The sequence below is a fragment of the Bacteroidota bacterium genome, from assembly GCA_016706865.1.
In the GTDB taxonomy this organism is placed as follows: Bacteria; Bacteroidota; Bacteroidia; order Chitinophagales; family BACL12; genus UBA7236.
Genome location: JADJIS010000003.1, coordinates 1 through 57,671 on the forward strand (window position 1 = coordinate 1; position 57,671 = coordinate 57,671).

The 57,671-nt window shown below is 35.6% G+C and carries 60 protein-coding genes and 3 pseudogenes (1 of these 63 running past the window's edge); 31 read left to right on the plus strand and 32 right to left on the minus strand.

Annotated elements, in window-relative coordinates; translation table 11 throughout:
* The first annotated feature begins 404 nt into the window (after positions 1–404).
* From IPI31_09590 to IPI31_09615, 6 genes are all read left to right on the plus strand, one after another.
* Positions 405–584 carry a 3,4-dihydroxy-2-butanone-4-phosphate synthase gene (locus IPI31_09590; GenBank protein ID MBK7568062.1) on the plus strand — a complete coding sequence of 60 codons (180 nt, stop codon included), beginning with the start codon at positions 405–407 and terminating at the stop codon, positions 582–584.
* Complete coding sequence (locus IPI31_09595) at positions 581–829, plus strand: hypothetical protein (protein ID MBK7568063.1); 249 nt, start codon at positions 581–583, stop codon at positions 827–829. The genes IPI31_09590 and IPI31_09595 overlap by 4 nt, the downstream gene beginning before the upstream one ends.
* A 279-nt stretch (positions 830–1,108) precedes the next feature.
* On the plus strand, positions 1,109–1,246 hold the full coding sequence (locus IPI31_09600) for a hypothetical protein (GenBank protein ID MBK7568064.1): 138 nt from the start codon (positions 1,109–1,111) through the stop codon (positions 1,244–1,246).
* Positions 1,247–1,251: 5 nt separating this feature from the next.
* A complete protein-coding gene (locus tag IPI31_09605; protein MBK7568065.1) occupies positions 1,252–1,359 on the plus strand; it encodes a hypothetical protein in 108 nt (35 codons plus the stop codon).
* The gene (locus tag IPI31_09610) at positions 1,352–1,486 is read left to right on the plus strand and encodes a hypothetical protein (GenBank protein ID MBK7568066.1); all 135 of its coding nucleotides are present in this window, start codon (positions 1,352–1,354) and stop codon (positions 1,484–1,486) included. Before IPI31_09605 ends, IPI31_09610 begins: the two co-directional genes overlap by 8 nt.
* Before the next feature lie 1,284 nt (positions 1,487–2,770).
* Positions 2,771–3,871 carry a hypothetical protein gene (locus IPI31_09615; GenBank protein ID MBK7568067.1) on the plus strand — a complete coding sequence of 367 codons (1,101 nt, stop codon included), beginning with the start codon at positions 2,771–2,773 and terminating at the stop codon, positions 3,869–3,871.
* 207 nt (positions 3,872–4,078) lie between these two features.
* Here IPI31_09615 and IPI31_09620 read toward each other — a convergent pair.
* The 3 genes and pseudogenes from IPI31_09620 to IPI31_09630 form a co-directional block, all read right to left on the minus strand.
* Positions 4,079–4,535 (minus strand): annotated as a pseudogene (locus tag IPI31_09620) (hemerythrin domain-containing protein).
* Between the two features lie 47 nt (positions 4,536–4,582).
* Positions 4,583–5,080, minus strand: coding sequence for a HAMP domain-containing histidine kinase (locus IPI31_09625; GenBank protein ID MBK7568068.1), 498 nt, complete (start codon positions 5,078–5,080; stop codon positions 4,583–4,585).
* A gap of 89 nt (positions 5,081–5,169) precedes the next feature.
* The gene (locus IPI31_09630; GenBank protein ID MBK7568069.1) at positions 5,170–5,646 is read right to left on the minus strand and encodes a PAS domain-containing protein; all 477 of its coding nucleotides are present in this window, start codon (positions 5,644–5,646) and stop codon (positions 5,170–5,172) included.
* A 677-nt stretch (positions 5,647–6,323) separates the two neighbouring features.
* Here IPI31_09630 and IPI31_09635 point away from each other — a divergent pair.
* The 10 genes from IPI31_09635 (at position 6,324) to IPI31_09680 (ending at position 12,428) form a co-directional block, all read left to right on the plus strand.
* Positions 6,324–6,647, plus strand: a complete 324-nt coding sequence (locus tag IPI31_09635) for a hypothetical protein (GenBank protein ID MBK7568070.1) — start codon at positions 6,324–6,326, stop codon at positions 6,645–6,647.
* Positions 6,623–7,087 carry a hypothetical protein gene (locus tag IPI31_09640; GenBank protein MBK7568071.1) on the plus strand — a complete coding sequence of 155 codons (465 nt, stop codon included), beginning with the start codon at positions 6,623–6,625 and terminating at the stop codon, positions 7,085–7,087. The genes IPI31_09635 and IPI31_09640 overlap by 25 nt, the downstream gene beginning before the upstream one ends.
* Positions 7,088–7,669: 582 nt before the next feature.
* Positions 7,670–8,158: a transposase gene (locus IPI31_09645; GenBank protein MBK7568072.1), complete on the plus strand. Its 489-nt coding sequence runs from the start codon at positions 7,670–7,672 to the stop codon at positions 8,156–8,158.
* Between the two features lie 8 nt (positions 8,159–8,166).
* Positions 8,167–8,358 (plus strand): hypothetical protein, encoded by a 192-nt coding sequence (locus IPI31_09650; GenBank protein MBK7568073.1) that lies wholly within the window; start codon positions 8,167–8,169, stop codon positions 8,356–8,358.
* Positions 8,359–8,360: 2 nt separating this feature from the next.
* Positions 8,361–8,810 (plus strand): hypothetical protein, encoded by a 450-nt coding sequence (locus tag IPI31_09655; protein ID MBK7568074.1) that lies wholly within the window; start codon positions 8,361–8,363, stop codon positions 8,808–8,810.
* Between the two features lie 60 nt (positions 8,811–8,870).
* Positions 8,871–9,611: an ATP-binding protein gene (locus IPI31_09660; protein ID MBK7568075.1), complete on the plus strand. Its 741-nt coding sequence runs from the start codon at positions 8,871–8,873 to the stop codon at positions 9,609–9,611.
* Positions 9,612–9,717: 106 nt separating this feature from the next.
* Entirely contained in the window at positions 9,718–10,203 is a 486-nt protein-coding gene (locus tag IPI31_09665; GenBank protein ID MBK7568076.1) for a hypothetical protein, read from the plus strand.
* Entirely contained in the window at positions 10,175–11,134 is a 960-nt protein-coding gene (locus tag IPI31_09670; GenBank protein ID MBK7568077.1) for a hypothetical protein, read from the plus strand. Before IPI31_09665 ends, IPI31_09670 begins: the two co-directional genes overlap by 29 nt.
* 31 nt (positions 11,135–11,165) lie before the next feature.
* Entirely contained in the window at positions 11,166–11,537 is a 372-nt protein-coding gene (locus IPI31_09675) for a T9SS type A sorting domain-containing protein (GenBank protein ID MBK7568078.1), read from the plus strand.
* Entirely contained in the window at positions 11,538–12,428 is an 891-nt protein-coding gene (locus tag IPI31_09680) for a T9SS type A sorting domain-containing protein (protein ID MBK7568079.1), read from the plus strand. It begins immediately after the preceding gene.
* Here IPI31_09680 and IPI31_09685 read toward each other — a convergent pair.
* Positions 12,425–12,661, minus strand: a complete 237-nt coding sequence (locus IPI31_09685) for a hypothetical protein (protein ID MBK7568080.1) — start codon at positions 12,659–12,661, stop codon at positions 12,425–12,427. The two genes, IPI31_09680 and IPI31_09685, sit on opposite strands and share 4 nt — an antisense overlap.
* Positions 12,662–12,908: 247 nt before the next feature.
* Between IPI31_09685 and IPI31_09690 the strand changes: the two genes are divergently transcribed.
* Positions 12,909–13,838 (plus strand): T9SS type A sorting domain-containing protein, encoded by a 930-nt coding sequence (locus IPI31_09690; GenBank protein ID MBK7568081.1) that lies wholly within the window; start codon positions 12,909–12,911, stop codon positions 13,836–13,838.
* A 377-nt stretch (positions 13,839–14,215) separates the two neighbouring features.
* On the opposite strand, the gene IPI31_09695 is transcribed toward IPI31_09690, so the two are convergent.
* The 15 genes from IPI31_09695 to IPI31_09765 all read right to left on the minus strand — a co-directional run bounded on the left by IPI31_09695 (position 14,216) and on the right by IPI31_09765 (position 24,498).
* Entirely contained in the window at positions 14,216–14,704 is a 489-nt protein-coding gene (locus tag IPI31_09695) for a hypothetical protein (protein MBK7568082.1), read from the minus strand.
* Positions 14,705–14,826: 122 nt separating this feature from the next.
* Positions 14,827–15,213, minus strand: coding sequence for a hypothetical protein (locus IPI31_09700; protein MBK7568083.1), 387 nt, complete (start codon positions 15,211–15,213; stop codon positions 14,827–14,829).
* A 52-nt stretch (positions 15,214–15,265) separates the two neighbouring features.
* The gene (locus IPI31_09705) at positions 15,266–15,550 is read right to left on the minus strand and encodes a hypothetical protein (GenBank protein ID MBK7568084.1); all 285 of its coding nucleotides are present in this window, start codon (positions 15,548–15,550) and stop codon (positions 15,266–15,268) included.
* A 279-nt stretch (positions 15,551–15,829) separates the two neighbouring features.
* Positions 15,830–16,192: a DUF2200 domain-containing protein gene (locus IPI31_09710; protein ID MBK7568085.1), complete on the minus strand. Its 363-nt coding sequence runs from the start codon at positions 16,190–16,192 to the stop codon at positions 15,830–15,832.
* Positions 16,193–16,217: 25 nt separating this feature from the next.
* The gene (locus tag IPI31_09715) at positions 16,218–16,610 is read right to left on the minus strand and encodes a DUF1801 domain-containing protein (protein MBK7568086.1); all 393 of its coding nucleotides are present in this window, start codon (positions 16,608–16,610) and stop codon (positions 16,218–16,220) included.
* Between the two features lie 98 nt (positions 16,611–16,708).
* On the minus strand, positions 16,709–17,881 hold the full coding sequence (locus tag IPI31_09720; GenBank protein ID MBK7568087.1) for a hypothetical protein: 1,173 nt from the start codon (positions 17,879–17,881) through the stop codon (positions 16,709–16,711).
* Positions 17,882–17,996: 115 nt separating this feature from the next.
* Entirely contained in the window at positions 17,997–18,530 is a 534-nt protein-coding gene (locus tag IPI31_09725) for an SRPBCC family protein (protein ID MBK7568088.1), read from the minus strand.
* 26 nt (positions 18,531–18,556) lie between these two features.
* The gene (locus IPI31_09730) at positions 18,557–18,937 is read right to left on the minus strand and encodes a hypothetical protein (GenBank protein ID MBK7568089.1); all 381 of its coding nucleotides are present in this window, start codon (positions 18,935–18,937) and stop codon (positions 18,557–18,559) included.
* Between the two features lie 192 nt (positions 18,938–19,129).
* On the minus strand, positions 19,130–19,516 hold the full coding sequence (locus IPI31_09735) for a hypothetical protein (protein MBK7568090.1): 387 nt from the start codon (positions 19,514–19,516) through the stop codon (positions 19,130–19,132).
* 94 nt (positions 19,517–19,610) lie between these two features.
* Positions 19,611–20,852: a cation:proton antiporter gene (locus IPI31_09740; GenBank protein ID MBK7568091.1), complete on the minus strand. Its 1,242-nt coding sequence runs from the start codon at positions 20,850–20,852 to the stop codon at positions 19,611–19,613.
* A gap of 367 nt (positions 20,853–21,219) precedes the next feature.
* Positions 21,220–21,396 (minus strand): hypothetical protein, encoded by a 177-nt coding sequence (locus IPI31_09745; protein MBK7568092.1) that lies wholly within the window; start codon positions 21,394–21,396, stop codon positions 21,220–21,222.
* A gap of 39 nt (positions 21,397–21,435) precedes the next feature.
* Positions 21,436–22,080 carry a hypothetical protein gene (locus tag IPI31_09750; protein ID MBK7568093.1) on the minus strand — a complete coding sequence of 215 codons (645 nt, stop codon included), beginning with the start codon at positions 22,078–22,080 and terminating at the stop codon, positions 21,436–21,438.
* Between the two features lie 89 nt (positions 22,081–22,169).
* Positions 22,170–22,913, minus strand: coding sequence for a TPM domain-containing protein (locus tag IPI31_09755; protein ID MBK7568094.1), 744 nt, complete (start codon positions 22,911–22,913; stop codon positions 22,170–22,172).
* A gap of 87 nt (positions 22,914–23,000) precedes the next feature.
* A complete protein-coding gene (locus IPI31_09760) occupies positions 23,001–23,390 on the minus strand; it encodes a hypothetical protein (protein MBK7568095.1) in 390 nt (129 codons plus the stop codon).
* 208 nt (positions 23,391–23,598) lie between these two features.
* On the minus strand, positions 23,599–24,498 hold the full coding sequence (locus IPI31_09765; GenBank protein MBK7568096.1) for a T9SS type A sorting domain-containing protein: 900 nt from the start codon (positions 24,496–24,498) through the stop codon (positions 23,599–23,601).
* 963 nt (positions 24,499–25,461) lie between these two features.
* Between IPI31_09765 and IPI31_09770 the strand changes: the two genes are divergently transcribed.
* Positions 25,462–26,730, plus strand: a complete 1,269-nt coding sequence (locus IPI31_09770; GenBank protein ID MBK7568097.1) for an adenylosuccinate synthase — start codon at positions 25,462–25,464, stop codon at positions 26,728–26,730.
* Between the two features lie 604 nt (positions 26,731–27,334).
* The gene (locus IPI31_09775) at positions 27,335–28,639 is read left to right on the plus strand and encodes an anthranilate synthase component I family protein (GenBank protein ID MBK7568098.1); all 1,305 of its coding nucleotides are present in this window, start codon (positions 27,335–27,337) and stop codon (positions 28,637–28,639) included.
* Between the two features lie 284 nt (positions 28,640–28,923).
* Here IPI31_09775 and IPI31_09780 read toward each other — a convergent pair whose 3' ends face one another.
* From IPI31_09780 to IPI31_09810, 7 genes and pseudogenes are all read right to left on the minus strand, one after another.
* Entirely contained in the window at positions 28,924–29,550 is a 627-nt protein-coding gene (locus IPI31_09780; protein MBK7568099.1) for a CHAP domain-containing protein, read from the minus strand.
* 112 nt (positions 29,551–29,662) lie between these two features.
* Positions 29,663–30,454, minus strand: coding sequence for an outer membrane beta-barrel protein (locus IPI31_09785; GenBank protein ID MBK7568100.1), 792 nt, complete (start codon positions 30,452–30,454; stop codon positions 29,663–29,665).
* Between the two features lie 30 nt (positions 30,455–30,484).
* Positions 30,485–31,579: a magnesium/cobalt transporter CorA gene (gene corA / locus IPI31_09790; GenBank protein ID MBK7568101.1), complete on the minus strand. Its 1,095-nt coding sequence runs from the start codon at positions 31,577–31,579 to the stop codon at positions 30,485–30,487.
* Positions 31,572–32,315 carry a polyprenol monophosphomannose synthase gene (locus IPI31_09795; protein ID MBK7568102.1) on the minus strand — a complete coding sequence of 248 codons (744 nt, stop codon included), beginning with the start codon at positions 32,313–32,315 and terminating at the stop codon, positions 31,572–31,574. Before IPI31_09795 ends, corA begins: the two co-directional genes overlap by 8 nt.
* A 2-nt stretch (positions 32,316–32,317) precedes the next feature.
* On the minus strand, positions 32,318–33,088 hold the full coding sequence (locus tag IPI31_09800) for a ribonuclease H-like domain-containing protein (protein ID MBK7568103.1): 771 nt from the start codon (positions 33,086–33,088) through the stop codon (positions 32,318–32,320).
* 14 nt (positions 33,089–33,102) lie between these two features.
* Entirely contained in the window at positions 33,103–34,443 is a 1,341-nt protein-coding gene (locus IPI31_09805) for a peptidoglycan synthetase (protein MBK7568104.1), read from the minus strand.
* Positions 34,444–34,808: 365 nt separating this feature from the next.
* A pseudogene (locus IPI31_09810) lies at positions 34,809–35,214 on the minus strand (OsmC family protein).
* Positions 35,215–35,271: 57 nt separating this feature from the next.
* Between IPI31_09810 and IPI31_09815 the strand changes: the two are divergent.
* The 3 genes from IPI31_09815 (at position 35,272) to IPI31_09825 (ending at position 40,073) form a co-directional block, all read left to right on the plus strand.
* On the plus strand, positions 35,272–36,087 hold the full coding sequence (locus tag IPI31_09815) for a hypothetical protein (protein MBK7568105.1): 816 nt from the start codon (positions 35,272–35,274) through the stop codon (positions 36,085–36,087).
* A gap of 15 nt (positions 36,088–36,102) precedes the next feature.
* On the plus strand, positions 36,103–36,975 hold the full coding sequence (lipA, locus tag IPI31_09820) for a lipoyl synthase (protein ID MBK7568106.1): 873 nt from the start codon (positions 36,103–36,105) through the stop codon (positions 36,973–36,975).
* Between the two features lie 107 nt (positions 36,976–37,082).
* Entirely contained in the window at positions 37,083–40,073 is a 2,991-nt protein-coding gene (locus IPI31_09825; protein MBK7568107.1) for a T9SS type A sorting domain-containing protein, read from the plus strand.
* A gap of 805 nt (positions 40,074–40,878) precedes the next feature.
* Here the strand turns inward: IPI31_09825 and IPI31_09830 are convergent.
* Positions 40,879–42,471: a T9SS type A sorting domain-containing protein gene (locus IPI31_09830; protein ID MBK7568108.1), complete on the minus strand. Its 1,593-nt coding sequence runs from the start codon at positions 42,469–42,471 to the stop codon at positions 40,879–40,881.
* A 96-nt stretch (positions 42,472–42,567) separates the two neighbouring features.
* Positions 42,568–43,137, minus strand: a complete 570-nt coding sequence (locus tag IPI31_09835; GenBank protein ID MBK7568109.1) for a thymidine kinase — start codon at positions 43,135–43,137, stop codon at positions 42,568–42,570.
* Between the two features lie 67 nt (positions 43,138–43,204).
* Between IPI31_09835 and IPI31_09840 the strand changes: the two genes are divergently transcribed.
* Entirely contained in the window at positions 43,205–43,960 is a 756-nt protein-coding gene (locus IPI31_09840; GenBank protein MBK7568110.1) for a hypothetical protein, read from the plus strand.
* Between the two features lie 232 nt (positions 43,961–44,192).
* Here IPI31_09840 and IPI31_09845 read toward each other — a convergent pair whose 3' ends face one another.
* Both IPI31_09845 and IPI31_09850 read right to left on the minus strand, forming a co-directional pair.
* Complete coding sequence (locus IPI31_09845; GenBank protein MBK7568111.1) at positions 44,193–45,521, minus strand: 3-deoxy-D-manno-octulosonic acid transferase; 1,329 nt, start codon at positions 45,519–45,521, stop codon at positions 44,193–44,195.
* 1 nt (position 45,522) lies between these two features.
* A complete protein-coding gene (locus IPI31_09850) occupies positions 45,523–46,275 on the minus strand; it encodes a hypothetical protein (GenBank protein ID MBK7568112.1) in 753 nt (250 codons plus the stop codon).
* A gap of 91 nt (positions 46,276–46,366) precedes the next feature.
* Between IPI31_09850 and IPI31_09855 the strand changes: the two genes are divergently transcribed.
* The 8 genes and pseudogenes from IPI31_09855 to IPI31_09890 all read left to right on the plus strand — a co-directional run bounded on the left by IPI31_09855 (position 46,367) and on the right by IPI31_09890 (position 56,089).
* Positions 46,367–47,512 carry a DegT/DnrJ/EryC1/StrS family aminotransferase gene (locus IPI31_09855; GenBank protein ID MBK7568113.1) on the plus strand — a complete coding sequence of 382 codons (1,146 nt, stop codon included), beginning with the start codon at positions 46,367–46,369 and terminating at the stop codon, positions 47,510–47,512.
* 43 nt (positions 47,513–47,555) lie between these two features.
* Positions 47,556–48,845 carry a nucleotide sugar dehydrogenase gene (locus tag IPI31_09860; GenBank protein MBK7568114.1) on the plus strand — a complete coding sequence of 430 codons (1,290 nt, stop codon included), beginning with the start codon at positions 47,556–47,558 and terminating at the stop codon, positions 48,843–48,845.
* A gap of 7 nt (positions 48,846–48,852) precedes the next feature.
* Positions 48,853–49,908, plus strand: a complete 1,056-nt coding sequence (gene rfbB / locus IPI31_09865; protein ID MBK7568115.1) for a dTDP-glucose 4,6-dehydratase — start codon at positions 48,853–48,855, stop codon at positions 49,906–49,908.
* 5 nt (positions 49,909–49,913) lie between these two features.
* Positions 49,914–50,657, plus strand: a complete 744-nt coding sequence (locus tag IPI31_09870; protein ID MBK7568116.1) for a capsular biosynthesis protein — start codon at positions 49,914–49,916, stop codon at positions 50,655–50,657.
* 37 nt (positions 50,658–50,694) lie between these two features.
* On the plus strand, positions 50,695–51,246 hold the full coding sequence (rfbC, locus tag IPI31_09875) for a dTDP-4-dehydrorhamnose 3,5-epimerase (protein MBK7568117.1): 552 nt from the start codon (positions 50,695–50,697) through the stop codon (positions 51,244–51,246).
* Positions 51,247–51,300: 54 nt separating this feature from the next.
* A pseudogene (rfbD, locus tag IPI31_09880) lies at positions 51,301–52,155 on the plus strand (dTDP-4-dehydrorhamnose reductase).
* Positions 52,156–52,164: 9 nt separating this feature from the next.
* A complete protein-coding gene (cysQ, locus tag IPI31_09885) occupies positions 52,165–52,947 on the plus strand; it encodes a 3'(2'),5'-bisphosphate nucleotidase CysQ (protein ID MBK7568118.1) in 783 nt (260 codons plus the stop codon).
* A 148-nt stretch (positions 52,948–53,095) separates the two neighbouring features.
* Positions 53,096–56,089 (plus strand): glycosyl hydrolase, encoded by a 2,994-nt coding sequence (locus IPI31_09890; GenBank protein ID MBK7568119.1) that lies wholly within the window; start codon positions 53,096–53,098, stop codon positions 56,087–56,089.
* A 37-nt stretch (positions 56,090–56,126) separates the two neighbouring features.
* On the opposite strand, the gene IPI31_09895 is transcribed toward IPI31_09890, so the two are convergent.
* On the minus strand, positions 56,127–56,516 hold the full coding sequence (locus IPI31_09895) for a response regulator (GenBank protein MBK7568120.1): 390 nt from the start codon (positions 56,514–56,516) through the stop codon (positions 56,127–56,129).
* A gap of 9 nt (positions 56,517–56,525) precedes the next feature.
* Positions 56,526–57,671: the end of a PAS domain S-box protein gene (locus IPI31_09900; protein MBK7568121.1), read on the minus strand. It continues 1,968 nt past the right edge of the window; 1,146 of the gene's 3,114 nt are visible here — the last part of the coding sequence; its start codon lies beyond the right edge, outside the window — the gene reads right to left on this strand; its stop codon occupies positions 56,526–56,528.

Below are 57,671 nucleotides of genomic sequence, written 5' to 3' on the forward strand. Positions count from 1 at the left end.
TTAAAGAAAAATCCGCATTTCTGCCGGAAATTTTCAGAATCTCGGTGTTTGTGCGGGCTGCCAAAAATCCTTTCGGCGGAGCCGGATTCAGTTTTTATCCCTACAAGGTTTTGCGGTGGAAAGGCCCGTTCTTTCTGATAGTTGCCCTCATTTCCACTGCCTTTTTTAATGGGCAAACATATTTTATAAAATTCTGTTCTTTTTGCAATTGCTGGGATTTATTTCCCCTTATCGACAGGCTGTTCCAGCAGCTTAAATATCCATAACTTTGCACTCAGCCCGGTAGCCTATTTTTATATGATGAACCTGGCATTGTTGTTAGGATTTTGTCAAATGGGTTAGAAGATAAAGACCTTACCCGGAATCCCACACAGCGAAACGTAGAATAAATACTAAAAAACGACATGGACGAAATAAAATTAAACACTATCCGGGAAGCGATAGAAGATATAAAAAATGGCAAATTGATTATTGTTGTAGATGATGAAAACCGCGAAAATGAAGGCGATTTCATCACTGCAGCACACAATACCACACACAGAGATCATCAATTTTATGGCGAACTTGCCGCTCCAGAGGATTGATCTTGCCACCTATTGAAGATCGTTATGAGAGTGGGATTGAGTTTAATAATTTGGATGATAATGCTGCATTGCATTCCGCACCATTCTCTGTTTCGGTGGATCTTATCGGACATGGCGGCACAATAGGTATCAGTTCCATCGATCGGTCACTTATTGTTAAAGCATTAATTAACCCTGAAATAACAGCTAAAGATCAGCTCGCCCGGACATATATTTCCATTAGGTGCAAAAAGGTGGTGTATTAAGAAGGACAGGTCACACAGAAGCGGCTAGATCTCGCCCGTTATGCAGGTTTGAACCAGCGGGAGTTTTAGTGGAGATCGAATGAGGATGGAACCATGGCGCGGCTGCCCGACCTTATCCGAGGTTGCAGAAAACATAAGCTGAAAATTATTCTCTAAAAAGACCCAGTTGAATATCGTCTTCAAAAGAAACGCTCATCACAAAAGAAGTTGCAGTTACCTTGCCCTCAGACTAGGAAATGTTGAATTACTGCCTACACCCAAGCAACAGTAACCGGTGAAGTGCACCTTGGCACAGTAAAAGATAGTCTGGAGATAAGGGATGATGCAGTGATGGTTCGTGTGCACTCTTCCTGTGCAACAGGCGATATCTGGTTCTTGCACGTTTGCGATTGTGGCGATCAGTACATGCCGCAATGAAAATGATGGAAAAGCGGAACCAAAGTGTATTATTATATATGCAGCAGGAGGGAAGGGGAATTGGATTATTAAATAAACTCAAAGCCTATAAATTGCAAGAAAGGAATGGATAATGTGGAAGCAAATTTAGAACTCGGTTTCACCATGGACCAGCGCGATTATGGTGTAGGTGCTCAAATTCCACGCGACCTTGGAATTCGAAAACTGAAACTAATAACGAATAACCCAAAAAGCGGGTAGCTTTAAGGGTTACGGGTTAGAAATTATGGACAATATCAAGATAGAGATTGCCCTAACTCTCACAATGAGTCTTACCTCCTAACCAAGAGGGATAAAATGGGCCACGAAATCCTTTAAGGGTTAAATCAAGCAACAAGCTTTGGTTCCGTGGCCGTAACTTACATTCAGCAATTCGTTCACTGAGATCAGCTCATCCGCGGGTGCGGCTTCAAATGCTACGGGATTGTCGAATACTAAAATCTTTAACGGGTGACTTGCCGCCGTGGTGCCTTAAGCGTTTCGACAGTTTTGCAAATTGTTAATGGTGTCGTGTTACCTGGTTATCTAAGTTTACACTTACAACCCGCTCTACTCCGGTTTGGTCCTTCTGCAGAAGAAAATCAAAACACTTGTTCGTCCAGTTGTATTTGTTGTACAATTTCCAACCGTCGTGGTGACAATACATGTGTTCAAGCGACGATTTGATCGGGACCAACATTTCGCTTTTTAAAGGCTCGTTTTTTAAAAGTGTGTGAAGCATATACCCGTAAATTTTTTGGTTTCTGATTACAGGGTGCAAGGTCACTCGAAAAAAATACAGGCAAGAAAAAATCAGGTCAATTCAACAGAGGGTTTACATAGCAATATCATATCATTTTGATAATCAAGCAATTATCGAAATAATACGTGAGTAAAATTAACATAGAGGATTATTGCCCTCCTTTAAAAATTGGAAGGTAAGCTAAGCCTAGTTAGACTAATGAAATCCGGCTAATTATCCACCTATTTCAGTGTCCCAAACGTTGCCTCTTGCATTTACATTTGAATTATGATGCTGTGCATCGTTCATTTGGATGTTACCATTGTTGTTTGAAGGGTTAGAAAGATACCCAAAGACATAAGAATAGAAAAAAGGATTGCCATAATGTTAAATTTAGAAGGTTAAGTTAATTTAGCTGTTATTTGTATTATTAAAACTGAATAAAAAGTCTGTTACATGCAAATACATGGTGTTAAGGGCTAACAAGTATGCTGACAGATACGATAAGGGTAGTAAACAAAACTGCTGTGTGTATGCTAACAGGTAGTAATTAGTGACAAAAAGTAAAGTCTGTTTATTCTGCCATAAGTAACAAAATTATGAAAAAAATAACTCAACTTATACAAACATTTTCACCTACTGAGATCAGCAGTTTGCGTAAATACTATGCGATAAATAGCAGACAGGACACCATATTAAGAAATAAACTATTTGAAATAACTCTCAAAAAATAGCCCTAAAAGTGACAAGGAAGCCGCCAATTTATGGATACAAAACCTGGTGCGGCCTTTTCTATGTTAAAGAAAAGACTTTATAACGATGCATTAAAAATATTGTTCTGGGGTGAAGGCTCAAAACGATTTAAATCTAAATTTTACGAAAGTAGATATCAAGTTAGGATGATGATTATGGAAGCGGACATTTTACTTGATAGGCAATTAATTACAAGTGCACGAGATGTTTTAGTTAAAGCCGAAAAAATTGCCAATAAATATGAATTAGATGAAGAATTGTTATTGTTAAAGGATTTAAAACAAACAAGAAGAGGACTATCTCGAACTCTTCCAAAATACCTTCAACTTTCCAAGGACAAAGTGCTTCATATAGATGATATAAAAGACAAATTAATGGCAGCAGATTATCAGCGTCAAATAATTATGCCGAATTTGTATGCTGCGAATAAGGATTTAAGCTATATAGAAAAATCAAGAGAGGCAAATAAACTTTTAAAAGAATTAGTAGATAGAAATCCCAATGCAAATATTTTAGCATATTACTACCGAAGTCAAATAGTTTTTTATCACTTAACTAGTGATTATGTTGAAGGTTTAAAGGTTGCACTAAAATATGCAGATCTAATAAAAAATAGCCCTGCGGTTCATTCAAAAGATGCTATGGGTTCTGCGGGATTATATTTATCAAACATAAGTCTGCAATTATATAAATTTGATGACTCAATAAGATATGCAGTAGATCATATGGACTATTTCTATCATGGTAGTCCAAATCAAGTTGGATTATATGAAAATTTATTTGTAGCATATTTGACTACGAAGGAATTTATTAAAGCAGAAGCTCAAATTAAGATCGTAACCTCATTTAAAATCGTTAAAACTGGTAATGTATTTCACTCTAGGTGGATGTTTTTTCGTGCAAATTATGAATTTGCTTTAAACAATTTTAGTGAATCATTAGCCATTTTACAGAAACAGACCACCTTAACTAAAGATAAAGCAGGGTGGTGGTTAGGATATAAAATTCTAGAAATGCTTTGCATAATTGAATTGAAGAATTATGACTGGTTAGAATATAGAACTGAAACATTTAGAAAATTGTTGAGCTGTTCGAACAAAAAACATAGCTAGGCCTAAAATAATTTTAAAATTACTCAAGGCCTTAATAAAAGAGAATTACGATTTCAAGGCAGTTACTAATTTGCAAAAGGAAAATCTCAACTTACTAAAAAAAGGTGAAAGCGATTACCGTTGGGATCCTGATGGCTACGAAATCATCCGTTTCGACACATGGTGGATGGAAAAATTAAAAAACCTGTCAGGAAAAATTAAGTTATTTCATTTCCAAAATACATCCAACTCATTTTCACAAAAGCTTCTTCCTTGTGAATGGTCTGAATGTTTTCCAGTTGCTGGGGAGTTGCAATATCCTGAACTTCATTAAAAGTATTCTCTCCTCAAAACGTATATGTTTTTCCAATTCGATCTGAATTTTTGAAGGGATAAAACATTTGGTGTATCGTTAAATAATTCTTTAAGTTGGCGGTGTTGATCTAGTGCATCTAGAACATGCTGATGCTGATTCCCTAAAATTGGAAAAACTAATTTTCTTCCAATTCGAAATGTTGAATCAAATGTGTTTGGTAAAACCAATCGCAATAATTTTTATTCTTTGCACATCAATACCTTTTGAAAATCCTGTTTTAATTTTCCAGCAGAGCAGGAGAGCCTGATGATGCTCGCGGCTAAGCGGTGCAAGAAATTCATTTCTTTTTATTGGTTTTATGTTCTGCATAAAAAGTGATAATTAAAAAAATATTTATTTATTCTAATGATCTATCTTTAAAAACACCTAAATTCCGTCCCTTCATTTGGAGTGCTTTGCACCAGAATTTTGCCTCCGGTGCTGTTAACAATTTCTTTAACGAGATACAATCCTATGCCCGAACCCTCTATTTCATTTTCGAGGCGATAGTATTTGGAGAAAATGGCTTCCTGTTTGGTGGGGTCTATTCCTATTCCGTTGTCTTTTACAGAAATAACAATAAAGTTATCGTTGCGTGTGGTGGTGATCAAAATCTCGGGTCTTCGGTCGGGAGCTCTGAATTTGATGGCGTTATTCACCAGATTATACACTACAGATCGCAGTTTCCGGCGTGAGTAGGTGATCTCTGATACCTGTATATCGCTTTTTATTTTCACACCAATTGCACTGATATTGTCGTTGAGCGTGAGGCGCACATCTTCTAAGATATGTTCAAAATTGAGCAGTTCTATTTCGGCTTTGTATTTATGTTCGGTTTTGCGGGTTTCGGTGAGCTCACTTATCAGGAGATGCATTTTTTGTGAGAGAGCTGTCTACAATTTTTAGAAGCGATTTGAACTCCTGTTCATCCTCCGGAGTTATATTTTAAACAGCTCAATTGCTATTACAAGGTTGGATAGAGGATTTTGATATCGTGCGAAATGGTATCCAACAGAATTTCGTGGTCAGCTATCAGTTTTTCCTGTTCCTTCAGGTTTTTTATGCGCATGGTGATCTCCACAAAAGTGATAATTACCCCATCGGTCTTGTTGTCGCGCATTTTCACATAAGGAATAATATTCATCTGATACCAACGCAGATCTGTGGTTTGGATCTCCTTCTCCAGAATTTCGTTGCTATCAATTACTTGCTGAATATTTTCGATGATAGAAGGAAAACGGAAGTTGTCTTTTATGTCGTCAATTGGCCTGCCAATATCAGTTTTGGCAAGGTTGAACTGTTTCATTGCCGGCGGTGTAAATTTCTGTAATTTGAGGTTGCCGTCAATAAACAATTGAGGTATAATGGTATTGCGGAAATAATTTTCGAGTTCGTCGTTGTGCTCTATCAGTGATTTTATCTGTTGATTCTTGTCGGTCATTCTTGGTGGTTAAGTGTTCGTGTCTATAGCTCGAACAAATGTAGCAGGCTGGGTGTAAGGAGGCACTTCAGGTCAAAACATACATGTCACTAAGGGTAAAAGAGCTAAGTTTTCATAAATATAGGCAAAAACGGGGATTAAAACATAATTTGGGCCAAAAAAGGGTCTCAAATGCAGCGCAACCACTACCACCACAGCCCTAACATCCACGTCCGCAACCGCTATTACAAGAAAGTAACTTGAAATCCGATGATATAAAGTAAAAAACCAGCGCCGCATTGGAATCAAACATTGACCTTAATAGCAGATTGTGCCTTATTACGATAAAAGGTTTAAATTCGTATCAGATATAAAAAGAAATGACTATTAAAAATTAGTGTTTGGTTGCTCTACATAAGAAAACTGGTAATTTTTATTAGGATGTAGGAACACTAATTGCTAAAGTCAAGGCGTGAGATTTAGCATTCATACATCCGGATATATCAGTGCCTCTATTTTGGAATAATTTAATGCCTAACATCCATTTCTTTTTATACATATTTGAAACAAATTTTGAAATCAATAATTTTTATAACTTAAAATGTAACAATATGAATTCTAAACCCAACGAATCACGCCATCTCCACAAACTTACCTATTTAGTGGTATGTATGTTTACAGTAAGTTATTTACTTAGTATGAATAATGTAACCACGTTTATTTTTTCTGATGGTTTTAAAGGTATGTTTATTTACGATGATACAATTCCGCCTGTTGAGGAAGGAATGCCAGACACAAATGGACTTGTTCAGGAAACGGTAGTAGATGGAATAGATACGGTCTGGTATTTAGGATATGACACTATAACAACGGAATTTGAAGAATTTAAACTTGGAATCCTAGATTCTATAATAACGATAAATTTGGGTTCAACTAAAAAACAGTCACTAAAAGTTTATTCGGATTTGCAACTGCAGGTATTTTTCAAAGGTTGCAAATGCCTAACGACTCTTCTAGTTTAGATCAGTGGCAGTGGATTAGCGATATTCAACCTCAAGTGCTTCGCTTTCCCGGAGGAGCTGATAGTAAGTTTATGGATGTACTAAGTGGACCAGGTTACGGATATGACCTACAAACAATTGTACGCTATTTTGATATGACCGATAGCATTTTGGATTATCCGACTTTAGCTGATGTTTTAGATGATGCTTCAATCGAAGATTCTATTGATAATTGGGTAACTCCTGCAGGAAATTACGTGGACGATTATAAAAAATTCAAGGAATCTTGGAATGAGCAGCAAAATCTTGATTCGACACACAAGTTTATTGATGATTTCATAGAAATGGTCAAAAAAATTGAAGTTGAAAACGGTATAACTGTTAAGGTAGTTTACTGCCTAAATATATTTAGTAATTCAGCTACTCAATGTGGAAATTCCAGTCAAACTGACCCCACCTGAGCAATTTAAACTGACCCCACTTCTGCGGAGCAAACTGACCCCATCTCTGCAATCCAAACTGGCCCCACCTGTTTCATGTTGGACAGGCCCTGCATTTTTGATTTGATTATACTGTTTTAGCACGGTGATTTTTTACTGTTTGCATTATCGTATTATGACGATTCTGTAAACTTAATAAATCATGGCGAATAAAACAATTAGTATGAACACAATCAGACAAATAATGAAGCTTTATTCGCAACGAATGGGCAAAAAGAAGATCGGAGGCCGATTATCTATTTCCAAGAACACAGTAAAGCTGTATATCGATGCCTATCATCGATTACAAAGGCCCTGGGAGGAGCTTTCTCTTTTGACGGACTACGAGTTAAATAAAATATTCAATCCCGTACAAGAGGTTATTGCAAGTAATAAATTACAGCAGGTGTACGATTTTTTTCCAATTATGGAAAAGCAGTTACGCAAGCGGGGTATGACCATTGCTATCCATGCACGTCGATTTTTGGAGGAACATCCCGATACCTATAAAGAGTCACGATTTTACTTCTATTACAGGCAATATCAAAAAAAAGCAAATCCAGTATGCATATTGAACACAAGCCCGGAGATAAGGCTTATGTTGATTTTGCAGGAGTTAAATTACCTTATGTTGATACAGAAACCGGAGAGATAAAACAAGCTGAAATATTCGTTGCTATTTTAGGTTGGAGCCAGTTTGTATATGTGGAAGCAATGCAGGATCAAACAAGTGAGGAATTTATTTTGGCTTGCGAAAATGCATTGATTTATTTTAATGGAGTTCCTTCTGCACTGGTGCCAGATAATCTGAAAGCAGCAGTAATTAAAACAGATAAATACGAACCGGAATTAAATGCAAATTTTAAATCCTTTGCAAATCATTATGGATTTACGGGTACTTGCCTGCACGCTCCCGAAAGCCACAGGACAAAGCACATGTGGAGAATATGGTTAAAATTGTATATAAAGATATTTATACCCGTATTTATGAAACCGGTATTTTGCCTTTGCCCCTGCTCAATGAACAGATCCGGATCTATCTCACTGATTTAAATAATGGATTGCTTACCGGAAAAAATTATTCAAGAACAGAACAATGGACTTTTGAAAAAACAACACTGGATCCGCTGAACACTTCCAGATACGAAATGCGAAAAATGATCCAGGTTACTGTGGCAAAGAATGGTCATGTAAGGCTTGCTGAAGACCAGCATTACTATAGTGCACCGTTTGAATTGATCGGGAAAAATTAAGGTTGCAATACTCCCGTTCATTAGTGGAAATCTTTCAACAATACGAACTTATTGCAACACACAAAAGAGTGCTGAACCCACATCGATACACAACTGATCCAAAACACCTCTCACCCGAACACAGATATCTGACAGAATGGAATCCAACTTTTTTTTTAGATCAAGCACGAGCAATAGATCCAATTGTGGAAAAATATATTGAGCAAGTACTTGCCAAAAGACAACACCCTGAACAATCCTATAAGTCATGTTCGGGTATCTTATCATTTGCAAAACGAGTAGGACCTGCAAGATTAATAAATGCATGCAGACGTGCAATAGAGGTGGGTTATTACAACTATGGGATCATTGATGATATATTGAAAAATAATATGGATGACTATACAGATGAACCCGGCCCCGATAATATGCCACAGCATGAAAACATACGCGGTGGCGATTATTATCAATAAAAATAATGCAAATAAAAAATCAAAATTATTTATTTAATCAAATCAAAAAACAAAAAAACAATGCAGGAAATGTTAACCAAAATGAAGTCCATGCGCCTTCTGGGAATGGCACAAGCCTTCCAATTATCAATGGAATCAGGTAAGAACGAAAAGTTTACCTCGGATGAAATGGTCACTCATCTGATTGAATCGGAATGGGACGATAGACATAACAGAAAAATGAATCGGACAGTGAAAGATGCCCGGTTCCGTTATAAAGCAAGCATCGAACAAATTACTTTTGATGATAATCGGGTAGATAAAAACCAAATACACCGATTGGCTGATTGTAATTTTATTAAACGCCATGAAAATATTATTATTACCGCATCAGGTATCGGAAAAAGTTATTTAGCATCAGCAATTGGTCATCAGGCATGTTCAATGGGTTATCGGGTTCTGTATCAACACAGTGCGAAACTCTTTGCACGAATGAAAATAGCAAAAGCAGACGGGTCTTATTTAAAAGAGCTGTCTAAAATGGAAAAACAACAATTATTATTGATAGATGATTTTGGAATACAACCACTTGATGCGCAAAGCAGGTCAGCATTAATGGAAATCATTGAGGATAGGCACGGAAAATCATCAGTAATCATAACATCACAAGTGCCGGTAAGTGGCTGGCATGATATCATCGGCGAACAAACCATTGCAGATGCAATTTTAGATCGGATCGTGCACGATGCACATCGGGTTGAAATGAAAGGTGAATCATTAAGAAAAAAAGACACCTGGAAGCGGAAGAAAAATTTGATTTAAAAAATTAAAACTAACTTAGCCAAACATTGCAAAAAACAATTATTAATAAATCAAAAATGAGAGGCAACTTTGAGGGGTCAGTTTAGATTGCAGAAGTGGGGTCTGTTTGGTTGGAATATCCACTCAATGTGCGGATATTGTAAAATATTTACGAGATTCGTCTATCAATCATATTTATCCTGTTAATGTGATCGGCGTAGAAATGGGTAACGAACCATATTTTGACTATGCTCAATTAATGATGGGGTGGGAATCCTTTGAAGATTACTGGGATTATCTCAATGGAATTAATAGTGTTGACACAATTTTTGAATATGTATTAGGAGATTCAGTATGGAATAATCATGATTTTATAGGTGCATTTAAAAATAATCAATTTTTTCATTGCCCCATTGGAATACCTGCCGAAAATTTGAAAGATTCAGAATACGCTCTCTTTTCTCCAAATGGAATAGACGATGGAACCAGAAGCATAGATGAAGATTGGAATTCAAAGCTGAGAGAAAAGTATAGTGCAAAAGAGAATATTACTGGTGTGCCATTTGCTAAACGGTATGCATTTGATGCGGTTATTCTGCATCCGCATTTATGACGGACATAATTGGGAACATATCCCTCTGAATAATCTGGATTCCACCTACGAATGCAATTTAGATGACACGATTTCAACGAATGATGAGAGGCTTTTTGATACTTATGATGAACGGTTAGAAGTAACATTTGATACTATTGGAATCAATTTTAGAAAATTTCTACAAACCCGATATAAAGAATCGTATGACGTCCATCGAGACACTTTATTATTTTACCCTGGAGTGCCACACCAAAAAGATTTATGGGTAACAGAATGGAATTTTAAAGATCAAGGTAATTACAGAGATGGTCAATTAAATAGAATTGGTGTTGTTTCTCATGGATTTATGCATGGGTATATTGTTTTTGAATGGTTTTTGAAAGACATTAAACTTAATTATGATTCTGATTACCAAACTGGATTTCACACTCTTTCGACTTTCCATAATTTTGGAGGCGGGGCAACAAATGCAATGATTCATCCTGCATCCAATGAAGAACTTGATACATTAGGTAAGAACTATCCACCTTATGACATCACTCCAAAAGCTACAGATCCAGAAGCTAGAAATTATTTAATGAAACGAACAACATTTCATTCATTTGATTTGTTAAGTGAAATAACAAAAAATGGTTTAAAATATTTGCAAACAAATTACACTATGGCAACTAGAAGTGTTAATGTGCAACCTTCAGTATTTATAAATCCCGAGCAGAATTTCCTTTATATATACTACAGTAACATCCGTGATACTATCCAGGAATATTTAATTAATACCGCAGGGACATTCGGCGTATATGTTGATGGTGGAAAAATTCGAGTGTCTGATACTGCAGAACTCTTCTGTATAGATGCATTGAAACCATATTCTACTTCGGGAAAAGGTAACGGCACTTTATACCGATTAAATGAGACATATGCTTTAGCCAGAAGATACAACTTGCAATGAACTATATCCGATTGAAATTAAAAATATTATTATGTATATAAACGTACCTTGGGGTGATTCACTATTAACGTTGACCGCTCCTGCATATTCATATGGATATTTTAAAGTTCCTATCCGGGCTTATTACCCTCTCAGGGTTGATGAAGTTAAAAGTCAATATGATATGAAGCTCTATCCAAACCCCGCAAACAATACGGTTTCAGTCATCGGGCTACAAGACAATTTTGCCATTCAAGGAAAATTAGAAGTCAAAATGATTAACGTTACTGGTAGCACTTGTATGGAAACTGACATTATAAGTGGACAACAACTTGACATATCAAGTTTGAGTTATGGAGTTTACCAAATAATCATTAAATTTGAGGATGGCAATATAGCCGTTGGAAAGTTAATTAAACAATAATTGAAGAGAACAAAATTTCATATAGAGGAATATTCAGCTTTTGCTGTATGTTTTTTGTTATTACAAACAGAATCATCAGCTGAAGCTGTTTACTCCGACATTATTCCTGATACCTTAATAGATTTCGATTGGGAAACATTTGGTATTGATATGAATAATGATGGGGTTGTTGATTTTGCGCTTTTAAAGAGATCCTTTTCATTTCTTGAAACTACTTATTGGTCAAGTTATATCACTTCTCACTTATGTATATTTTATGCAGGCCCCCAAGTCTTTGGAAACATGATCGCAGGTAAGAGAGTTATATTAAGCCCTTCTTACGGTGGCTTTACGGTATATCATCCATATGCACTTGCAGAGGATGTACTAATAAATGAGGATTTAGATTTCCAATTTGCTGGGTATCAAGAATTGGCCTATGTTTATAGAGGTGAATACAGTTCCTATGCAGATAATGGAGGGAATTGGTTTCCTGAGGTGCTAGACCACTATTTAGGAATATATTTTAAAGATACCATGAATTGTTATCATTATGGTTGGATTCGATTGGACGTAAAAGATTCTGGTCGTGAATTGGTCATAAAAGATTTTGCATACGAAACGGAGTGCGATCATCCGATAGTAGCCTATGATACAATCAGTTATGTTGATGTCGAAGATGAAAATAAATTGGATGCTGTAGTTTATAGTTTCGAGAATACCATCTATATAAATGTAAGTGAATTACAAAAACTCGAAATTGATATTTATGACCTTACAGGCAGATTGATCTATTCCAAAATAATGACGGATAGAATTTTTTCTATTAAATTAAATCAACCAACTGGATATTACATTATCAATTTATCTTCAGACAGTAAAAAGTATTCAAAGAAAATATTTATAGATTAATGGTTTACACCATGTTGTTTACAAACCTGTGCAACATTGGATAAACCTAGATTTTCAAATCCAAATTCATTTTTATTTACGTATGATACCATCTGATATCTCAAATTGATGCCTCTGAGATTTAAAATAAGTTTCAATTTCAGTGATAAATTTTGTATACTCTGCATCATCAAAAAGAATGCCCAATCGGGAGCAGGAATTGTGGTTTTTTTCGAATTAAAGAATGAAAACATAGGGTTTAGGCTTTGATCTTATTCAGTTCAAAGTTACAAAAAGTCATAAAGTAATGTAATCCTGTTTACCTACAATTAAACTAAAAAACATCCCTCCATGTTCAGTAAACAGGGAGGGACGAAGCCTAAATTTCGAATTTATTTATTTCCTGATACAATTGTTTATTGTCTCATTCCAAGTGCTGCTCAATTCCAGATTTGAGTGTTGGGGTTTATCAAATAATGGTTAAATTTGATGATCAGACACTTGTTGTCAAAAAACTCGTTAAGCAGTGAAAAAACGGAATTTAGCATCCAAAATTATTCGGCTTTTGCTGTCTGCTTTTTGCTTGTGCATGAGGAAGCGGCAGCAGAAGCTGTTTATACTGACATTCCTGATACGCTGATAAATTACAATAATGAAACATTTGATATTGATATGAATGGCGATGAGATTATTGATTTTGCTGTTATAAGAAGATCATTTTCATTTTTGGAAACCACCTATTATTCAGGATATATAACGTCTCACTTGAGTGCACTTTCTGCTGGTCCTCAGGCGGTAGGAAATAAAATAGCAGGATTCACTGAAGTTTGGGGCGGCTCTTCTGCGGCAGGTTCTTTTCTTGTTTATTTTCCTTATGCTCTGGATGCCGGAGAAATGATTGATGATATTTTGAGTTTTCAGGACGATGGCTTTCAAATTTTAGCGTTTCGATATCGCGGACAATATAGTTCTTACGTTAAACATGGCGGAGATTGGTACCCCGAAAGCAATGATCACCATTTAGGAGTATATTTTAAAGATAGCGAAGATTGTTACCATTATGGATGGATACGTTGTGATGTAAAGAACGAAGGCAAAGAGCTTGTAATTAAGGATTTTGCCTATGAAACAAAATGCAGTATTGGAATTTTGGCAGGCGATCTTATAGGTGATACAACGACTGTTGGAATTAATGAGTTAGATAAATTAAATGCCACAGTTTATAGTTTCGAGAACACTGTGTATATAACTGTAGAGGAATTGCCTAAAGAACTAGAAATTGATATTTATGACCTTACAGGCAGATTGATCTATTCCAAAATAATGACGGATAGAATTTTTTCTATTAAATTAAATCAACCAACTGGATATTACATTATCAATTTATCTTCAGACAGTAAAAAGTATTCAAAGAAAATATTTATTGATTAGTGGTTTACACCATGTTGTTTACAAACCTGAGCAACATTGGATAAACCTAGATTTTCAAATCCAAATTCATTTTTATTTACATACGATACCATCTGATATCTCAAATTGAAGCCTCTGAGATTTAAAATAATTTTCAATTTCAGTGATAAATTTTGTATACTCTGCATCATCAAAAAAGAAGGCCCAGTCAGGAGCAGGAATTGTGGTTTTTTTCGACTTAAAGAATGAAAACATAGGGTTTAGGCTTTGATCTTATTCAGTTCAAAGTTACAAAAAGTCATAAAGTAATGTAATCTGTTTACCTTCAAATAAACTAAAAAAAACATCCCTCCATGTTCAATAAACACGGAGGGACGAAGCACATATTTCGAATTTATTTATTTCCTGATACAATTGTTTATCGTCTCATTCCAAGTACTGCTCAATTCCAGTTCCTCCGAAAGTGAAGAAAAATCTGATCCCGCATTAAAAAATTCCAGTATAGTTTCCGGAACACCTTTTTCACGGGGTGTTAAAACGAGTTCCAATCGGTCGATAACAGTGTAATTTCCGGCTTCATTTTTAATGACCCTGCTGCTGTTGGCTACACGACTTTTTTGAAATTGATCGGGCATTATCGGAATAAATATCTCGTTCATTTTAATTTTTTTGTAAAAGAAAATAGCTTTTACTGTTTCATCCATGCCAATTGCAGTGTCGTTCCAGACATCGTATTTAGTAATATTGCAATTATTTTTCTGCGCAAGGCCTTCTAGTGCGGAAAGAATTTTTTTCTTTCTTTTTTTAACACTACTGCCTAAAAAAATAAAGGGAATAATTAAAATAAGTAAAATTATTCCTCCTGTAATTAATGATCCTGAATCCATTATTTGTCAATTTTTAATTTAATAATAAAATGTTATCCGTATTTACCACTTTGTAGTGTTAAACCGGAAAATAAAATTGGAGGCCATATCTCCGTAAATAAAAAAGTGAGATTGTTCTGTTTTTACCAGAAATAATGGAAAGGAAATATAATATCTGTTTGCCTTAATCGCAAAAGAAGTTTCGATGCTATAAATTCATATGCAGTATAGGTTGCAATATAAATTTGTTGCTCCTTAGCGGAAGAATTAAAAATTAAATCAATGTTATTATTAATTGCCGGAACAGGCGTAATATTAATAAGCCCGGAGAAGTTTTCGTTTTGATTTGTGTGATAAAGGCGGTCAGAAATTTCATCTATACTGAAACTGCTTTCATAATTACCCTTGTCGGATCCAAAACCATGTTCCTTTGTATCAACCGTTTTAGAAAAACCACTGTTTAAAACAATTACAATGCTATAAAGCAGCAAAAATTGCAATACGCCAATTGTTTTAAGACTTTGTTTCACGCCGCAAAGATAAGTCAGGAATCACTTCTAATTCGCGTTTATTCTATTCCTATTATGATCCTGCGATAGGACTGCCGAAGATGCCCACTGCGAGCTCAGCCCATACAAGGAACAGAATGGCGAAGATCGCTAAACACAACACTATGCGATATTCCATTTTTTTAATTTTTCGCAAAACAAATTCCACAATAAGGCCTGTTCCAGTCAGCAAAATACCTGCTATTATAAAATCAAAGGTGTTCCAGTCGAACCCCAGGGAGAACTGCATGGCAACAAGTGGAATAAGGAGTATAACTGCAACTATGGATAAAATGATGGAAAGATGTAAGTTTTTCATAATTGATCTAATTTAAGGTTTAAAAGTGCTTTGAATTGCAAAGTTAAGGTGCTCTCAACAGATTTGCAAGGGATGGATCAACTGTTTAGAAACTTTAACATTTAAGGGTTTGAGGAGGAGAGTGGTGAGAAGGTGAGAGGTTGAGTATGTGAGTAGGTTGGGAAAAACGAGTGGGTGGGTGATGGTGGTAGCAATGGGAATGGGTAATTGACGGAAGGATGTTTATACAATTTAATTTAAGGAGATCAAGGAATGAATTGTTCGGATGGTTCATATGACCTATGCACGCAAAATTTTCTCCATTTTGCGACCTTTTGCCAATTCATCCACCAATTTATCCAAATACCTTACTTTTTGGGTTAAGGGATTTTCAATTTCCTCCACGCGATAACCACAAATTGCACCTGTTATCAGGTGAGCATTTTCATTTAATTTTGCCTGCTGGAAGAATGTTTCAAAAGTTACTTTTTTATCAATGAGTTCTTTCAGCTTTTTTTCATTGAAACCGGTTAACCATTCTATTACCTGATCCAATTCTTTTTTTGTTCTGCCTTTTCTCTCTACTTTAGTGATATAGAGAGGATAAACTGAAGAGAATGTCATATTTGCAATTCGTGCATCGTGATGTATGGTGGTCTTCATAATTTATTTTTATATCAGATCGAAATTATTTTAATCTTGTTAATTGTCCTTTTCTTTTCACAATATTTTTGTAATCCCACTGAATTTCTTTTGATTTTTTAAGCCAACGCACAAGTTCTTTTTTATTTATTTGTTCCACATTCGTATAGAAAATGGAAGCGTCTTTAAATTTTTTGCCTACCACATTTAATTCTTCCACATCAAAATCAGCGCCACTCCAAAACATTAAACGCAACCCGGTTTTTTGTTTGTTATATCCAACAATTGGATTCCCATCCAAAAACCAAACCGGATGTGCATGCCAAATTTTGTTTTCTGCTTCGGGTAATTCTCGATCAATGATCTCTGCTAGAAGGTTGCAGATCTTTTTGTCTTCTGGGGTTTGTTGGTCGTTGTAGGTTTTAATATCCTGGTTCATAGTTTTTTAGATAATATTTATTTTTAACATTTTAATTAAAACATATTTGCTAAAACTAAGGTAAACAAAATTTTCATTTAATATTATCCCTAAAATCTTTATTCCGTAAAATCAGTAAATGTTTTTCCATCGTATTTGCATAAACCGGTATTTCTTGTGCCAAACCAAATGTTTCCATTTCTATCCTTTACTATGGTATAAACATGGTTATGATTTAACCCATTTTTTGTCGTAAAAAGTTCTTTCGATTTGCCATCAAATCGCCATAAACCACCATCTCCTTCATTTTGCATATTTCCGTTATTATGTGCAATCCAAAGGTTTTCATTTTCATCCTCCAAAAAACATACAAGCATCTCACCATTAATTCCAATTTTTTCATTCAAATTCGAAAATGATTTACCATTATATTCATAAATGCCGTGAGTTGGGCTTAGAAATAACAAATCTCCGTTGTTTTTTTCAATAATTGACCGAAATGAATTGATACTATCCGGGGTAAAATTATTGAGAGATTTTCCATCAAACACAACAATGCCTTCTCCTTTCGACCAAGCTGAAGAGAGCCAAATATTTCCATACCTGTCCTGTAACATTGCGGAGATATCCATTAATTTCAAATTATTATTATTTATAAGTGAATCATTATCTAAAAAATATCTAAAAAGAGGTTCATCTTTATCATAATCTTTAGTTGGATCATGAATATATATTCCTTTACTTGTTCCGAACCAAATTTTTCCGGATTTGTCCTGCATTATACTCCATACAAAATTATCGCCGGTTTGAAACACATAGGGTGATCGTTTTCCAGTAGAACTGTTTATAGTGTTTTGTGGAATCAGGTATAAGTTAAAATCTTTAGCCTCGGGTTTTCCTTCACCCGGTTTATATCTGATCAAACCTCTGCGTGTACCAAACCAGATGTTGCCTGATTTATCTTCCAGGCAACTTAGAATATCATTGTGATTGAGATCTTCTTTCAGGGAGAAATTAATAAAAGACTTATGAGTAAAATTAACAAAGGAAGTGCCATCATAAACATAAATTCCGTTGCCTGCTGTACCGAACCACATATTACCCAAACGATCCTGCAACCCGCTTTGCACAAACATAAATTCTTCAGCCAGGTCGGGGATGAAGTGATTTTTAATTAATTTAGGCTTTATATCAGTACTTTGTGGGTCGTTTGTTTTAACCTGAGCGTTGCAGGAACTGCATGCAATGCTAAATAGGATTATAAATGTTCGTGTAAAGAGAGTATTTTTCAAATTGTTCAATTTAATATTGTTGCAACCCTATGCCCAATTTTCCTTGTTTGTGGTTTTGTAAACTTTATTAAAAATACAAAAATTAATTTTAAAGATAAATCAGGTTATAGTAAGTTTATTTTTCGAGTATAACTTTCAGTTTGTTCAAACTTTCATCCATATCCCTCGCAAAATTCTTTTCTGCCATTGGTATCATTAAATTAATCGGATATTTTAATTTGCCGCCATTTATAAGATATACTTTGGTCTCATTATCGGATAGGAATTCTGTTTCCATAATTGTATAAGAAGTAACCCGCATTGGTTTTATAAAACGAATTTCTGTTTCAATTTTTTTTCCTTCTACAATGTTCTTAATTTCCTTTTCACCCTGACCGGCATTTTTATTTCCACTCCAGGAATAAATAAATCCAATTGTTCCGTCTGTTCCTTTAAATTCTTCCTTCCTGTTTAATTTGTCGGTAGTTGCCCATTTATTGAATTGATCCTGGTTTTTAAGCAATTTTAAAAAGCCAAATACCTTTTGAAGAGGTGCATTTATCACAATTTCGCGTTTTACGTAATGATGCTTTTTCATAAATAACGCTATGATCAACAACAGAATTATTATTCCCGCTATTACCAGTAGAATGGTGGATAATATATTCATTTGATAACTTTTTAAATGACTATAATTTATTTACGTTTATTTATAGCAAATATCATTGCCGATGATACGATGATCATTACAACCGCAGCAATGGTAAGTGTATTTTCTTTTTGGGAAATTCCAATTAAAAGGTCCCCAATAAACATAACCAAAAGGAAAATATATGCTAAAATCAGCATGGGAGCCGACCTTTTTATTGTTGCAAAAGCGAGTATAAATCCAAGTGCAAATTGCCGGGCAGCCCACATATAAATCAGATATTTTACTCCTTCTGCTTTAAGGTCGGCATTTTCCATAACCGATTGCGGCGAAAAGCATAACTGTATACTTACCATAAGTTCCAGAATTGCAAATATTCCGGATATGATAAGTATCCATTTCGGGAGATTTTTTTTTACTTCGGTCATGATTTATGGTTTTTTGGTTACTTGGTTTTTATTGCCTGTGCAACTTTTGTAATATCGCGATAGTCGTTAACCTTCATCGAATAGGGAAGGATATTGAAAAATCGATAATAAAAATACGAAGTTTTGATTTATATGGAATCTAACCTATCTTATAGAGAAAATGCGGTTGATAATGGTTGCCCTAGAATTTCTTCATTGTATAGAGATATTATAAGGAGTTTTAAGTCCCCCAAATAGATTCCGATCAAATAGATCGATTATTTCCTCAACATTATCCGCTAAAATTGTGTCTCTGTTTTTTGCAATTATAATCACTTCAAATGGGATCTCGTTATCAATTTCTGCTATTGCCGACCCAACCATTATCTGTTCTTTGGGTTCTAACTGATAAACATCGAATCCATCTTCCGTTGTACGTATTTTGTTTTTTTCAGTCTTAAAATCAACAGTTTCTTTAACTAAAATGGTGGTAGTATCATTCGTGGTGTTTGTAACTGTAATTAAATAATATGGGTCGCAACTTGAAAACATAATTGGGAAAGTAAAAATTAACAGAATTGTAATGATTTTTAGGTGCATAAGGATCAAATTATAGGTTAAACATCTTTTCTGAAAAAATAAACTCCTCGATTTCCACTTCTCGGGCATTGGCGAATGATCTTTGCGTTCCACTTCATTCTTCAGCAACTTTATTTTTCCCAAACAGCCTGGCATAAAACGGTAAACTCACACCGGTTTTTATCATAAAAAATAACCCAACACAATACAGTGTGCTGAAAAGAATCACTGAAAAGCAGATGGATTGTATTATAATACCATCTGTATGTCCCTCCTGCAAGGGCAATGTTGCAATAACCGCAGCTCCTAATCCTTTAGGAATCATTATTGACATTACCGCTTTATCTAACATGGGTGAATCATTGGCAGCTACAATTTTTACTGCAATTATTCTTACTGCAAAAAGAATAAGTGTTATAAATGCTCCCCACAATAATAAATCAATCCTGTCGATCTGCATTTTGATTCCGATATAAACAAAAAAGAATATTCTCAAAAGAAAAACTATTTCGCTAAAAAAATCTCTTTCCTTCTGCGGTAACATTATACTCTTATTCGGAATAATATTTTCCAAAATTTTGGGTTCAAAATATTGAAGATTGCCAATTGCAATTCCAAAGGATAAGGCTGTTAACGGTCCGCTGAATTTCAAATATTCCGCTACCCCATATAGAATAAATAAAAAAGCAGGGGTAGAAAAACTCGTAGTTTTTAATGTGGGAATTTTGCTGATAATAAAAGACCATAAAAATGCACCTCCAATTCCAATAATTAATGCAAGTACAAGAGAAGAAATGAATTGAGAAATAATGGCACTGGCCTCCATTTCCCCTGTTATCATGAAACCCAGGATTCCAAGGGGAATAGCAAGTGTGAATACATCAGATTCTGCAGATTCCATGATTAGTGTGGTTGCAGTTTTAGGTTTCACCGCTATTTTTTTTACCAATCCTACTACAACCGCAGAGGATGTTCCTCCAAGGGTAGCTCCAATAAAAAGACAACTCACCCAGGACAGGTCGAAAATAATTATACTTAAAATAAACCCTGCAAGCCATGTTATCAGGAAACTCAAAGTTGTAATACCCGCTGATTCCTTGAACGAAGATTTTATTTCTGATATCTTTAAATCAGTTCCACTTTCAAACAAAATAAATATCAGCACCAGATTACTAAACAAAGGACCCATTTTTCCAAAGGAATCCGGGTCAACAAATTTAAACACCGGGCCTAACAACATACCAAGTAACATTAGCCCCAACACATCCGGAATACTTTTGCGTTCAAACATTCCGCTCAGGTAATGCCCCCAAAAGATGAAAACTCCAATTATAATTATTAGGATGGCTGTTGTCATAATTTAATAGTGTTTATTTGGCTGAGGCAAAAATAAAACGCATTTACAAATAAATTCCGGGTATTTTGTGTGGAATTATTTGTACAGTTTATTTGGAGCAGTCAGCATAACGATTTATAATTAACAATTTTCAATGGCGGTTAAGGTAATCAAAAAATTATTAATAAAAATGGAAATTTTATAATAAATTATACGGTATAAATCATGATCCGGCTATTTTGCAGAGTTAACTAATCGGAAACTTTATTAAAAAAAATGATATTTTATTTTATCGGAATCTAATGTAGGAAGGTCGTTGCGTAACTTACACAAATACGCTATAAACTGCAATTAATTAATTTTTGTCATGACAGTCTCTCGCACCATATCAGAATAATTTGAAGATACCCATGTGTACATTTTGGCCATCAATTTTTATAATTTCAATTTTTAAAATATCTGTCGGTTTACCGTTAATGGGTGTATCAGCTTCTAATATTTTTCTGTCATGTAAGTCTTTTTGCAAATTTTTCATTAAAACCTCATTTTTCTGCATTTTTTGCATGCCAAATTGTTGTGTTTCCGCTAAAATAGTTCTATTCTGTCAGCCATTTTTGTTCTCTTTTAAGTTTGTAGGCAAAGTCTGTTTCGGGCATCCTTTCGTTTTCTTGAGATTACCATTCTTCCACTTTTCTATTGTTATACAGTTTCCTTCATTGTCATAATTGATAATTTCACCATTAAGTTTACCTTTTTTGTAATTTTCAGTTCTCTGTAATGTTCCATTTGAAAAATAAAACTTCCATTGTCCAGAGGGAGTTGGTATAAAATTAAAAGTTGAAATATCTCGCCAATTTAATTCGCATCTAATCGTTCCATCATTATAATAACCGGTTTTCTTATAGAGATAACCAGGTGGTTCAAGCTGAAAGGTGTCTTTGACCAGGATACTCTTTTTCAAATTTGTTCGTATCAAATATTCGCTTTCAATAATATGTGTAAATGTCCCCATTGAGTTGGAGTCAAATGTCAAAATAATTGTATCTCCATAAGTTGTCCATTTTCCTGTCCAAGTTGGAGTGGGATACACATTACCGCTTTCCGTTAAAACAAAGTTGTTATTTGATTTGATCTCGAGGCAGTGTCCATGAACGATATGCCAATAGCAATATTTACCATAAATATTCTCTTGACCATTCGTCGTGAAAGAATATGAAAATAATAGTATAAGAGTTAGTAGTCTAAACATAAGGTTGCCAATAATATTATAGGTAGTTGGCCAGTGACGGTTTGCGGATTTTGTTATTATCCAATATTTCTCGTGTGAGGCGCCATAAATTATTCAATTCCTATAAGTTCAAGTTTGTTGTTTTCAAAATCACTCAATCTAAAATACACTGTAATCTTATCACTAGTAAGTATTTTTGCAATCAGGTCATTCATATATTTTGTGTAATATAAATTATATTCTTTATCGTTAATAGTCAGTATTATTTTAAATTCATCAGAAAATTGAGGATCAGTGTCAATTGCGTATTTATATTTTGAATTTTCAGTCTTATTTGAATATTCAATTTTAAAGATCTTGCCATTTTTTTTATCCGAGATCTTCTTAAATTTATGAGCTTCCCATTCAATATCAATTACCTTTTGGTTAATTAGGTCGATTCCTTTATTTAGTCCATTATGATATTCATCTTTTTCGAAAAAGGGTATCATTTGGTCAAGAATCAGTTGGCATTCACTATCGGAAAGTACCCACTCTAATCCTAAACCAACTAGAATCTGAAGTCTTTTATCATTTTTTGAAAGAAGAATAATTATGCCGTTATTGATCCCTTTTACTCCTGCCGGATATTTATGAAATAATTCCTTTGCATAATCCAATGAAGTTTTTCCGGCTAAATCGATAGTTGTATAAATCAAGGTTTCAACAGTGCTTTTATCCTTTAAAATTTGCAACCTATCCTCCAAATCAGACACTTCCTTCTCTGTAAAAAATGCTCCATTATCAATAACCACTTGACTTTTTGCTATCAATCCGAAAAAAAACAGAAATATTAATGTTGTAAAATGTCTCATGGTAGGTTTGTTTTATATTGCTATTACAATTTAATATGATCTTAGAAAGTCGTCACCCAGCTTGCACAAGTGCCTTTTAAACCGTCATTAATTAATTTTAGTCATAACGGTTTCACGCACCATATCAGAATAATTTGAAGATAATCTGATGTATACATTTTGGCCATCAATTTTTATAATTTCAATTGTTAAAACATCTGTCGGTTTACCGTTAATGGGCGTTTCCCCTTCTAACACTTTTCTGTCATGTAACTCAAAAGTACAATCGTCGATCCATATAACCTTATATGATCTTTTAACCTTCAGATACTCATTTGTCTCAATTTGAAGTGTGTCTGTTCGTTCAATTATTGACACAGCCGGTGAATTATCATGTTTCAATTCAAATTTACCTGTATGCATTTCTGTACATTTTAACGTTTGCGCTTTTCCGGCCTGAAAGGAAAAGATGATTAGGATTATGAAAAGTTTGTTCATGTTTAAAATAGTTTAGGTTAATGACTCAGAACGTTCCGGGCTTTGCGAAGTGGCGGTATTTGAAGCGCAATGATTCATGATTACTAAAATTATCAAATGGAAATAAAAGTTTCAGGTTTACGATTCACGCAGTCATTTTGCAAAGCTTTTGTTATAGGATGTGCGGCGGGTAAAGATTTCAATAATTGGAAATTCAAAACCATTTAATTTAATTAATAAATATTTTTTTCGTTACAAATGTCTGGCGTCCCTTATAAATTTCTACAAAATAATATCCTTTTGGTTTAATGCTCTTATAAATAATACTATTCTTGCCTGACAAAATTCCTGAAGATATTTTTGCTCCTGATAAATTTAATATTTTATACGAATAATTTTCAGAAATTTCCTGAAATTGAATGAAGACATCGCTGTTAAATGAATAAATATTGACATTGAAGAGATTAATTTCCTCTAGGTTAACTGTTGACGTGTCTCCAATAGTGTCTCCTGCCAAAATACCGGTATTGCACTTTATTTCATATGCATAATCTTTAATTACGAGTGTTCTGCCATTGTCCTTTATATCACATCTAATCCAACCATAATGCAAACAATCCGAGGTGTCTATAAAACGAACACCTAAAAAATGATCCAAAACTTCAGGGTACCAGATGCCGCCTTTTGGAAAATAATCGCCATCAGCTTGAATATATCGATATGCCATTACCTGATAACCTTCATTATAAAATAAAAGGTTATTATTCAATAAACTACCTTCAGCTAGTGCATAAGGCAAATATATCCATGAACCTCCATAAGATGGGCTTATGATATGAATTTGTCCGGCAATTGAATTATTAGGGGAAAGAGGACCAACATTTATTACTTCGAAAAAAGAAACATAATTTGAAGAATAAGTTGAAAATGACCCAGTTCTATTAATGAAGGCAAAATCATTTGTCCCACTAATGTCCATATCAATTCCAGCGGATTCATTATCACTATCTAACACAATATCCGGATCCATATCTGTATAAACAGCCTGTCCCCTGGCATTTTGGTGTAATGCCAGGAAACAAGCTGATAGTGCTGAGTATTGAATTAAATTAAATTTAAATGCTTTCATTCATTGTTTTACAAATTGTTTAACAATTGTATTTCGGTCATCAAATTTAATCAAAAATGAAATATTTGTCAATATTAAAATAGAAAGTAAAAGAGTCTGCAAGTGCAATGCAGTAAAAATGATTTTCATAGTAATTGAATTAAATGTGTCTGTAAAGTAAGCGAAAAATAAGTATCAAATCGAATCAATTAGGAACTGTCAAAGTCAAAGGTTTTGTTGTCCTGAAGAGATGATGAATATTGCAAAAGCATATCCTATAACAATTAATATACGAAACTACAAAATTTCCACCACCCCTTAAATCCCAACATATTCAACCTTCAATCCGCTTTAACCGCTTAACACATATTCGTAAAGCCAATAAAAATTATTTCCGTATTCTAAATACTGAATAAAATATTATTAAGAACAATGCTCTCTCCCTAATCTTTTTACAAATTTTTCATTAAAACCTCGTTTTTCTGCATTTTTTGTATGCCAAATTATTGGGTTCCCAGAAAAATTGGGGTAAATAAACATTTTGTTGGTAGAAAACGTCCGCGTGAAGGATTGTAGCGGAAACCCCACAGCCGAGGCACGAGGCGAGGAGTTGCAGCGGAAAGCCTGACCCGCAGGGGCACGCCATGAGGAGTTGGCAAGGGCAGTTGGCAGTAGCAGTCACAGTCGCAGTCTCAGTTGGCAGTGGCAGTTGGCAGTTTGTAACATTGGAGTATTATAGATCCAAAGGAAAATTTGGGAAACCGGAAAAAGGAGAGAGGAGAAAGGAGAAAGGAGTTTAAATTTCATTCTGAAATTTTGCTAAATCATACCTTTTTTTATCCCTTTAAATCCGCCCTATCAGCGTCATCCGCGTTCCCCCTTTTTTTCCATCATTTGTTTTCCGATTCCCCTGTCCCCCCAACGTTGAAAACTAAATTCTAAAATTCGCCCAATCTTCTTTTAATTCGCACCTTAATTCCTATTATGAATGTAGATGTATTATTAGGGCTGCAGTGGGGTGATGAGGGGAAGGGCAAGGTGGTGGACTATCTTGCGGAACAATATGATGTGGTGGCGCGCTTTCAGGGCGGACCGAATGCCGGACATACCCTTATTTTGAACAACGGTGAGAAATTCGTTTTGCACACTATTCCCAGCGGTATCTTTTTGGAAAATTGTATCAACCTGATAGGCGCAGGGGTGGTAATCGACCCTATAACCTTCCGGATGGAGATAAAAAAACTGGAGGCAGCGGGTGTTTCGGTGGCTAACAGGCTCCTGATAAGCCGGAAGGCGCATTTGATACTTCCTACCCACAAAATGCTCGACGCAGCCAGCGAGGCTTCTAAAGGCCTGGAGAAAATTGGTTCCACATTGAAGGGAATTGGTCCGGCATACATGGATAAAACCGGTAGAAACGGGCTTAGGGTTGGCGATATTGAGAGTCCGAATTTTTTGGATAAATACAATAAACTGAAGGAAAAACATTTTCAGTTGTTGAAAAATTATGATGGTGTATCTATTGAAGTTCCGAACGAAACGGAGTGGATGGATGCGATAAAACATTTGCAGGACATTCCTTTTGTTGATGGTGAATATTTTTTGCAGGATCAAATTGTTGCGGGAAAAAGAATTCTTGCGGAAGGTGCGCAAGGTTCGATGTTGGATGTGGATCATGGCACTTATCCTTTTGTTACATCGAGCAATACCATTACCGCCGGAGTATGTACAGGTTTAGGGGTGGCTCCGCAAAAAATTAAGGAAGTTATTGGTATATCAAAAGCATATTGCACTCGCGTTGGATCAGGACCATTTCCTACCGAATTATTTGATGAAACGGGAGAAGAATTACGCAAATTAGGAAATGAATTCGGTGCAACCACAGGGCGACCAAGACGTTGTGGTTGGATAGATATACCGGCGTTGAAATATGCAATAATTATTAATGGTGTTACACAAATTGCAATTACGAAAATTGATGTGTTAAATACTTTTTCAGAAATTAAAGCATGTGTTGCCTATAAAATCAATGGCGAGATAACGGATAAATTACCATACGGAATTGTGGACGAAGAAATTGAACCTGTGTATGAAACGTTTAAAGGGTGGAATTGTGATCTTGATAATTGTAAAACAAAAGATTCGCTTCCACTCGAGCTAAAAAATTATATTCAGTTTTTAGAATGGGAATTGAAGGTGAAGGTGTCGATGTTGTCGGCGGGGCCGGAGAGGGAGAAGTTAATTATATTGTGAGGATGGAAATTTAGGAAGGGGTCGAGCATATAGTCGGATTGGAAAAAGGGAGTCACAGTGGGCAGTGGCAGTAGGCAGTGGCAGTGGGCAGTTTGTAAAAGTGATAATTGTTCCTTCGAGTAGAACTAATTGGAAGATCGAGAGTTAACAGTTGGCAGTGGTAGTTAAGAGTGGGCAGTCAACAGTGGGCAGTGGGCAGTTTGTAACATTGATGAATGTTCCTTCGAGTAGAACTAATTGGAAGATCGAGAGTTAACAGTTGGCAGAGGCAGTTAAGAGTGGGCAGTCAACAGTGGGCAGTGGGCAGTTTGTATCATTGATGAATGTTCCTTCGAGTAGAACTAATTGGAAGATCGAGAGTTAACAGTTAGCAGTGGTAGTTAAGAGTTGGCAGTCAACAGTGGGCAGTGGGCAGTTTGTAACATTGATGAATGTTCCTCCGAATTTTAATTTTTCAATCAATTAAAGTTTTTTTATACTTTTAACTTTATAATGTTTCTCAGGCATGATAATGAAATTCATATGAGAAATTTAAGTTTTATATTACTGTAATTACTTCGCGTAACTTTGCGTCCTTAGCGCCTTAGTGGCAAAAAAAAATGATATGCGGATCGAAAATGTTTTTAGTGTAAAAGATAATCAATCATTTCGCAATCAACTGCTAAATTATTCTTCAGGGTTTGAACATTTTGTTTTTTTGGATTCTTGTGATAATGCGGTGTATGGGGAGACGGAATTTGATTATTTATTTGCGGCGGGAAATTATGCAAGTTTAATTGCAAATGCCGGAAATGCTTTTGCGGAATTACAGCAATTTATAGATACCTATAAGGAGTGGTGTTTCGGTTATCTGGGGTATGATCTGAAAAATGAGAGTGAAAAATTATCGTCTAAAAACCAAGACAGGATCGCGTTTCCGGATATGTTGTTTTTTATTCCGGAGATTATTGTAAGGGTAAAAAATGGGGAAGTTAAAGTTTCAATTCTTTTAGAAAGTTCCATAACTTCCACTGGTGAAGAAATTTTTAATAATATTTGTGAGGAAAAAAGTGATATAAATTTTGAACGCAATAATATTAATTTATTACCTCGGATACCGAAAAAAGATTATCTCGAAAAAATAAATAAGATCCGCAAAAATATTATCGACGGTGATGTATATGAATTAACTTTTTGTCAGGAATTTTATAGTGAAAATGTTAACATAGAACCACTTATTGTTTTTCAGGAATTATGCAAAAAATCCAAAGCTCCCTTTTCCGTTTTATTTCGATGGGAAAATAAATATTTGATCTCCGCGAGTCCGGAGCGGTTTTTACAAAAGAAGGGCGATACAATTGTTTCTCAACCTATTAAAGGAACATCAAAACGCAGCTCCGATCCTTTGGTTGATGCACAATTAAAAACTGAACTCTACAACAGCGAAAAAGACCGCGCAGAAAATGTGATGATAGTGGATCTTGTGCGCAACGACCTTGCACGCATTGGAAAAACCGGAACAATTAAGGTTGATGAATTATTCGGAATTTATTCTTTTGAACAAGTGCATCAAATGGTTTCTACCATTTCGGCAAATGTAAAAGAGGATATTTTAATTTCAGATATTTTAAAAAATACTTTCCCAATGGGCTCCATGACCGGCGCACCAAAAGTGATGGCTATGGAACTAATCGAAAATTACGAAGAATCAAAACGCGGATTATTTTCCGGCGCCTTCGGATATATTTCGCCTGAAGGTGATTTTGATTTTAATGTGGTAATTAGAAGTATAATATATGATGCATTGCAACAATATATTTCCGTTCAGGTAGGAGGGGCAATCGTTTTTGATTCGGTAGCAGAGAAAGAGTATGAGGAGTGCGTGTTGAAGTTGAGTGGGATTGTAGGGGTTTTTGGGGGTGGGACATAGGACATAGGACATACGACATAGGACATACGACATAGGACAGACATAGGACAGTGGAAATGTGATATAGGACTTGAATGGATTTAAAGTGATAAATTTTATTTCTAACTAAAAGTTAGCGTTTAAATGTAAAATTTTCAATTAATTAGGATACACCTTTTTTATCCTTTCCCCAACCTTCCTTCCTTTTTCAATCTTAGAACCTTCCTCTTCGACTCTTCGAATCTTCTCCCTTCGAATCTTCAAGGACTTCCCCTTCGATTCTTCGAATCTTCTCCCTTCGAATCTTACTCTATCCTCATCCATCCAAGCACCCTTCTATTCATCACCTTCCACCTATCATTTATCAGAACTAATTTTAATTCTTCTCTGCTTGGGGCATCGGGGCCGGCATTTTGTTGAATGATCTCGATGGAGTTTTCTGATACTTTGGAAATAATTGCAATATGTCCGTATTTATTTCCGAGATGACCATCAAAAACTAAAATATCATCTACGGAAGGTTTTTTTAAACTGGCATTGGAATATTGAACGAGATCGCGTTTTTCATTATAGGATGCATCGGGTAAATTGCGATCGAAAATATCTTTTGCATTACCTCCCGGCACCGGCATTACATGATTAAAATGTTCGTAATAATATCTTTTTACAAATTCCACACATTGCCATTGTAATCCGATATTATATCCATCTTTTGAAATATTTTTTGCAGTTACATTGGAAGTTTCTCCGTTATAATAAACCACTACATGATTTAAAGAATCAATGGGAGTTCCTACCTTGAATTTTAAATTGTCGGGAAAAACTAAATTTAATGCCTGCAGAATAAATAATGCTATTGCCAGACATAACACAACTATAATTGTATATACAATATTTAAATTTCTTGTTGCGGGATGTTTACTTGTGATCATGCTTCAATAATCTAACGAATCTACCTAATTTATTGGTATAGATGAAATTGCAATCCATATTTAATAAAAAAGGCCACCTTAATTGGCGGCCTTTTACAAATATCATTTTTTGTCAGAATTTAAAAGTTATTCCCACTGTTCCAAGGATCATATCGGTTTTTGATTCTTTTGGGAAAGCGGCAATGGAAATATCCTCTTCATCAACTTCTTCCTGACTGGTAGGAATGGTGTTAAATACCACCTCCCATTCATCGATATCATCTTCCACAAAATATGAAGCATTTCCACCCAGCGAATAGGCAACCCTAAGATCGATCAACATATTTTCATTCAGTTCTATCATTAAACCGGCAGCACCTCCATAACTAAAGGTCCAGTCGGAATTTTGTTTGGAACTGGTGATCAGCGGATTATCTTCTTCACTCAGATAATATTCTTCCGATTCGTCGTAAATAGAAGTTTTAGTGGAAAAATTGTTAAATCCAAGAATACCATCCACATAAGGTTTAAAAAATTTAGTTGGCGATTGCACTCTTAAATTCAAATGACCGGTAGAAATAGTATTAGAGGTTTCGATACGCATGGGGAATAACAATTGATCGATAACTATTCCATCAACAACTATATCGGCGGTAAGTGTTTTGTCCTCGGTTTTAAAACCATTATTCATAAATGCAAGGTCAAAACCCACTAATACCGGAATTTTTACCGATGGTTGGAAAAACAAGTTAAATCCACCGCCAACGGCAACTTCGTCGTTGTAAGTTTTAAAATCGTTCATTGGAATACCCAGATCGAAGTTCAATCCAAAAAATACTGCCGATTTTTTAACCGGGTGAGTAGTTTGTGCCATGAGGGAAAAGGCTGTGCATACAAAAACAACAGAGAGTGTAAGTTTTTTCATAATTGTAAAATTAAATAATAAATGAATGTGTTATAACCACTTTTTTTTCTTGTAAATGATGAACTGAATGATCGTAATGATGATCATAACAGCCCAAACACCCGCATAACCATATCGCCATGTGAGTTCCGGCAAATTTTCAAAGTTCATGCCATAAACACCTACAAGAAAGGTTAAAGGGATAAAAATGGCGGAAATCAAGGTGAGCACTTTTATGATCTCATTCATATGGCTGTTCATATTGGCCATATTTGTTTGCACAAGACCGGCCAGGTATTCGCGGTCGGTATCGATCTGATTCACTACCTGGTTAACATGATCCTGCAAATCGCGCAGGAAATGTTTAGAATCAGGTTCAATTAAAATAATGTCCTCCTTCATCAATTTAAATATCACTTCCCGAAGAGGCGCTATACTTCGTCGTAAATAAATAAAATCTTTGCCAATATTATGAATGTCGGTTAAATGGTTTTTATTTTTCTGAACAAAAATATTATTTTCAATTTTATCCAGTTCCGCAGAATAATGATCGAGCACAATAAAGTAGCTGTCAACAATAGCATCAATTAATGCGTACATAAGATAATCGGATCCTTTTTTGCGCATTCTTCCTTTTCCTGTTCGTATTCTGTCGCGCAAAACTTCAAAATAATCACCTTCATCCTCCTGAAAAGTTAAAACAAATCCATTACCAAGAATCAAACTGATCTGATCGCGCTGTAAATGATCATTTTCAAAATAAAATTCATTCAGTGTAACATAAATAATATCATCTTCTGTGTATTCATCAACCTTAGGCAGTTGAAATACATTTAGAATATCTTCCTGAATAAGATTGTGCAATTTGTAAAATGCACCGATCTCACCGATTAATTTTTCATTATGTAAACCATTTACATTTATCCAGGAAATATAATCTTTAGGTTGTTTTACTAAATAATTTCCACCTTCAGCAAATTGTTCTTCTGTATATGCAGTTTCATTGTAATTAATTATACTTACGCCAATTTCAGTATGCCGTTTATTACCGGTGTAAACAGGAGTGCCGGGAGGTAAACCTGATTTACGTCGGTGTGTGGTTTTTTTTAAATGACCGGTTACCGGTTTTTTGTTGGATTCATTCATGTGCGATCTGTTTTTTATAGGAATTTCCGATACTCTTCCATTTCATTTTTATCACACCATAAACCGCCTCCTTAAATATACCACTACTCATTTTGGATATTCCTTTTTCTCGGTCCTTAAAGGTAATTGGAATTTCCATTAATGTAAATCCACATTTCCACGCCGCAAATTTTAATTCGATCTGAAATGCATATCCAATAAATTTGATCTTATCCAGATCTATTGTTTCCAACACCTTTCTTTTATAACAAACAAATCCGGCGGTGGTATCTTTTACAGGCATTCCTGTTATCATTCTTACATAAAGGGAGGCACCTTTGGAAATAAAAATTCTATTAAAAGGCCAATCCTCCACATTTCCATTTTTTACATATCTTGAACCGATCACAACATCAGCACCATCGGCGCAACTTTTTAATAGCCTGGGCAGGTCGGATGGTTTGTGAGAAAAATCGGCATCCATTTCCACTATATAATCATAATTATTTTTTAAAGCCCACTTAAATCCGGCTATATATGCTGTGCCTAAACCTAGTTTTCCGGGTCGGGACTGTAAAAATAGTCTGTCGGGATATTTTACCTTTAATTGTTCCACTTCTTTTGCCGTGCCATCGGGTGAATTGTCATCAATTATCAATACATGCAATTGCTCCGGCAACGATAACACGGCATGTATCATTTCGGCAATATTTGCCTGCTCATTATAAGTTGGTATTACGATAAGTGAAGAGGGCAACGTTAATTTATTTTTGGATTTTTAATTTTGAATTCGATCATTTTTAATTTTAATTTGGTGTGGAGTGAAAAATCACTTTTGTAGATCCAATCAAAATATTGTGGTTCTCTTTTATAAACCTCTGCGCATGATTGTCCGTTGTATTTTCCAAAATTAAAATATTCTATTCCATCTTTTAAGATCATCCTTCTGCCAAAATCAACAAAGTCGCCATCCTTAGTAAATTCATGCAGTGATTGAACATCATTTTTCAATTGATCTTTATACATTTCCAATTGGCCTACCAATACTTCATAAGTTGCTTTAACATCTGCTTCGGCACTATGCGCATCAATTAACTCCTTGTTGCAAAAAAACTTGTAAGCAGCCTCCAGGGTTCTTTTTTCCATTAAGGTAAAAATACGCATCACATCTATATAACGACGGTTTTCGTCAAAACCTGTATCTGCTCTTAAAAATTCTTCTGCGAGCATAGGGATATCAAATTTATTGGAGTTATAACCTGCAAGATCACAATTATTTAAAAAGTCGCGCAGTTCAATTGCCACATCCTTAAATTTTGGGGAATCTTTAACATCTGCATCAAAAATTCCGTGAAAAACGGAGGAGGCTTCCGGGATATGCATCTCCGGATTTATCCGCATGGTTTTGCTCTGCTGACTCCCGTCGGGCAGTATTTTCAGGATACTTATCTCTACAATTCGGTCGCTGCTTAGGTTTATTCCTGTTGTTTCAAGGTCAATAAAAGCTAAAGGTTTATCAAGTTTTAACATATATATCGGCAAATTTATGTTAAAATAGTAAATTCAAGGTTATCAAAATTTCCGGAACTCATTAAAAGAAAATTGGTATTCACACTCTTTAACATTTTTAGCAGTTCTGAAAGCTGTGCAGAATTATTAATTACATGCAGTGAGTCGTCGTTAAAAAAATGTTTTACTTCCTCCGGCAACAGTTCAGGCAATTTTTTTAATTGCACTGTATGCGGATTAAAATAAACGATCCTTACATCAGCTTTGTTCATGGTGTTTTTATAGTGAGCGATAAATGTTTTGTTCAGGCTGCTAAAGGTGTGGAGTTCCAGACACGCAATTAATTTTCTTTTGGGATATTGTTCTTTAACAGCATCAACAGTGGCCTGTACTTTAGATGGAGCATGTGCAAAATCGCGAAATACAATTCCGGAATCATTTTTATATAAAATTTCCAATCTTTTTGCGGCACCCTTGAAACTTTCCATTGCAGAATAAAAAACATCATTTTCAATATTTAATGCATTGCAAACCAATCGCGCAGCTTCCATATTTTGCATATTGTGTTTACCGAAAATTTCGAAAATGTAAACTTTATTTTCAAATTGAAGATGAAAAGCATTATTTTCTAAAAAATAATCAGGAGTAGAATATTTTTTTATTTCCGCTTTTACCTTCGAATTATTTAACAGTGAGTTTATATTCTGATCCTCTTCGTTTAATATCAATAATTGTTGAGGGGATAAACTTTCCATTAAAATTTTAAATTGATTGGTGTAATTCTCAAAGGTGGGGAAAACATTAAAATGATCCCATGCAATTCCGCTGATGAGCGTTATTTGCGCTTTGTAATGTAAAAATTTAGGACGTTTATCAAGTGGAGAGGCAAAATATTCATCTCCCTCAATAATCATTAGTGGTGCATCACTAATTTGCACCATAGTTTCAAAGCCTGCAAGTTGAGCTCCAACAAGATAATCAAAATCCAGTTTCTGATCTTTTAAAACATGCATAATCATGGATGTGATGGTTGTTTTACCATGACTTCCACAAACGGCTACGCGTATTTTATTCTTACTTTGTTCGTAAATATATTCGGGGAAACTGTAAATGTTTAGGTTTAATTCTTTTGCACGCAAAAGTTCAGGGTTATCTGCCCTTGCATGCATTCCGAGTATAACTGCATCTAACCCTGAATGAATATTTTCCGGATACCAACCATATTTTTTGGGTAATAAATTATGTTTCTGCAACCGCGAAAGGGATGGCTCAAAAATTTCATCGTCAGAACCTGTTACGGTCAATCCTTTAGTTTTAAGTGCAATAGCAAGATTATGCATTACGGCTCCGCCTATTGCGATCAAATGAATTTGCATGCACCGAAGGTATAACAATACAACAATAGATGAATATGTGCACTTGTGGATTGTGGAATTTGAAATAAATTTTATATCTTTACGTTGATAAATCTAAAGAAGAATATGGTTGAACTTTTCCTCAATTTTTAAAGTTAACCTAGTAATTTTGCCAATTATGTTTAAATCAGTATCAATCTCTAAAGTTTTTTTTGCAGCCGGATTAGCTGTGATCTTAACATTTTCCTTGAGTTCTTGCGGTTCTAAAGAGGGCTGTCCGAATAAAATTACAGAAGTTGGCGGTGTTAAGTTAGATACCAACACCTGATCAAAATCTAAATATTTTTTTAAAGTCTGATCATACCAAGCTGATCAGGCTTTACTATTTATAGATAGGTAAACTCAATAATTTTCACGATCTTCTCCGACAGGCTCAGAATCACCGGGCACGTTCTGGCTGCATTTTCCAGTATTTGTTTTTGTTTATCATCAAGATTGATAGGAGGTATTGTAAGCCTGCAGTGAATTTCAGCTATTCTCCTGGGATTGCTTGCCATAATTTTAGTAACTTCAACACTGGTTCCTTCTATAGGCAAATTATGCACGAGCGGCAATTCCCATTATAGTAAGCATACAACTTGCAGTTGCCGTGGCCATTAGGTCGGTTGGCGAAAAACCTTCTCCTTTTCCTTGATTATCGGGTGGAGCATCTGTAAAAATTTCGGTGGAAGAGGATAAATGTGTGGCAATTGTTCTTAATTCGCCGGAATAAACTACTTTTGATATAATCATGACAATATTTTTTTTCTGTTGGCAACTATTCTCAAACAAAATTCGTAATATTATCCGATGAAATGTGGATTGGTGTTTTTTTTGATGGTTTTAGGGGTATTTCAGGCTTATGGCCAGGATACCACAATAACGCTTGAAAATAATTCGAAGCCGGTTATTCTAAATAAAATTACCTCTCCCTCCAATAAAACCAAAAGCGTTGGTTATGAACGTGAATTCAGTATTGGCGGAAAATTAAGCACTGCAGGCTGGAGTATTTTTGGTGATTATACCAAAGATATCAACCTCGATAAAAAACGTGTTTATTACTTTGAATTGGGATTTATCAACGATCCAAAGGAGGCAAAACGCGTAAACGAATTTACCATTGGTCCCGAATCTCCAAAACCTTTTATTTATGGTAAACAAAATTCTTTTTTTAATGTAAAAGCTGCTCTTGGTCAAAAGCTAATGATTGGCGAGAAGGCCGAAAAGAGTGGGTTTCAGGTTAGTTTTAATTATGCGGGCGGTTTTTCTGCCGGATTTATAAAACCTTATTATCTAGAAATTTTTAATACCACCGGTGAGAGCAGTGATCTTACCCGAGCAATAAAATATACTCCTGAGACAGAAAGTTTATTTTTGGATGCAACAAGTATTTATGGCGCTTCCGGTTTTAGTATTGGATTTAATGAAATTAAATTTGCTCCCGGTATTTTTGCCAAATCAGGTTTTAATTTTGATTGGGCAACATATGATGATTTTGTAAAAGCAATGGAAGTAGGATTAGGAACAGAGATCTATTTAAAAGAAATTCCTATTCTTATTTCGGAAAACAATAAACCCTACTTTGTTTATTTATATCTGAGTTTACAATTTGGCAAGAAGTGGTAAAAAAGGTTGAAGAAAATGATCGAACTCTCCGTAGTAGAAAATTCTGAACGTATTAGAAAGCCAAAATGGCTTAAAGTAAAACTTCCCACGGGCGAAAATTACCGCAACGTGAGGCAAATTGTTGATGACCACAAGTTACACACCATCTGCGAAAGTGGAAATTGCCCTAATATGGGTGAATGTTGGGGGGAAGGAACTGCAACTTTTATGATATTGGGCAATATTTGCACCCGTTCCTGCTCTTTTTGTGCTGTTGCAACAGGGCGTCCAACAGAATTGGATTTGGATGAACCGGAACGTGTTGCAGACGCAATTCGGCTGATGAAAGTAAAACATGCCGTTATTACTTCCGTGAACCGCGATGAGCTGGCCGACAGAGGTGCATTTATATGGAATAAAACAGTTACAGAAATAAAAAAACAATCACCAACCACAACCATTGAAACACTTATACCAGATGTAAAAGCAAGTTGGGATGCACTTATAACAATGATCTCTCCCGGACAAGAGGTGGTTTCACATAATATGGAAACGGTTCAAAGGCTTTACAGGCTTGTAAGGCCTCAGGCAAAATATGAACGAAGTCTGGAACAGATCCGCCGGACAAAAGATTTTGGAAAAAGAACAAAATCCGGAGTAATGTTGGGTTTAGGCGAAACAAAAGAAGAAGTTTACGCAATTATGGATGATCTTGTTGCCAACGGTTGTGATGTGCTTACTTTAGGTCAGTACCTTCAACCCACAAGAATGCATCTTGAGGTAAAGGAATTTGTAACACCCGAAATGTTCGAACATTATAAGGAGATAGGTTTACAAAAAGGTTTTAAATATGTGGAAAGCGGCCCACTTGTTCGTTCGTCGTATCATGCAGAACGACATGTTTTTTAAGGTTTTACAGTAGCAAAAAAGAATAAATTTGTAATTAATCCGTCATAAATAATAAGCGGTTAATTAGTGTTAAATTAATTTCATATTTTTACCAAAAATAGCGATACATGAAAAGGAATTTTACAATCTTCGGTCTTTCATTACTCAGTTTGGCCCTTGTTTCATTTTTCCTGGTGAGGGGATACAGAGCTGACGATGTTGCAGGAATGCCTGATGGCACAATTGACAGGTATAATGCCAAAGTGGAATTAAAACAGGCGAGAGCGGATGGTTATGCGAAATGGATCAACAGCATGCGTGCGAATCCTTTAACCGGTAAGGTTGAGGAAGCTGATCTTTTTGCTGCCCGTGAACAAATGCGGGAATATAGAGCAAAAGTGAATAGTGGTGACCGTGGTGGTTCCCTCTTAAATCTTGCATGGGAAGGATTTGGTCCGAATAACGTAGGTGGAAGAACACGTGTTATTTTGATCGATAGAACAAATCCTGAAAGGATGTATTGTGGCGGCGCAAGCGGTGGAATTTTTTATACGGATAATGGTGGTCTCGATTGGTTGCCTCATCCACAAAATGACGAATTCAGTTCTTTATTGGTTTGTGCAATGGCACAGGCTTCCAATGGAGATATATATTTCGGAACAGGTGAATATTGGGCCGATTATTATGATGGAAGTTTCGGAAGTTATACTCACGGTTTTGCAGGCGACGGAATGTACAAAGCAGCCGCAGTAACCGGAACTGATTTACCTACATTTACACAACTTACAGCAACAATACCTACTCCTGGTGAAATTGGAAGTTCCTCCGGAGCTATCTGGGCTTATGTAAACAGAGTTGTTTGCAGTCCTTTGGATGCTAATACAATTGTTGCTGCTACAAACACAGGTTTAAAAATTTCTACAGATGGTGGTGTGGTTTGGAATAATTGCGAGGGTGGTGGTTCGCCATTATCAGCAATATCTGACGATGCCGTATTTGATAGCGAAGGATATTTACATGCTATTTCAGGAAGTTTGCGCAAATATTATCGCTCTACTTCTCCAACTGATCCGGGAACAATGGAAGAACTTGGTGCAGGAATGCCAACCGGCAGCATCAGAAGAGTTTTGGCAGTTGCACCTTCAGATAAAAATTATGTTTATGTATATTCTGCTAAAACAGGCACTTACGGATTACAAGGAGTTTACCAATCTGTAGATCATGGAGAAAACTTCACTCAAATTACAGAGGAGGCTTCAGAATTCTTTAATCCAAATGGTACATTGGCAAATGCTAAATGGAACATGTGTATTGCAGTAAGTCCTGTTGATCCTCAAAGAATATATATCGGTGGTCAAATTCAATCATGGACATGGGTTGGAATTTCCCAAAGCTGGACACCAATGACCAGTTCAGGATACCCTACCTGGTATGCAAAATATATACATGCCGATCATCACTTCATTGTATTTCATCCTGAAAATCCGGAGATCATGTATTTCGGATCTGATGGTGGAGTATCAAGAACTACAAATGCTTCTGCACAGTATCCCGATTATGGAACGCTTAATAAAGGTCTGAATCTATATCAAAGTCACGGTATTGCTATCGGAATTGAAGGTGAGGCAATGGGTGGATCACAGGATAATGGTACTCAATATGTAAATTTTGATCTCAACAGTGTTTTGCAATCCGTTGAAGTATTAGGAGGTGATGGTGGAAAAGCAGAAATTTCCAGAATCAGACCTGAATATTTATTCGCTACCTTTTTCTCAGTAACTGCAAATGGAAATGGAGCTGTATTGCGTCGTTCTGTAAATGAAGGTGCATCCATGAGTTCCATTTACGATTGTAATATTGACGGCGGCGTTGCTTCCTGTACTCAGGATGGTTTGGCCGATGGAGGCACCGACTTTGTTACTCCTTTCGTTTTATGGGAAAATTATGAATTATACAGCACCTTTGCTCCAATACTTCTAGGCGAATCTGTAGAATACCCTGCTGGTAGCGGTAGTTTTTATTCTGAAGGCGATGTAGTAAATTATGAAGGACGCGATATTTTATTAAATAAATCCGGTATTTCTGAATCAAGATTATATCAAAGTGTAAAAAATAATCTTTGGGTTACAAATGGTGCACTTTACAATTCAACGGAAGCACCGGCTTGGTTTAAGATTTTACCTGCAACCTCAGGTTCTATCAGTGCAATAGAATATGATAACACCGGAGATATTGCCTATGTTGGAACTGAAAATGGAAGACTTTATAAAGTTAGCGGGATCTTAACTGCAGCTTTAGAATATGTTGATGCTGATGGAAATCCTGAAACCGCAGAAACATTTAATGCTACAGATGCAGGAATTGTCACTTTTACCTATGCTAATGTTTTCCCCGGAAAAATAACAGGTATTAGTATTAATCGCGATGATGCAAATGATATTGCAATTTCCATCGGAGGTTACGGTGTTGACCAAAATGTTTGGTATAGCGACAATTGTTTAGATGGCGATCTTGCTACTTTTGAATGTATATCAGATGGTGGTTCTTTACCTAATATCCCTGTTTATGATATATTAATGCATATTTCAGATAATGATAAACTGTTAATTGCAACTGAATTTGGAATTTGGAGTTATTCCCTTACCTCCGGAAGCGATTGGACCCAGGAAACCGGCGCTGTAGATGGTGAAGTTGGTCCGGGTAATGTTCCTGTATTTGAAATCAGAGAAGATTGGATCCGTGAAATAGAATGTTATGCAATATATATTGGTACTCATGGAAATGGATATTATCGTGCAACTAACCTTGCAACAGCCACTTGCGATTTTACAACCGTGAGTTCCGGTCCAATTCAGGAGGAAATAATTGCCGGTATAACCTTATCACCAAATCCGGCTGACTCTTATACCAATGCAAATGTTATTGTATCCGAACCAACGATGATGACGATCACCATTGTTAATATGTCGGGAGTAACGGTTGCGAACTTTGGCACATCCAATTATACAGAAGGATCACATACTATTTATTTAGATGTAAGAGATCTCAATCCAGGTTCTTATCTGGTGGTGTTCAATGCTAACGGACATGTGATTTCACGCAGATTGGCAGTATTTTAAAGTTTACTAATTAATATATTCAAAACCCTTTCAGTTTTTCTGGAAGGGTTTTTTTAATTGTTAAGGGTGATGATCATGTCATGCCTTATCATCGATTTGAAGTAAAATCTTACTTTATTAATTTATATACCTTTCTGGTTTATGATCTTACTGAAGTGGCAGGAATTTTAGTACCGCAATAGGGTTTAATCCCTATTCAAATTAAGATTACTGAAGCTTACCATTGGAGATCACGGTTAAATATTCTACATCTATAATGAGAGTATCAAGTATCAGGAAAACATTAATCTCCAAACCCGGAACCAGTGAGGCTCTCGCTCACGTAGCAAGGGTCTCACTAACTAAAGGTCATTGGACAAGGACATGGGACACGACTTGACAACAACAACATGGGAGAATGTAAAGGGGAAACAGGAAAACAAACGGTGGGATTTACAACAATTCGGAGCTAGTGAGGCTCTCGCTCCTAGAGAGGGTCTCACTAATGGCATATGTACAAAAAAACAAAATATGGAATTTGCAAAATCTTCAACCTGGGTCTAGTGAGGCTCATGCTCTTAACGGGGGTCTCACTAACGGATTAACCCAAAATCTTTGTGCAGCCAACACTTTTTTCGCACTGCAGTGATCAGTGAAAACACCAACCACGGCCACGGAGAGAGTGAAGATCTCGCTTAGCGATGGTCTCACAATTGTTCAATCAACGGGTAATGTCATCTATCCAGCCATGTAACATTACTAATATATAGAGCATAAAAAAACCTCCCTGAAAAACAGGGAGGTTTAAAATGACTTAAATTATTTCTTATTCTACAACAAAGTTTCTAATGGTTGACTGAGCACCATTTGAAATTTTAGCCATGTAAACTCCTGCAGGATAAGCACTGATATCAATAGTAGTATTGAAAATAGTACCTATACCTGTATTTTGAGTATATAAAACCTGACCAGCCATATTTACAATAGAAATCATTGCATCCTGAGCATCACCAAAGGTTAAACTTAAGTTTAATACATCATCAGCAGGGTTAGGGAAAATGCTGATTGAAGTTAAGTTGTCAATATCATCAACACCAACACAAATATCTGCTGTTACATTTTTACAATAATCGTAAGCAGATCCACCATAATCTACAGCAAGACAAACCTCATAAGTACCTGGTGAACCATAGATATGAGTAGGATTGCGTTCAGTGCTTACAGCACCGTCACCAAATTCCCAGTAATAAGTTGCATCATCAGGAACCGCTGCGAAATTGGAAAGATCCGTAAAGTTCTTTTGTAAACTCACGCAGGGAGACGGAGTGGTAGCAAGGAAATTTACTCCTTTTGGTGCTACATACCAGTCAATATATGCATGTTCCCAGGCAAAAGGATCTGTGTAAGCTAAGGTGCTAACATAAAATCCGTTCCAGCCGGTAGCAGAAATATTATAACGAACATCAGAGCTGGCAAAACCATCCTGATTATCAGAATATTCAGACCAAGAAACCGGAGCACTTTCTAAAAGTTCTTCGTTACACAGTAACCAAAAGCGATTCAATGGGTTTTCGATCAAAAACGGAGGATCAGTGAAATCTAAAAGGGTATCACCTAATTCATACGGTTGACCTGGAATATACTGGAACGCTACTCCTACGAAATGGTCGGGGGAGTTTTTGTTGATAGTAAGATCCAAAGGAATGGTAACAGAAGCAATGTTGAAACTTGCTGTATCTTCATTATCCATTAGGAAAGTATACTCAGTATATGTTCCGTTTGGTCTGTTGTATTGATAATTGTATTTTGTTAAGAAAAGACTAATGTCAATTCCTTCATCAAAATCGCCGTTCGCATCATTATCAATGTAGTATCCTTCCTGATAAACACTGGAATTTGGTGCAAAAACATACACTTTCAAGGTATCAGTATAAGAATCGTTGAACCTGTCATAAAAGTAGTAGAAGCGAACAGAGTCGACATCAAATGCGTGATCTTCATTAAACCAGTCGTCAGCATCACCAATAACAGTAAAGTTATCATCAACAAAATCAGATACATATTCTGAAATTGGATCAAAAATATGGGAATATCCATGTCCGTACCAGTAAAAATCTTCCCCGGTTCCAGTTACAACATAAGTTGTAGAATCCGGCCATAGTGGCACTGAAGCCAGATTTTCAAGGGTCCATCCGTTTAATGCGTAGTCAACGGCATCGGAGTAATTCACCCAATAATAGTTAAGTGCCCGTTCGCCGGCAGTAGAAACCGGTTTGGTCACATCAAATTTTGTTGCTGTTTTGGCATTCGAAACCTGCGTATTGCCATATTTAGCATCTGTTTGATAATTTAGAGGAGCTTGTGCGTTAATGGAAGCTGCAATTATCAAAAATGTAATAAGTAAAAGATTTTTTTTCATAACTTTCCTTTTTCAAGATTTATTTTCCATACAAATATACAAATTTCAAATGGAACTCGGTCATTTGAGTGTCAGTTAACAACACTTTTGATTTGCTTAACTATCCTTAAGAAAACACGTTCTGCAGCGGGCTTCATACTCTTCCTTTTCTCCTAACAGAACCTGTGCATTATTATTTACTTTTCTGTATGAGCGTGATGCAATATTGCCACATTGCATACAGATCGCATGAACTTTGGTGATATAATCAGCTATGGCCAACAGATCGGGCATGGGACCAAATGGTTTGCCCCGAAAGTCCATATCAAGTCCTGCTACTATAACCCGGGTGCCTCTTACAGCAATTTGTTCACATACTTCCACAAGTCCGCTGTCAAAAAATTGGGCTTCATCAATACCAACAACATCCACACCCTCACTCAATAAAAGAATATTAAGCGAATTGTTGACCGGAGTGGAGACAATAAATTTTTCGTCGTGAGAAACAACATTTTGTTCATCATACCTGGTATCAATGGCTGGTTTAAATATTTCAACCTTCAAATTGGCTATGCGGGCGCGTTTCAGGCGGCGAATCAGCTCTTCAGTCTTGCCGGAAAACATCGATCCGCAAATTACTTCTATCCAACCAAGGCGTTCTCCTTTCAGATGAGGTTCAATAAACATAATTTTGCAAATATTATTTTTGGTACGAAAATACGTTTACAAGTTGGTTAAAACTACATAATTAAAAATGGATACTAAAATCACGGAAATAGAAATACTGATCGACAAATTGAACTTGCTTTTTGCTTCAGTTAAAAGTGACGGACAACTGGATAAGTTTGAAGTCGAGTTGTTGAAAAAATATGTTCGTCAATTGCAGGATAAACTCGATTCGATAAGTGAAGGAACACAACAGGAAAAAAAGCCGGAAATAAATGTTGTTCCTATAATTCCTATTATTCCTGCAGAAAAGGTAGTGCCAAAAGTTTTACCTGAGGAGATCGTTCCACCGATAATATTTAAAGAAGAGAAACCGGAAAAGGAAATTGTTGCTCCGGTTGAGAAAATAATAACGGCTGAAAAAGAGATTCCAAAGGTTATGGTAAATCCATATGCAGAGAAGATAAAAGAGGAAATTAAACCTGTGGTGGAGGAACAAAAAAAACCAATTCATAAATTAAAGGAAAATGCAGAAGAGGAACTGAACAAGGCTCTCAATGTGAAATTGGCAAGTAATAAAAAGACCTTAGCGGAAAGAATTCATTCACACAAGGCAAAGGAAATTACCAGTGTTATCGACCTGAATGATAAATTATTTTTTATTAAAGAATTATTTAAAGGTGATGTAAACGGATATTCCGCTGTACTTAAAACAATAAACAGTATGAATTCGTTTGAAGAAGTGAAAAAATATATTCAAAATGAATTATCCTCCCAATACAATTTTTCAGAAGAAGAATCGGTGGAAAGATTTTTGGAAGTGGTGAAGTTGAAGTTTGAGTAATGAATTGGGACACGGGACATAGGACACGAGACACAGGACATGGGACATGGGACACGGGACATGGGACACGGGACACGAGACACGGGAAAACAAAGGGTGGGATTTAGTTAAATTTTGGAAAAAATTTCGGCTCCTATTTTATTACTTCTTATTTGGCAAGTCAAATTAGAAATTAAATCCCAAATATTACGTTAACACGGCTGTTTAATTATCAATTATCAATTGTCAATTGTCAATTATCAATTGTCAATTGTTCCAAAGTTGCTTCAACAATTTTACGAGTTCCCCCCAGATGTGATTGAACATAATCTTCTGCATCGCTTGCGGCACCTGTATATATAAATTGAAATTGATTCATCAGGTTTATCCTGTTCAATAGTTCATTGTAGTCGCGTATATCGAATGCAGCATTTCTTTGAGTTAATTCTACAGCTTCATTAAATTTTTTAAATTTCGGCCCAAAAAGTATTGGTTTGCCATATACAGCGGCTTCCAGGCAATTATGTATGCCCTTATTAAACCCTCCACCTATATAATTTATATCTGCATACTGATACAGCGATGAAAGCATTCCGATATTATCAATGATCAATACTCTTTTCCCGATAAGATCTGCTTCTGTTGCTTTATGCAATTCAGAATAGATCAGAGAGAATTTTTTGTATAATTTTTTTGTTTTGCGCATATACTTTTCATCAATATTATGCGGAACAATAATGATCTTAAAATTTACAAATACGAGTGAACGATAAAAGGCTTTGGCAAGTAATTTTTCATCCTTCGGCCAGGTACTTCCTGCAATTATTACATTGTGATCTTTCACGAACGTAGCAATTTCGGGAAAATCTTTTCTATTTTCTGAAATTGTTTTCACTCTGTCGAAACGTGTGTCGAAACAAATTTCTGCCGTTGTTATTTTAATGTGCTGAAGCAGTTTTAAAGAATCTTCATTCTGAACAAATATGCGTGTGTATTTTTTTAAGGCTGTTCTGAAAATGTGTGCATACCATTTAAAAAACAGTTGTTTTTTCCGGAATATTCCCGAAATTAAAAATAAGGGAATGTTTTTTTTATGTAACGCATTAATATGATGTATCCAAAATTCATATTTTACAAAAATGGCAATATCCGGTTTAACAATAGATATAAATTTTTCTGCATTTGCAGCGGTATCTGCGGGGAAATAACATACATGATCAGCATAGGGATAATTTTTTTGATTTTCATATCCGGAGGGTGAATAAAATGTAAGTAATATTTTTATTTCGGGATGTTTCGACTTTAACGATTCCATTACCGTTCTGCCTTGTTCAAACTCACCAAGGGAAGCGCAATGCATCCAAACGATTTTTTTATTGTTGTCCTGAAAGAGGGGTTTTAAATTTTCAAATAAATTTTTTCTGCCCTTTACCCATAACGATGCTTTCTTATTAAAAAGAGAAGCAATTCTTATTAAGGTGTGATAACATCTAACAAAAATGGAGTAATAAAATTGCTGAAAGAGCAACATAGATGCTCCAAACACTATCCCCAGCACAAAAACAATAGCAACTACTTTCATATCAATTTGTATAAAATTTACGGGTGGGTTGTTCAAAAATAGGTAGGTTCCAACTCAATTTGAAATTAATCATCATATCAATTCTGGTGGCATCATCTTTCATTTGAGTATCATAGTTGATGGATCTCCGGTTTTGGGTAATGCCTTCTGTTATCTCTATACCTGCACGAAAATTCACAAAATATTTATTGCTGAATAAATAATATCCGATATACTGGTTAAAGGCAAGGCCATTCGTAAGTCTGTCGTATCCTTTTTTATATTCCTCTGAAAGCTGTGGAACTGCGGTTTCGTCGATATAGATCCAGATATTATGCTGCAAAAAACCAATTCCCCCCATAAAAGTTACTCCGGAATTGGGATTAATGCTTAATAAATTGGTGATCTTACCTACCTGTACTGAGGCGGTAAATCCGCTTTCCCAAAGAATCGGATCATATTGAAGTCCGTCTGTTCCTACTATATATCCCTCTTCATTCTTCAAATTGTTTACAATGGTATCCTCTCTCACTGCGCTTCCATATATAAACGCTCCGCTAATACTGTATAACCAGTTTTTGTTGGTCTTATACTGATAACCACCCCCAACTATTGCGTGCGGACCGAATCGGTCGGCAAGATCAGCAGCAGGAAGGCCTATACCTAGATCAATGGTGATGATATTAGCCGAAACGCAGCTATCATTCAAATTTACCTGTGCGGTCAAAATTGAGACAGAACAAACAAGAAGAAGGGTAAAAAAAATATATTTCATGTTAAGAGGGTCAAAATTACAAAGATTGTGGAGTTTGTGAACGCCTTCCACCTCCTTATATTATCTTTGCCGATTGAAATTTGACAATCTGATGAAAAAGTTACAAATGGTTGATCTTACAGGTCAATACCAAAAAATAAAGGATGAAGTGGATGCCGGTATTCAGGAGGTAATTGATACAACACAATTTATTAATGGTGCTGCAACCAAACAATTTGCCTCAGATCTGGCAACTTATCTGCAGGTTAAACATGTGATTCCTTGTGCCAATGGAACCGATGCCCTGCAAATTGCATTGATGGCGCTTGGTCTTCAGGAGGGTGATGAAGTGATCTCCATTCCTTTCACCTTTGTAGCTACGGTGGAAGTTGTTGCCTTATTAAAGTTGAAACCTGTTTTTGTTGATGTGGATGAAAATACATTCACAATAGACGTTGATAAAATTGAAGAAAAAATAACATCCCGAACAAAAGCGATAATTCCAGTGCACCTCTTTGGCCAAAGTGCCGATATGGAAAAGATCATGGCGATTGCTGCAAAACATGATCTTATTGTAATTGAGGATAATGCGCAGGCAATAGGAAGTGAATTGATGATGGGAGAAAACAGGAAAGTTAAAACAGGAGCCATCGGGCATGTTGCAACCACTTCATTTTATCCTACAAAAAACCTTGGTGCATATGGTGATGGCGGCGCACTTTTTACAAATGATGATAATATCGCCCAAAAAATTAAGATCATTTGTGATCACGGTTCGGCAAAAAAATATTATTATGATGCAATAGGAGTTAATTCAAGACTCGACAGTATACAGGCGGCAATTTTAAATGTAAAACTTAAAAATCTTGATATTTATAATGCACAGCGTCAAAATGCAGCTGCTTTGTACGATGCCGGATTAAAAGATGTACCAGGAATATTAATTCCCGCAAGATTTGAAAGATCAAGCCATGTATTTCATCAATACACCATTAAAGTGGCACAAAACAGAGATGGACTAAAAGACTATTTGCAGGAAAAAGGAATTCCATCTATGATCTATTATCCGGTGCCTTTACACCTAAGTGATGCATATCAGGTTTATGGATATAATAGAGGTGATTTTCCTGTAAGCGAAAAAATATCGCAGGAAGTTTTATCCCTTCCCATGCATACGGAATTGGATGTTGAACAAATAGAATATATATGTGAAACTATTAAAGAATTTGTATTAAAACAGATTTCGGTAATAGCCTGATCGCATTATAAAACACACAAATTAATCATTAATTAAACGGAAAATGTTCAACAAACTTAAACAGGGTGAAAATAAAATTTCAGTGATCGGTCTTGGATATGTTGGGCTGCCAATTGCATTGGAATTTGGACGTAAATTTTCTGTTGTTGGGTATGATATTGATGAAGAACGCATACATATGTTAAATGCGGGTATTGATGAAGGCAATGATATAGAACCACATGCTTTTGAAAATACAAATGTTGTATTCACTACCGACTTGAAGGAGCTGGAAACTTGTAATTTCCATATTATTGCTGTTCCAACTCCGGTGGATGAACATAAGGTTCCTGATTTATCTCCCTTGATTGCTGCAACAAAATCCATTGCAGGAATTTTAAAGACGGGTGATTATATTGTTTATGAATCAACTGTTTTTCCCGGATGCACGGAAGATATTTGTTTGCCTGTGTTGGAAGATGGTTCCGGACTTAAATTAAATACCGGGTTCAAATTAGGATATTCTCCTGAACGAATTAATCCGGGTGATGTGCAATACACACTTAAAAATGTAATTAAAATAGTATCAGGTTCTGATGCGGAAGCATTGGAAAATATCAGTGCCATTTATTCTGAAATTGTTTTACCCGGCGTATATCAGGCTTCCAGTATTAAGGTTGCCGAAGCGGCAAAAATTCTTGAAAATACACAACGGGATCTCAATATTGCTTTGATGAATGAATTATCCATAATTCTGGATAAGATGAACGTAAATACTTATGAGGTAATTGAAGCTGCAGGAACAAAATGGAATTTTCATAAATACAAACCCGGTCTTGTTGGAGGACATTGCATAGGAGTTGATCCCTATTATCTCACCTATAAGGCTATGGAACTTGGATATGAACCTTATGTAATTTTGGGTGGAAGAAAAGTAAATGATAATATGGCGTTTTATGTTGCCCGACGCTGCATGCAGAAATTAATTGAAGCGGGTAAAAATCTTACGGATTCAAGAATATTAGTGATGGGATTAACGTTCAAGGAAAATGTGAGTGATATCCGGAATTCAAAAGTAGCTGATCTGGTTCATGAATTATTATCTTTTGGATTACATGTTGATGTTACAGAACCCAATGTTAGCTCAGCAGAAGTAAAGGAAGAATATAAGTTTGGTCTTCTGGAGGAGATTAAAGATAAATATGATGCGATAATTATTGCTGTAGCCCACAAAGAGTATCTTAAATTGGATGAAAATTATTTTTTATCGCATGCGAAGGAGAATTGTTTATTAATAGATATTAAAGGAATTTATCGGAATAAATTTAATAATTTTAATTATTGGTCATTATAAAATGAATATGAAAAAATCAATTTTAATTACCGGAGGTGCGGGATTTATAGGTTCGCACGTGGTGCGTTTATTTGTGAATAAATATCCTGAATATCAGATCATTAATCTGGATAAACTCACCTATGCAGGAAATCTTGCAAATCTCACTGATATTGAGGATAAGGAAAATTATTCTTTTGTGAAGGGAGATATAGTTGATGCAGAATTTATAGGTCAGCTATTTGAGGAACATATAATTGATGGAATAATTCACCTCGCAGCAGAAAGTCATGTTGACAGATCCATTTCAAATCCGATTGAATTTGTGATGACCAATGTTGTAGGAACTGTTAATTTATTAAATGCAGCAAAATTACAATGGAAGGATAATTCGGAAGGTAAATTATTTTATCATGTATCTACGGACGAAGTTTATGGAAGTTTAGGTGATGAAGGTTTTTTTTATGAGAATACCAATTATGATCCGCATTCACCCTATTCCGCATCAAAAGCATCAAGCGATCACTTTGTAAGAGCTTACCACGATACGTATAAATTGCCCGTAGTTATTTCCAATTGTTCCAATAATTACGGATCGTTTCAATTCCCTGAAAAATTGATCCCTTTGGCGATAAATAATATAAAAAATAATAAGCCAATACCGGTGTACGGTAAAGGAGAGAATGTTCGCGATTGGCTTTGGGTGGAAGACCATGCAAAAGCAATTGATACCATTTTTCATTCCGGTAAAATTGGCGACACTTATAATATCGGTGGATTTAATGAGTGGAAAAATATCGATCTGATCAAATTGTTGTGCAATATCATGGATAACAAATTGCAGCGGGAACCGGGAACCAGCGAAAAACTGATAAGTTATGTTACAGATCGTGCGGGCCATGATCTGAGATATGCGATTGACGCTTCAAAATTAAGTAATGACCTGGGTTGGAAACCATCACTTCAATTTGAAGAAGGTTTGGAAAAAACGGTTGATTGGTATTTAAACAATGAAGATTGGTTAAACAATATTACCAGTGGTGATTATAAAAAATACTATGATAATCAATATGCATCAAGATAGTGTTTATGGGTAACCTTTTTGGTAAATTATTTGATCATAAAGACCTGCTCGATTTTAGTGTTTTAAATGCGGATATGCATTCGCATTTAATTCCGAATATCGACGACGGTTCAGTGAGCATTCTGGAAAGCCAAAAAATGATTTCCGGATTGCGCGCGATGGGATTCAAAAAATTTATTACGACCCCACATATCATGCCTGAGGTTTTTAAGAATAATAAAGAGATAATAGAGAACGCCAGTCATAATTTAAATGCTGAACTTGCCGAAGACGATGTTTCTGTGATTGCAGCAGCGGAATATTATATTGACCAGGAATTTCCAAACAGGGTACGCAACGATGAAAAATTTTTAACATTCGGCGAAAATTACATTTTGATAGAAGTAAATATGATGGCAAGAGAAAAGCGCCTGGAGGAAGTTTTGTTTGAACTTAATTTAAAAGGATATAAACCGGTATTAGCCCACGTTGAACGATATCCATATATGTTTGAAGGAAACTCGCTGGCATATTATTCAAGTTTATTGGATGCTGATGTTTTGTTGCAAGTAAATTTACGTTCATTCACTGGCCAATATGGGGAGATTCAAAAAAAAATAGCAAGACAACTTGCAGAACACAATATGATCAATTTTTTGGGTACAGATATTCATCATGAAAATCAACTACCCATTATTTATCAATCAATGAAAGACCCTTATGTTCAAAAATTATTGATCAAGAACAAATTATTGAATAATCAACTATAGTTTCATCTATAATATTAAAAATTATAATAAATTAATTATGCCATTTACCGACACCCCAATTCCTGACCTTTTTGTTTTTGAACCGAATATATTTGAAGATGCCAGGGGTTATTTTTTTGAGTCATTTAATACAGCAATTTTTGCGGAAAAAAATATAAACACGAATTTTGTACAGGATAATCAATCAAAATCGAGTTATGGGGTTTTACGTGGATTACATTATCAGCTTAATCCTTTTTCTCAGGCAAAATTAGTACGCGTTATTTCAGGTGAGGTGCTGGATGTGGCCGTGGACATAAGGCAAAATTCACCCACTTATGGTCAACATTTTTCTATAATATTATCGGCTGAAAATAAAAAACAACTATATATTCCGAGAGGATTTGCACATGGTTTTGTAGTATTGAGTGAAACGGCAGAGTTTTTTTATAAATGTGATAATTTTTATTCCAAAGAACACGATGCGGGAATTATTTATAATGATGTTTCCCTAAATATTGATTGGATCTTAAAACCGGATATGATTCTTGTTTCTGAAAAGGATAAAAATCTGCCCGCATTAATTTCTTCAAAAAATAATTTTATTTAATCTAAAGTATTATAAGGAGTTAATTATTAATAATAATTCCAACAATTAAAAAACATGGCAAAAATTCTTATAACAGGAAGTAACGGTCAACTCGGAAGTGAATTGCAGGATATAGCAAAACGAAATAAACAACACGAATATATATTTGTTGACGTTGATGATCTGGATATTACGGAAGCTAATGCTGTTGATACTTTTTTTTCTTTATACAACTTTGATATTTGTATCAATTGTGCAGCTTATACTGCTGTTGACAAAGCGGAGGCAGACCATCTTTTGGCATTTAAAATAAATGTTACGGGAGTGGAGCATCTCGCGAAAGCATGTCAGAAAAACAATGCTGTGTTTATTCATATATCCACGGATTTTGTTTTTGATGGTGAGGCAACTGAACCTTATAATGTGGATCATCCGGTAAACCCGATAAGTGTTTATGGGCAAACAAAAGCAGAAGGTGAATACCGTGCATTATCTCTCAATACCAAAACAATTCTTATAAGAACAAGTTGGGTGTATAGTTTTTATGGACACAATTTTGTAAAAACAATGATAAAGCTCGGGAAAGAAAAAACGAGTTTAAATGTTGTTGATGATCAGGTAGGTGTTCCAACTTATGCCGGAGATCTGGCTAATGTGATATTTAAATTTATAGAAGCTGCAAAAACTTTAGAATTTGGAATTTATCATTATTCCAATTCAGGTGAAACTACCTGGTGTGGATTTGCAACCGAGATCATGCATTTATACAATTTAAATTGTACAGTTAATCCAATTACTACCGAACAATATCCAACCCCTGCAAAACGTCCAAAATATTCGCTCTTAAATACGGAGAAAATAAAACAGGTATTACATATTGAAATACCCGATTGGAAAAAATCTTTAAATCATGTAATTCAACTCATAAAAAATAACGAAATGCTAGAAAAAATTGATGTAAATAAAATTATCGCCATTGCTGAGGAAGCAGGCAGAGAGATCATGAAAATTTATGAAACCGGTGATTTTGCCATCACTGATAAAAGTGATAATTCTCCTTTAACAAAAGCGGATAAAGCCGGAAATGCAGTTATTGTTGCGGCATTAAAAGAAAACTATCCCGATATTCCTATCATTTCTGAAGAAAATAAAATGATTGACTACAGCGAAAGAAAAGATTGGGAATATTTCTGGCTTGTTGATCCATTGGACGGAACCAAAGAGTTTATTAAAAAGAATGGTGAATTTACCGTTAATATTGCGCTCATTCGCAACGGAAAACCAGTTATGGGAGTTGTTGGAATTCCTGCAAAAAATCAAATGTATTATGCCGTTGAGAATAAGGGTGCATTCAAAATTGATGAGGAAGGAAATAAAATTAAACTGGAGGTAAACGCTCCAAAAGAAAATGAGATCGCCTTGATTGGAAGTCGCTCTCATCCATCACCGGAATTCGATGCATATTTAAAGGATATGGAGCAAAAATATGAAACAGTGAATTTTGTTCCTGCCGGAAGTTCCTTAAAATTCTGTCTTGTTGCAGAGGGAAAAGCTGATGTATATCCACGTTTAGGCCCAACTATGGAATGGGACACTGCCGCGGGTCACGCACTTGTTTTGGAAGCCGGAGCCAGAGTTAAAGTTTATGGAGGTGTTACTGACCTTCAATACAATAAAGAAAATTTATTAAACCCATTCTTTATAGTTGAAAGAAATAATTGATCGAAAAATATGTAAAAATTGTGCTCATTTGTGACATTGTATTTTAACATTAAACCCGGTTTTTAGCCGGGTTTTGTTTTTTGAAAGCTGTTATGTGACTACCGTTACGGCTTATTTTTTCTATTTTAGCAGATACAAACTACACAACATGAGAAAACTTTCAGCCGGTTTTTTAAGTTTATTTATTTATTTATTCGCTTCTGCTCAAACTGCAGAAACCGTTGTGGATACGGCAGCGGTGGCTCCTCCCGTATTAACGGAACGTCAATTGGGCCTTCAAAAGCGCAAGGCAATGGAAAACAGTACGCTACTGAGCAATGTGGAATTTACAAATATTGGTCCTACCATAATGAGCGGACGTGTGACAGACTTAGACGTTAACCCAAAGGATCCCACAAAATTTTATGTATCCTATGCCAGTGGTGGATTGTGGTATACGGAGAACAATGGATTGTCATTTACACCGCTTTTTGATAATGAAGATGTAATAACAATTGGTGACTTTGCTGTAGACTGGGCAAACAATATTATTTGGGTCGGTACAGGTGAAGTAAATAGCTCCCGCTCAAGTTACGCGGGAATTGGCGTTTATAAGTCGGTTGATGGGGGTAAAAGTTGGGAATACTGTGGTTTACCTGAATCGCATCACATTGGTAGAATTGTGATAAATCCAAGAGATCCGAATATGGTTTATGTTGCAGTATTGGGGCATTTATATACTCCGAATGTAGAAAGAGGGGTATATAAAACAACTGATGGTGGAAAAACATGGAAACAAACCTTATTTATTGATGAAAATACAGGTGCTATTGATCTGTTGATAGATCCAAATGTTCCGGATTTTTTATATGCCTGCACCTGGCACCGTGAACGCCGGGCGTGGAATTTTGTAGAATCAGGTTCGGGTTCCGGAATTTATAAGTCAGTTGATCAGGGTGAAACATGGAATCTGTTGACAAAAAATGGGTCTGGTTTTCCGCAGGGCGAGGGAATCGGAAGAATTGGAATTGCAGTTTCTTATCAGAGAAATAATATAGTTTATGCAGTAGTTGATAATCAAACTCCAAAAGAGGTTGATCCCGCAGAAAGGATGCGAAAGGCGGATGAGGAAATTTTTAACATGGATTCATTAAAAGCGCTTACAAAAGAAAAATTTGCTATGCTGGACAATGCAGATCTTGCAAATTTTTTAGAAAAAAATAAATTCCCCAAAGATCAAACGGCTTCCCTTTTAAAAGAGAAAGTTGCGAACGAAGAATATTTACCAACAGTTTTAACAGATTATTTAAATGATGGAGGATATATTTTTAATTTACCGATAAAAGGCTGCGAAATATATAGAAGCGATGATGGTGGTACAACCTGGTTCAGAACACATGATAAATATCTCGACGGTGCATTTTTTACATATGGATATTATTTCAGTACTATTGAAGTGAGTCCGAAAAACGACAATAAAATAATTGTTTCTGCATTTAATGCATTGCTTAGTGAAGATGGTGGAAAAACCTTTAAAAATATAGATGGAGATAATGTACATCCCGATCATCATGTAGCATGGATGAATCCGTCAAATGATAAACATATAATTGTTGGAAACGACGGCGGTATAAATATTACTTATGACAACGGGAAAAATTGGTATCTGGCAAATAATCCTGCAGTTGGTCAATTTTATTCTGTTACCGTAGATGATGCAACACCCTATAATGTGTATGGAGGATTGCAGGATAACGGCGTGTGGACAGGCCCTTCCACTTATAATAAAAATAACTATTGGTATTCTTCAGGAAAATATCCCTATCAGGCAATTTATGGTGGGGATGGAATGCAAGTTCAGGTTGATACAAGAAATAATGAAACCGTATATACGGGATATCAGTTTGGATATTATGCACGTTTAAATAAAAATTCAGGAAAAGAAGAATTAAGTATTCGCCCGGCTACCAAATTTGGTGAGGCGCCACTGCGGTATAATTGGCAAACTCCTATTGCACTTAGTAAACACAGTCAGGATATTTTGTATTATGGGTCTAACAGATTTCATCGATCATTAAATAAAGGGGAGAATTTAGTTACACTTAGTGAAGATCTTTCCAATGGAAAAATAGAAGGTGATGTAGCATACGGAACAATAACAACAATTTCTGAATCACCAATTAAATTCGGTTTATTGTACTGTGGTACAGATGATGGAAATATTTGGGTGAGTAAAGACAATGGATACAACTGGAATAAAATAAATGTTTTTATTAAAAAGGAGATGCCTGCTACCAAAGCAAAAACACCTCCGCCGGCTATAAATATTATTCCGGAGGGGTTATGGGTGAGTAGAGTAGTGGCTGGAAAATATAATGAATCAACTGTTATTGCCTCTTTGAATGGATATAGGAACGATAATTTCAATCCGTATTTATTTATAAGCGACGATTATGGATTAACCTGGTCGCAAATTGGAACTGACCTGCCGGCAGAACCTATTAATGTGGTAAAAGAAGATCCTAAAAATTATAATATTCTTTATGTAGGCACCGATAATGGTCTTTACATTTCATTAAACAGAGGAAGAAATTTCATGACCTTCAGCGCCGGGATGCCCCGCGTAGCTGTGCATGATCTCGCAATTCAGGAACGGGAAAATGAAATAGTGGTAGGCACACATGGGAGAAGTTTATATAAGGCCGACCTTGATGAAGTGCAGGCTCTTGATTCGTTAATTTCAAAAGATATCTATCTATTTGCGATAGATAATATAAGTTATGATGAAAATCTGGGTAAACAATTTAATGTTTTTAACGATACTTATGTGTATGATCAGCAGTTTGCATATTTTGTAAAATCTGCCGGAGTGGTAACCATTCAGATCGCTACTGATGATGGTACTATTTTAACAGAAATGACCGATAATGCCGAAGCAGGAATTAATTATTTAAAGTATGATCTTAGTATCGATAATAAATTTGAAGCTGTATATGAAAATTATTTGAATAATCAACCTGTGGATGGCATGCGTAAAGTTGCGGATGTAAAAGCTGCGGACAACGGAAAAATTTATGTAATGCCGGGAAAATTTCAAATTAAAATGTCGACAGAAAGTTTGAATAATGTGGTGGAGAATTTTGAGGTGGTGAAAATGGACTAATAACGAAATTTTTTCTGACAATTGCGTTTTGTATGATTCACCATGTGCGATATACTCGCTCATAAATTGCATCAACAATTGAAACCAGTTCCATCATTTCGAAAGGTTTTTCAATAAAATGATCGGCGCCTGCATCGGTGCATCGTTCTCTGGCAATTGGATCTGCTGATATCATTAAAATAGGGAGATGTTTAAACTCTTCCTTTGCTTTCAATTCTCTGCAAATATCACAACCGTCGATACCTGACAGATGCATATCCATAAGAATTATATGCGGTTTAATTTGCAAAATAAATTCTTCAATTTGTACCGCATTATCTCTTGTGGTTACATAATTGTACCCCTTATGTTTCAACATAGCATTTAACATAAAAAGTATATCCTCATTATCGTCAATTACCAATATGTGAAAATTTTCTTTCGACATAAATTGTGATTAATGGTTTTGAAATATTGGAAGGGAAAAATAAAAAATGGATCCTTTTGGTGTTGCACTTTTAACGCCAATCTCTCCATTATGTCGTTGAATGATTTCGGCGGCTATAAATAAACCGATTCCAAAGCCGGGAAATGTTTTTTCATTTTTTCCTTCCACCCTGTAAAAACGTTCAAATATCTTTTTCTGGTCAGCCTGTGAAATTCCAATTCCTCTGTCTTCCACTGAAACTAAAATTTTATCATTTAAAACATCTGAATTCACATAAATTTCCAAACTATTTGGGGAATATTTAATTGCATTGGTCAGAAAATTTGTTAAAACCTGAGCAATTCTAATACGATCGGCTAAAACATGAGCATTGTTTTGTTTTGTAAAAATTATCTTATGTTCAGGATTAACATAATTGATCTCATTTATTACTTCTTCCACTAATTGATGCATACAAAATTCTTGTTTTTGTAAGGAAAGATATCCGGACTTTATCTTAGAAAGATCTAGTAACTCGGCAATGAGATTGGTCATTTTATTTATTTGGTTTCCTAATTTATTCAGTGAGTCTTTTAAGAACACATCATCATCCGCAGAATACATTGATTGAAGAAGTTGCACATATCCTTTAATGGAAGTGATAGGTGTTTTTAGTTCATGACTGGCCATTTTAATAAAATAATCTTTTTGCTGATCCTGTTCCCGCAAATCGTGTATATCTGTACTAGTACCCACCCACATCTGAATATTTCCATTTCCATCATGTTGCGGAATTGCTCTGCTTAGCTGCCATCTATATTCACCATCGGATCGTTTAAAACGATGTTCAAAAACAAAATCAACTCCCGTGGCAATGGTTTTTTGCCAGACATTTTTACTTTCTTCCTGATCTTCCGGATGGACAATTTGCAGCCATCCTTTCTCCATCAATGATTCATTATTCAAGCCTGAAAATTCGAATAAAGATTTATTAAAATAATTCAGATTACCTTTCTTATCTGCCGTCCATATAAATTGTGGCATTGCATCAGCTAGCAGCCTGAATTTGAGTTCTCTTTCTTTTAAATTTTGTTGATAATTAATTTCATCCGTAATATCCCGGATTGTACCTATTAATTTTATCGGATTTTTATTTTCATCATAAAACACTTTTCC

What these genes read in the sequence shown, in the direction of transcription:
- IPI31_09590 (MBK7568062.1), top strand. Translation starts at nt 405, where the DNA reads ATGGACGAAATAAAATTAAACACTATCCGGGAAGCGATAGAAGATATA.
- IPI31_09605 (MBK7568065.1), top strand. Translation starts at nt 1,252, where the DNA reads ATGGAAAAGCGGAACCAAAGTGTATTATTATATATGCAGCAGGAGGGA.
- IPI31_09610 (MBK7568066.1), top strand. Translation starts at nt 1,352, where the DNA reads ATGGATAATGTGGAAGCAAATTTAGAACTCGGTTTCACCATGGACCAG.
- IPI31_09615 (MBK7568067.1), top strand. Translation starts at nt 2,771, where the DNA reads ATGGATACAAAACCTGGTGCGGCCTTTTCTATGTTAAAGAAAAGACTT.
- IPI31_09625 (MBK7568068.1), bottom strand. Translation starts at nt 5,080, where the DNA reads ATGCATCTCCTGATAAGTGAGCTCACCGAAACCCGCAAAACCGAACAT.
- IPI31_09630 (MBK7568069.1), bottom strand. Translation starts at nt 5,646, where the DNA reads ATGACCGACAAGAATCAACAGATAAAATCACTGATAGAGCACAACGAC.
- IPI31_09635 (MBK7568070.1), top strand. Translation starts at nt 6,324, where the DNA reads ATGAATAATGTAACCACGTTTATTTTTTCTGATGGTTTTAAAGGTATG.
- IPI31_09640 (MBK7568071.1), top strand. Translation starts at nt 6,623, where the DNA reads ATGCCTAACGACTCTTCTAGTTTAGATCAGTGGCAGTGGATTAGCGAT.
- IPI31_09645 (MBK7568072.1), top strand. Translation starts at nt 7,670, where the DNA reads ATGCATATTGAACACAAGCCCGGAGATAAGGCTTATGTTGATTTTGCA.
- IPI31_09660 (MBK7568075.1), top strand. Translation starts at nt 8,871, where the DNA reads ATGCAGGAAATGTTAACCAAAATGAAGTCCATGCGCCTTCTGGGAATG.
- IPI31_09670 (MBK7568077.1), top strand. Translation starts at nt 10,175, where the DNA reads ATGCGGTTATTCTGCATCCGCATTTATGACGGACATAATTGGGAACAT.
- IPI31_09675 (MBK7568078.1), top strand. Translation starts at nt 11,166, where the DNA reads ATGTATATAAACGTACCTTGGGGTGATTCACTATTAACGTTGACCGCT.
- IPI31_09685 (MBK7568080.1), bottom strand. Translation starts at nt 12,661, where the DNA reads ATGTTTTCATTCTTTAATTCGAAAAAAACCACAATTCCTGCTCCCGAT.
- IPI31_09695 (MBK7568082.1), bottom strand. Translation starts at nt 14,704, where the DNA reads ATGGATTCAGGATCATTAATTACAGGAGGAATAATTTTACTTATTTTA.
- IPI31_09705 (MBK7568084.1), bottom strand. Translation starts at nt 15,550, where the DNA reads ATGAAAAACTTACATCTTTCCATCATTTTATCCATAGTTGCAGTTATA.
- IPI31_09710 (MBK7568085.1), bottom strand. Translation starts at nt 16,192, where the DNA reads ATGAAGACCACCATACATCACGATGCACGAATTGCAAATATGACATTC.
- IPI31_09715 (MBK7568086.1), bottom strand. Translation starts at nt 16,610, where the DNA reads ATGAACCAGGATATTAAAACCTACAACGACCAACAAACCCCAGAAGAC.
- IPI31_09725 (MBK7568088.1), bottom strand. Translation starts at nt 18,530, where the DNA reads ATGAATATATTATCCACCATTCTACTGGTAATAGCGGGAATAATAATT.
- IPI31_09730 (MBK7568089.1), bottom strand. Translation starts at nt 18,937, where the DNA reads ATGACCGAAGTAAAAAAAAATCTCCCGAAATGGATACTTATCATATCC.
- IPI31_09735 (MBK7568090.1), bottom strand. Translation starts at nt 19,516, where the DNA reads ATGCACCTAAAAATCATTACAATTCTGTTAATTTTTACTTTCCCAATT.
- IPI31_09740 (MBK7568091.1), bottom strand. Translation starts at nt 20,852, where the DNA reads ATGACAACAGCCATCCTAATAATTATAATTGGAGTTTTCATCTTTTGG.
- IPI31_09745 (MBK7568092.1), bottom strand. Translation starts at nt 21,396, where the DNA reads ATGCAAAAAATGCAGAAAAATGAGGTTTTAATGAAAAATTTGCAAAAA.
- IPI31_09750 (MBK7568093.1), bottom strand. Translation starts at nt 22,080, where the DNA reads ATGTTTAGACTACTAACTCTTATACTATTATTTTCATATTCTTTCACG.
- IPI31_09755 (MBK7568094.1), bottom strand. Translation starts at nt 22,913, where the DNA reads ATGAGACATTTTACAACATTAATATTTCTGTTTTTTTTCGGATTGATA.
- IPI31_09760 (MBK7568095.1), bottom strand. Translation starts at nt 23,390, where the DNA reads ATGAACAAACTTTTCATAATCCTAATCATCTTTTCCTTTCAGGCCGGA.
- IPI31_09765 (MBK7568096.1), bottom strand. Translation starts at nt 24,498, where the DNA reads ATGAAAGCATTTAAATTTAATTTAATTCAATACTCAGCACTATCAGCT.
- IPI31_09770 (MBK7568097.1), top strand. Translation starts at nt 25,462, where the DNA reads ATGAATGTAGATGTATTATTAGGGCTGCAGTGGGGTGATGAGGGGAAG.
- IPI31_09775 (MBK7568098.1), top strand. Translation starts at nt 27,335, where the DNA reads ATGCGGATCGAAAATGTTTTTAGTGTAAAAGATAATCAATCATTTCGC.
- IPI31_09780 (MBK7568099.1), bottom strand. Translation starts at nt 29,550, where the DNA reads ATGATCACAAGTAAACATCCCGCAACAAGAAATTTAAATATTGTATAT.
- IPI31_09785 (MBK7568100.1), bottom strand. Translation starts at nt 30,454, where the DNA reads ATGAAAAAACTTACACTCTCTGTTGTTTTTGTATGCACAGCCTTTTCC.
- corA (MBK7568101.1), bottom strand. Translation starts at nt 31,579, where the DNA reads ATGAATGAATCCAACAAAAAACCGGTAACCGGTCATTTAAAAAAAACC.
- IPI31_09800 (MBK7568103.1), bottom strand. Translation starts at nt 33,088, where the DNA reads ATGTTAAAACTTGATAAACCTTTAGCTTTTATTGACCTTGAAACAACA.
- IPI31_09805 (MBK7568104.1), bottom strand. Translation starts at nt 34,443, where the DNA reads ATGCAAATTCATTTGATCGCAATAGGCGGAGCCGTAATGCATAATCTT.
- IPI31_09815 (MBK7568105.1), top strand. Translation starts at nt 35,272, where the DNA reads ATGAAATGTGGATTGGTGTTTTTTTTGATGGTTTTAGGGGTATTTCAG.
- lipA (MBK7568106.1), top strand. Translation starts at nt 36,103, where the DNA reads ATGATCGAACTCTCCGTAGTAGAAAATTCTGAACGTATTAGAAAGCCA.
- IPI31_09825 (MBK7568107.1), top strand. Translation starts at nt 37,083, where the DNA reads ATGAAAAGGAATTTTACAATCTTCGGTCTTTCATTACTCAGTTTGGCC.
- IPI31_09830 (MBK7568108.1), bottom strand. Translation starts at nt 42,471, where the DNA reads ATGAAAAAAAATCTTTTACTTATTACATTTTTGATAATTGCAGCTTCC.
- IPI31_09835 (MBK7568109.1), bottom strand. Translation starts at nt 43,137, where the DNA reads ATGTTTATTGAACCTCATCTGAAAGGAGAACGCCTTGGTTGGATAGAA.
- IPI31_09840 (MBK7568110.1), top strand. Translation starts at nt 43,205, where the DNA reads ATGGATACTAAAATCACGGAAATAGAAATACTGATCGACAAATTGAAC.
- IPI31_09845 (MBK7568111.1), bottom strand. Translation starts at nt 45,521, where the DNA reads ATGAAAGTAGTTGCTATTGTTTTTGTGCTGGGGATAGTGTTTGGAGCA.
- IPI31_09850 (MBK7568112.1), bottom strand. Translation starts at nt 46,275, where the DNA reads ATGAAATATATTTTTTTTACCCTTCTTCTTGTTTGTTCTGTCTCAATT.
- IPI31_09855 (MBK7568113.1), top strand. Translation starts at nt 46,367, where the DNA reads ATGAAAAAGTTACAAATGGTTGATCTTACAGGTCAATACCAAAAAATA.
- IPI31_09860 (MBK7568114.1), top strand. Translation starts at nt 47,556, where the DNA reads ATGTTCAACAAACTTAAACAGGGTGAAAATAAAATTTCAGTGATCGGT.
- rfbB (MBK7568115.1), top strand. Translation starts at nt 48,853, where the DNA reads ATGAAAAAATCAATTTTAATTACCGGAGGTGCGGGATTTATAGGTTCG.
- IPI31_09870 (MBK7568116.1), top strand. Translation starts at nt 49,914, where the DNA reads ATGGGTAACCTTTTTGGTAAATTATTTGATCATAAAGACCTGCTCGAT.
- rfbC (MBK7568117.1), top strand. Translation starts at nt 50,695, where the DNA reads ATGCCATTTACCGACACCCCAATTCCTGACCTTTTTGTTTTTGAACCG.
- cysQ (MBK7568118.1), top strand. Translation starts at nt 52,165, where the DNA reads ATGCTAGAAAAAATTGATGTAAATAAAATTATCGCCATTGCTGAGGAA.
- IPI31_09890 (MBK7568119.1), top strand. Translation starts at nt 53,096, where the DNA reads ATGAGAAAACTTTCAGCCGGTTTTTTAAGTTTATTTATTTATTTATTC.
- IPI31_09895 (MBK7568120.1), bottom strand. Translation starts at nt 56,516, where the DNA reads ATGTCGAAAGAAAATTTTCACATATTGGTAATTGACGATAATGAGGAT.